Origin of the sequence: Burkholderia sp. TSV86, assembly GCF_001522865.1 — a bacterium.
GTDB lineage: Bacteria > Pseudomonadota > Gammaproteobacteria > Burkholderiales > Burkholderiaceae > Burkholderia.
This window is the reverse complement of the sequence record NZ_LOWB01000115.1, coordinates 1-57,671: the sequence shown is the minus strand read 5'-3', so window position 1 is coordinate 57,671 and position 57,671 is coordinate 1. Positions and strand designations below refer to the sequence as shown.

Sequence of the window (57,671 nt, the reverse complement as noted above, 5' to 3'; positions counted from 1 at the left end):
TGCGCGTCGCCTAGGCGCACGGGCGAGATGCATTCGTAGTCGGGCGGCAGGTGCGCGGCGATTTGCTGCGCGACGTCGCGATAGGTCCGGCTGTAGTTGACGATCGGCAGCCACAGCGTCATCAGCAGCACCCACATCAGCGTCGTGCCGGCGCTCGAGAGCACGACGCTGCGCCACAGCACCTTGGGCTGGCGCGAGATACGCCAGCGCACGAGCAGCAGCCAGCATATCGTCGCCGCAACCGCGCAGACGAACGACAGCACCTTGAAGTGCGGCTCGTAGCCCGGCACGAGGCGTGCGAGGTTGCGTGCGAGCGGATGCGGGAAGCCTGTCATCGACGCGAGCCATACGAGCCACACGAACGTGCCGAGGATCGTGAAACTCAACACGGCGAACCAGTCGATCGCATTGATCGCGCCGCGCTTGAGCGTGGGCAGCGCGAAGCTCGCGAGGACGGCGAGCGGCGGCAGCAGCAGCATATACATCCGGTTGGTCTGCTGACTTTGCAGGATCACGAGCGCGACGAGCGGCACGACGACCGCGAGCGGAATCGCTATGTGCGGCCGGCGGCGCAGACCGGCCCAGCTCACCCAGGCCCAGATCGCGAGCGGCCACGCCGGCCAGGTGAAGAGCGGCAGGTTCTTTGCCGCGTAGGCGAGCACGGCTGTCGGCGGCCCGGAGAAGCGCATCAGGCTGCCGTGCAGCCATTGATCGAGGAACCAGCGCGCGTCGTCCGCAAACGCGACGAGCGCGGCGATCGGCCAGAGCGCGAAGATCGCGGCGGCGAGCGGCAGCCCGATCGCCGGCACCTGCATGCAGCGGATCTCGGGGGTGACGAGATACAGCGCGAACGTGCCGAGCGCAAGCGCGGTAACCACCACGGGATTGCCTGACAGCGCGACGAGGCCGAGCGCGAGGCCCCACCACAGCGCGCCTTGCGTGGGCTTGTCGATCGCGCGCACCAGCCCGTAGACGAGCATCGCGATCCACGCAAACTGCGCGAGCTGCGGCGTGGTTTCATGACCGCGCTCGGCAAGGCCGAAGCACGCGAGCAGCACGAGGAGCGCGCCGTCGGCGAGCGTGCGGCCGTAATCGCGCGGCTCGGGCTCGCCGCCGAACGCGTACTTGAACGGCTGCACTTCGGCGCGCCGGCCGAGCAGATACGCGGCGTACCAAACGAATGCAGCCGCGACGCAGAACAGCACGCCCGCATAGACGCGCGATGCATTGCTCGCATCGACCCACGGCAGCGCGCGGATCGCGAGGCTGCCGAGCCAATAGCCGAGCGGCGCGTCGGACGTGACGAATTTGCCGACGAGGTTCGGCAGCAGCCAGTCCTGCAGCCCGCCTTGCGCCATCGTCCACATCACGCCGAAGCCCGCAGCGTCCTCATTCTTCCACGGATCCCGGCCGAACAGCCCGAACGCCGCATAGACGATGCAAAGCGTGAGCAGCAGCCAGCGCGGTAGCGCGCGAGTGGCGGAAGCGGTGAGGCGGACGACAGGCTTCATGCAGATGGAAGGCAGAGGATGGGCGAAGCGCCCGCCGGGTGAGCGGCGGGCCGTTTTGAGCATCCGGCATTGTAGACGCACGGCGTCATACGCGTCAGAAGCCGGTCGGGCCGCGCGTCGGCAGGCGGCGGCACGGGTTGAGCGCAGACAAAAAAAGGCAGCCTGGGCTGCCTTTTTCTGCGGAACCGGCCGAGCGCGACGCGAGGGCCGGTAAGCACGCGACGCTTACTTCGCGGCCTTGCCGTTTGCGCGTGCGCCGAACTTGTTCTTGAACTTCTCGACACGGCCGGCCGTGTCCATGATCTTCTGCTGGCCGGTGTAGAACGAGTGCGATTCCGACGACACTTCGATCTTCGCGAGCGGATAGGTCTTGCCGTCGAGTTCGATCGTTTCGCGCGTTTGAATCGTCGAGCGCGTCACGAACTTGAAGCCGTTCGACATGTCTTGGAAAACGACTTCGCGGTAATCCGGGTGAATGCCTTGTTTCATGGTTTTTCCTGAGTAAAAACGGTAGCCAGCCCGCCGCTTTTCGCGATGCCGCGAACGCCGTTGCGTCGCCCGCGATTGTGTTCCGTCTGGTTTGAGTCAGCCAGTTCGCCAGTTCTTACCAGTTCGTTACGCAGCCGCCAAAGCCCGGCGCGAGCCACTTGCCTGAGGTCGAAAGCTCGCAATTATGCCAGAAAATCAGATGCTTGGCGAATTTTTTGTCAAATGCGCGCGGGCGCGCCCGTGAGGATGCCCGTTTGCGCGGGATCTTGCCGGTAATAGCGGGCGAGCAGCGCATACAGCTCGGGAAATTCGGCCTCGAACGGCCGCGGCTTGACGAACAGCGCCTCGCTGCAAATCGCGAAGAACTCCGACGGGTGGTCGGCCGCATACGGATCGATCAGCGAGTCGCGCTCGAAGCGCGGCCATGCGCGTTCCGGCACCGCGTCGACGCGGTCGCAGAAGCGATCGTATGCGTGGTCGAAGACGTCCGCCCAACGCGCGCTGTCAAGCTCGGGCGCGTGCCAGCGCCGGAACAGGGGCGGATGGCCGTTCGCCGCGCCGCTGATCATGTCGATCTTATGCGCGAACTCATGGATCACGACGTTGTACGCCTCCCGTGCGTGCGTCATCTGCACGTCTTCCCACGACAGAATCACGGGGCCGCCTTCCCATGCTTCGCCGCTCGCATCATGCTCGATTTCGTGGACGACGCCGTCCTCGTCCTCGACCGTCTTGCGGATCACGAACTCGCCGGGATAGACAACGATCCCGACCCAGCCCCGGTACAGATCGAGCCCGAGATTCAGCACGGGCAGGCACGCCTGCACGGCGATACCCACCGCGATCGCATCGGTGAGTTCCAGCTCGTGAGCGGTCGAGAACGATTTTTGCGCGAGAAACAGGCTCGTCATCTCACGCAGGCGCTGCAAATCGCCGGCCGACAAATACGTGAGGAACGGCAGGCGCTCGAGCGTTTGTTGCCAGAGCGGCTCCGGGATCGGGTGGGTGCGCAGCGCGCGGTCGCGGCGGCGCGCATCGAACCATCGGGTGAGTTTGGTGAGCATCGAAACGGCGGGGTGAAGCGACAGGCGCTAAACGTACCTCAATCGATCTCTTTTTGCCAGGCGGCGAACAGGCAGCCGCACACGGCGACGCCGATCAGGAAGTGGAACCCGTCGAGCGAGGACAGAAACGACGCCTGCTGCATAATGGTCCGGCTCACCTGGACGAGTGCGAGCGCGTGGGCTTCGTTCAATGCGTGGCCGGCAGCCTCGAAGCTGCGCGTCAGCATGGCGAAGGTTTGCTGAAAGATCGGGTTGTAGACGTTTGCGTGCTCGACGAGCCGCGTCTGGTGTACCGCGAGCCGATGTTGTTCGATGATGATCACGGAGGCCGTCGCAAACGAGATCGTCAATTGGCGCACGATGTTCTTCAGCCGATAGCTGTGCGTATACTCGTCGATCTCGAACACGCGGAACGTCAAATTCGCGACCGGCAGCACGATGAACAGCAGCAGTAGCCCGCGCAGCAGCAGCGGCGCGATGAGCGCGGCCTCGTCGACGTCGGGCGGCATGCGTGACATCCATAGCGCGGCTGTAGCGGCGATCGCGAAGCCGGGCACGATGATCCATTTCTTGTGCGTGATGAGCTTCGCGTAGCGTAGATAAACGAATAGCGCGGTCGCGGAGATCAGCGATGTCGCGCCCACCAGGCGCCCGGCGTTTTCGACCGGATAGCCGAGCCCGCTTTCGAGAAAACGCGAAATCAAATAGCTGAAGCCCGTCGTCTCGTAGTAATAGAACATGTAGAGCAGCAGCCCGACCTGGAACGTGCGTTTGCGAAACGGCTGCAGCCGCACGAGCGGCGCCGGGTGATGCCATTGGTGATAGCCGAACCAGGCGAGCGCGGCGAGCCCGGCCGCCGTCAGCAGTACGAGTGTCGGCGATCCGGTGAAAAGCTGGAAGCGCACCTGTTGCATGACGATCTGCAGCGCGCCTTGCGCGAGCGCGAAAATCACATATGGCCAGAAATAGCCGTTTTCGCGCTCGTCGGGCGGCGCATAGCCGGAGTCGGGGAGTGCGGCGAACGCGAGCGCCGCGAAACCGATGCCCGCCGGTATCGAGCAGGCGAACAGCGCGCGCCATGTGAAATGCGCGACGAGGAGGCCGCCCGCAATCGGCGCGAGCGCGCTGCCGAGCAGCAGCATGATGAGGAACGCGCGCGTCGCGCGCGCGCGGGCCTGGGGCGTGAAGCTGATTTGAATCAGAATCCGGCATGCGCCCATCATCGGGCCGATGAAATAGCCCTGGAAGCCGCGCGCGAACGCGAGTTCGATCGATGTGTCGGCGAGCGCCGCGGCGCCCGCGCCTAGCGAGAACATCAGCATGCATCCGGCGACGTAGCGGCGATGTCCAAGCCGGTCGATCCACCATTGCTGCTGCAGGATGCCAAGCACGGCGGTCACCGCATAGGCGCTCGACGCCCAGACGAGTTCGTCCGGCGACGCGTTGATGCCTCCCGCGATGTAGCTCGCGAAAAACGAGAAGATGGCGTTGTCGAAGTAATCGAGCCCGGTGACGATCGCAAGCACCCATGGAAAGAAATCGCCGCGCAGATTCGCGGTGCTCCAGAGCGGCGGCCGGCTGGGCGGCGCGCTCATTTGACGCCTGCGCGTGCGCGGCGGCCCTGCGCGGCTGCCCGGCGGCGCGCGATCAAGTCTTCGGCGCTCTCGCCGGCAAGCCGGCGCTCGACGTAATCGATATCGCGCTGCAATTCCTTCTTCAGCGCGTGTACTTCGTTCAACTCGCGCTGCGCGGCGGCGATACGCGCATCGAGCGTCGCGATCTGGTGCGTGAGATCCGCGTGAATCTCGCGCAGCGACGCGTCCGAATAGCGCCGCCGTCCGTCGGCCGTCGCCTCGAGCGGGCGCTTGAGCATTTCGGTGATGCCGTGCAGCGAAAAACCGAGCGCGCGCAGACGCAGGATGCGCGCGAAGCGTTCGAGGTCGTCGGCGTCGTACAGCCGATAACGACCTTCGCTGCGCGACGGCGTGACGAGCCCGCGCTCCTCGTAATACTTCAGTGTGCGCGGCGTCACGCCGAGCCGTTCGGCAGCGTCGCGCACGGTCAGCAGCAGGGTGGGCAGGGTGGGCGGGGAGTTGCTCATCGCGCGGGATTCTGAGGATGACGAAGCAGGGATGGCGGCGATTATAGATCAACGTGTACGTTCACGTACAGATTGGCGCGTAAAAAAAACCGCCCGGCGGGCGGTTTTTCGTGCGCGGCGCCACGCAAGGTCCGTCAGCCGCCGCGGCGCATCAGGTCGAAGAATTCGCCGTTGCCCTTCGTCTGACGGATCTTGTCGAGCAGAAATTCCATCGCCTCGACTTCATCCATGTCGTGGATGAACTTACGCAGCACCCAGATCTTTTGCAGGATATCCGGCTTGATCAGCATTTCCTCGCGGCGCGTGCCGGACTTGTTCAGATTGATCGACGGATACACGCGCTTTTCCGCGAGACGGCGCTCGAGGTGCACTTCCATATTGCCAGTGCCCTTGAACTCTTCGTAGATCACGTCGTCCATGCGGCTGCCGGTTTCGATCAGCGCGGTGCCGATGATCGTCAGCGAGCCGCCTTCCTCGATGTTGCGCGCCGCGCCGAAGAAGCGCTTCGGGCGCTGCAGCGCATTCGCGTCCACGCCGCCCGTGAGCACCTTGCCCGACGCCGGGATCACCGTGTTGTACGCGCGCGCGAGACGCGTGATCGAGTCGAGCAGAATCACGACGTCGTGCTTCATCTCGACGAGGCGCTTGGCCTTCTCGATCACCATTTCGGCGACCTGCACGTGACGCGTGGCCGGTTCGTCGAACGTCGACGCGATCACTTCGCCCGCGACCGAGCGCTGCATTTCGGTCACTTCTTCGGGGCGCTCGTCGATCAGCAGCACGAACAGGATCACGTCCGGATGGTTCTGCTTGATCGCGTGCGCGATGTGCTGAAGCATCACGGTCTTGCCCGACTTCGGCGACGCGACGAGCAGCCCGCGCTGGCCCTTGCCGATCGGCGCGATCATGTCGATGATGCGGCCCGTGACGTTTTCCTCGCCGCGCATGTCGCGCTCGAGCAGCAGCGGCTTGTTCGGGTGCAGCGGCGTGAGGTTCTCGAACATGATCTTGTGTTTCGAGGCCTCGGGCGGCTGCCCGTTGACTTTGTCGACCTTCACCAGCGCGAAGTAGCGCTCGCCGTCCTTCGGCGTGCGGACTTCGCCTTCGATCGTGTCGCCGGTGTGCAGGTTGAAGCGGCGGATCTGCGACGGGCTGATGTAGATATCGTCCGTACTTGCGAGGTACGACATTTCCGGCGAACGCAGAAAGCCGAAGCCGTCGGGCAGCACTTCGAGCGTGCCGTCGCCGAAGATCGTTTCCCCCGTCTTGGCGCGCTTTTTGAGAATGGCGAACATCAACTCCTGCTTGCGCAGGCGGTTCGCGTTTTCGATCTCCAGGCCGTTGGCCATTTCGATCAATTCGGACACGTGCAGAGACTTGAGCTCGGATAAATGCATACGGAGATCCCGCCAGGGAGGAGATGCGACGAAAAGAAATAGGGAGGAGGGCGAGCGGAAGCGCTCAGAGATTTATAGTCGTCTTAACGACGCTTTTGATTCTAGCACACGCCAATTCGGGCTTGAGCGCCCGGCTGGCGGATTTCTCGGCGCACGTGTTGCCGGCTGACAACACGTGCGCATGATTCGGCCGATTAGAGATGGCTGTCGAGAAATGCGGTCAATTGCGATTTCGACAATGCGCCAACCTTTTGCGCGGCCACGGCGCCGTTTTTGAACAGAATCAGCGTCGGGATGCCGCGCACGCCGAATTTCGCTGGCGTGCCTTGGTTGTCGTCGACATTGATTTTCGCGATTTGCAGCTTTTCGCCGTAATCTTTCGCGACTTCGTCGAGGATCGGCGCGATCATCTTGCACGGGCCGCACCATTCGGCCCAGAAGTCCAGGAGCACGGGCTTGTCGGACTTGACGACGTCCTGTTCGAACGATGCGTCGCTGATGTGTTTGATCTGTTCGCTCATTGTGTTAGTACCTCTTTCGTTTCGGGGACCGCCTGCGCCGGCCGCCCGAGGGCTTTGCCGGTTGCCGGGGCGGGAGGCTCCGCTCTTGCGAAAAGAAGGGCGTGAGCGCTGCGTGCCGCGGTTCGCGGGTCATTCGGGCGTCATATTAGCCTAAATTGCTATCCGTTGTTGACGGCGATAGTAGCCGTCACGTGAATAGGGGCGTACTGCATGCCCCGGCTTCGGCGTCCGTGTGACGGCTATATGGGAGCGGCCGTTCGGATTGCAAGAGGGCGCCGTGTAACGAGCAGGTTTCGGACCCGGACATGGGCGCTTTGGCCGGCGCGCGCCGAGTATGCCCGGGCTGGCCGATTCGGCGCCGCGCGGGCGGGCGCGATACGATAACGGTCGCGTTGCGCATGAAGCGGTGTTAGAATGCGCCGTGACGGGCCTCCTCGCATGGTGGGGCGGTCAACCTGGTCAGGTCGGGAACGAAGCAGCCACAGCCGTTTTCCGCCAGTGCCGAGGGTCGGGCTCGTCACCTTCCACTTCCTCTCCTGCCTTTTCGTCTTTCCCCCTGTTTGCTCTGCCCACTGCACGTCGGTTGCGTATCATCGTCGCGCGCGTCTGGCTGCGTTTTGTCGCGTTCGTTCGGGGCGTTGGGCTTGTCGGCGCAGCGCGGCGTTGCTGATACAATTTCCTGATGACCTATCAAGTTCTCGCACGCAAATGGCGTCCGAAGGATTTCGCTTCGCTCGTCGGCCAGGAGCACGTCGTCAGGGCGCTTACGCACGCGCTCGACGGCGGGCGTTTGCATCACGCCTATCTTTTCACGGGCACGCGCGGCGTCGGCAAAACGACGCTTTCGCGGATTTTCGCCAAAGCGCTCAATTGCGAGACGGGCGTTACGTCCAAGCCGTGCGGCGTATGTCGCGCATGTCGCGAAATCGATGAAGGGCGTTTCGTCGACTATGTCGAAATGGATGCGGCGAGTAATCGTGGCGTCGACGAAATGGCCGCGCTGCTCGAGCGCGCGGTTTACGCGCCGGTCGATGCGCGCTTCAAGGTCTATATGATCGACGAAGTGCACATGCTGACGAACCACGCATTCAACGCGATGCTGAAGACGCTCGAGGAGCCGCCGCCGCACGTCAAATTCATTCTTGCGACCACCGACCCGCAGAAAATTCCCGTCACGGTGCTGTCGCGCTGTCTGCAATTCAATCTGAAGCAAATGCCGGCCGGGCATATCGTGTCGCATCTCGAACGGATTCTTGGCGACGAGCGGATCGTGTTCGAGCCGCAGGCGCTGCGCCTGCTGGCGCGCGCCGCGCAGGGCAGCATGCGCGACGCGCTGTCGTTGACCGATCAGGCGATCGCGTATTCGGCGAACGAGGTGACCGAGGTGGCCGTATCCGGCATGCTCGGCGCGCTCGACTCGACTTACATGGTGCGGCTTCTTGATGCGCTGGCTGCGGCCGATGGTCCGCAAATTCTCGCGATCGCCGACGAGATGGCGTTGCGCAGCCTGTCGTTTTCGGCCGCGCTGCAAGATCTTGCGAGCCTTCTGCACCGGATTGCGTGGGCGCAATTCGCGCCGGCATCGGTGCTCGACGAATGGCCGGAGGCGGCCGATTTGCGCCGCTTCGCGCAAGGGTTGAGCCCGGAGCAGGTGCAACTTTATTACCAGATCGCGACGATCGGGCGCAGTGAACTCGGCTTGGCGCCGGACGAATACGCCGGTTTCACGATGACGCTGCTGCGCATGCTCGCGTTCGAGCCGGCGACAGCGGGCGGCGGGCCGGGCGGCGGTCGCGCGGTGCCGGACGGCGGCGCGGCGGCGAAGTCGGGTGAGAATGCGCGTGCGTTGGCGGCGAAGGCTGCTGCAGCACCCGTAGCGGCATCTGCGTCGGCGCTGGGAGCCGCCGCCGCGCGCGGCGTGCGCCCCGATACGGCGCCGGTGCGGTCGCCGGTTGACGCGGTTGCACCGGATACGGATATGGCGGGTGAGCGTGGCGCGCGAAGCGAATCGGTCGCGTCCGGCGCCGGGCCGCAGGGGGCGCCCGTGCAGGCCGGCGTTGCGTCGGGCGGTGCGCAGGCCGATGGCGGGCCGCAGCCGTTTGCCTCTGCCGTAGCGTTGAACCTTCAGTCCGATCTGCCGCAAAGCCGTGCGGCAGTAGCGCCGAGCGCTGGATCGAGCGCGCTCGCGGGTGTGGCCGCCGGTGATGCCGCACACGCATCCGCGGCTGCCGGCCTCGAAACGGAATCGGCATCCGGCGATGCCGCCGCGCAGGCTTCCTTGGCTGATGCGCAAACGTCTTCCGCGAGCGAGCCGGCATCGTCCGCGCGCGATGCGAAGGCGGGCGTCGTCGAGCCGGCGTCATCGGCGCCCGCCGCCCGGGCGCCCGGGTCTCGCGCGACGGGCGCTGCCGCCGCGCTCGACGTGCTGCGCAATGCCGGCATGCGCGTATCGTCGGATCGCGGCCGCGCGGCGGGCGCCGCGCGTTCTGCCGAGCCGGCGCGCCCGCCAGCCACAAAGCCCGCGTCGCGGGTGCAAGTGACGGTGCCGACGCCGCGTGCGCGCACGGCGCATGGCGACGTCACGGCGAACGCCGCATCGCGGGCCGACGCGAGATCTGCGTCTAGCGACGCGCCGCCGCCGTGGGAGGACATTCCGCCGGACGATTACGTGCCGCTGTCGATCGACGACGGTTACGCGCCGCCGGACGACGGCTTCGTTCCGGTATTCGACAGCAGTTCCGCCGACGCGCGGTTGACGCCGCCGTCTGCCGCGTGCGCGCCAGCGCAACCGGTCGACACGCGGCCGCTGCCTGAGCCGATTGCGCTCGATGCGATCGGCTATGACGGCGAGTGGCCGGCGCTCGCCGCGAGTCTGCCGCTCACGGGCGTTGCCTATCAGCTTGCGTTTAGCAGCGAGTTGAAATCGGTCGACGACGGTGCGCTGAAGCTCGCGGTGCCTGTTCCGCAATACGCGGATGCCGCGCAAGTCGCGAAACTGAAGGCCGCGTTGGCCGAGACGCTCGGCAAGCCAGTCGACGTCGTGGTCGAGGTGGGTCCGGCGCGCCGGACCGCGGCCGCGCTCGCTGCCGCCGAGCATGCGCGGCGGCAGCGCGAAGCCGAAGAGGAGATGCGCGCCGATCCGTTCATCCAGCAACTGCTGCGCGAATTCGGTGCAAGCATCGTCGAGGGTTCGATTCGTCCTGTCGGACCGGACGCGGGGGCGGTGGACGGCGCCGCACCGACGCTGCATTGACGCCGCACGGGCGCTGCCGCAGCACGCGCCCGGTTTGCGATTCCCATATTTCTCAGCGGGCGCTAAGATCGCGCCCGTTCGCAACAAACGATTACGAAGGAGCACGTCCATGATGAAGGGTCAACTCGCCGGGCTGATGAAGCAGGCCCAGCAGATGCAGGAAAACATGAAGAAGATGCAGGAGCAACTGGCGCTGGTCGAGGTGGAAGGCCAATCCGGTGCCGGGCTCGTCAAGGTGACGATGACCTGCCGCAACGAGGTGCGCCGCGTGTCGATTGATCCAAGCCTGCTTGCCGACGACAAGGACATGCTCGAGGATCTGGTCGCCGCTGCGTTCAACGACGCGGTGCGCAAGGCCGAGGCGACGTCGCAGGAAAAGATGAGCGGGATGACCGCCGGCCTGCCGCTGCCGCCGGGCTTCAAGCTGCCGTTCTGACGCGCGGCCGTTCGATTTCCATCGATTGCGCATGAGCATCAAGCCGCCTTCCGCGCTGTCCGAACTCGTCGAAGCGCTGCGCGCGCTGCCGGGCGTCGGGCCGAAATCCGCGCAGCGCATCGCGTATCACCTGATGCAGCACGACCGGGATGGCGCCGCGCGGCTCGGCCGCTCGTTGCTGTTCGCGACCGAGCACCTGCGGCATTGCGAGAAGTGCAATACGTTCACCGAGGCGCAGATCTGCGAGGTTTGCAGCGATTCGGAGCGCGACCCGACGCTGCTTTGCGTCGTCGAGACGCCCGCCGACCAGATCATGCTCGAACAGACGATGACCTATCGCGGGCTGTATTTCGTACTGATGGGGCGTCTGAGCCCGCTCGACGGAATCGGCCCGAAGGAAATTCATTTCGACCGGCTGGTGCGGCGCGCGTCGGACGGTGTCGTAAAGGAGGTCGTGCTGGCGACCAACTTCACGAACGAAGGTGAGGCGACCGCGCATTATCTCGGGCAGACGCTTAAGGCGCGCGGTCTGGCCGTCACGCGGCTCGCGCGCGGCGTGCCGGTGGGCGGCGAGCTCGAGTATGTCGATGCGGGCACGATCGCGCGCGCGATGCTCGACAGGCGCACGCTTTAGCGGCGGTGCTGCGCATTGCGCGCGTGGGGGGCGCTTGCACGCTCGCGCCGCTTCATCGTCGCCCGACCGCGGCCGATGCACGGAGCGCCCCGCGTCGCACTGCGCACGATCCGCGCGGTCAACCGGTTCCATTTCCCAGTCCAATTCAAGGAAGAGTGATATGAGCGCAACCCACGGCCCGCTCGCGGGTGTCAAGGTGCTCGAGCTCGGCACGCTGATCGCGGGGCCATTCGCTGCGCGCCTGTTCGCCGAATTCGGTGCGCAGGTCATCAAGATCGAGGACCCGGACGGCGGCGACCCGCTGCGCAAGTGGCGCAAGCTGTATCCGGAGGCGGGCGGTACGTCGCTGTGGTGGGCGGTGCAGGCGCGCAACAAGAAATCGGTGACGGTCAACCTCAAGTCGGACGACGGCAAGGAAATCGTGCGCCGTCTCGCGCGCGACGCCGACGTCGTGATCGAGAATTTCCGGCCAGGTCTGCTCGAAAAACTTGGTCTCGGTTATGACATGCTTGCCGCTGAAAACCCCGGCCTCGTGATGGTGCGCCTGTCCGGTTACGGGCAGACGGGGCCGTACCGCGATCGTCCCGGCTTCGGCTCGATTGCCGAATCGATGGGCGGGCTGCGCCATATCACCGGCTATCCTGACCGTCCGCCGCCGCGTATCGGCATTTCGATCGGCGATTCGATCGCCGCGCTGCACGGCGTGATCGGCGCGCTGATGGCGCTCCATCACCGTCATGTGAACGGCGGCGCGGGGCAGGTGGTCGACGTCGCGCTTTACGAGGCCGTTTTCAACATGATGGAAAGCGTCGTGCCGGAGTACGGCGTCTACGGGCTGGTGCGCGAGCGCACGGGCGCGTCGCTGCCGGGTATCGTGCCGTCGAACACCTATGCGTGCCGCGACGGCAGTATCGTGATCGGCGGCAACAGCGATCCGATCTTCAAGCGCCTGATGAAGGCGATCGGACGTGACGATCTCGCCGACGACCCGGCGCTCGCGCACAACGACGGACGCGTGCCGCGCACTGCCGAAATCGATGCGGCGATCGCCGCGTGGCTCGCGCCGCGCACGATCGATGACGCGCTCGCGGTGCTGAACGCGGCTGACGTGCCGGCATCGCGGATCTATAGCGTGGCCGACATGTTCGCCGATCCACAGTTCGCCGCACGCGAGATGATCCAGCGTTTCAAATGGGCCGGCGACAACGAGATTGCGTTGCCGAACATCACGCCGAAACTGTCCGGCACACCGGGCGAGACGCGTTGGCTCGGCCCCGAGCTTGGCGAGCACACGGACGAAGTGCTGCGCGAGCTGGGCTACGACGCGCCGGCGATCGCCGCGCTGCGCGACAAGCGGGCGATTTGAGCGCGGCGCGCTAGCCCGGGCGCCGGTGCTTCGCGTGGCCGCCGGCCCGCCTGCATGCGGGCGCGAGCCACGGCCGGCGCCGCGTCGCCGTTGGCGCACGTCGAGCCGCCTAGCTGTCGCTCTCGCGCAATCTTTCCTCGGTTACAATCGCCGGATGCGAATCCTACTCAGTAACGACGACGGCTATCTCGCGCCCGGTATCGCCGCGCTTTACGAAGCGCTGTGCCCGTTTGCCGACGTCACGGTGATGGCGCCCGAACAGAATTGCAGCGGAGCCTCGAACTCGCTGACGCTGTCGCGGCCGTTATCGGTGTCGCGCTCGGCAACCTCGGGTTTCTACTATGTGAACGGCACGCCGACCGACTCGGTGCACGTCGCATTGACCGGGTTGTTTGACGCGCAGCCCGACCTCGTTGTCTCGGGGATCAATAACGGCCAGAACATGGGCGATGACACGCTGTATTCCGGCACGGTCGCCGCCGCGACGGAAGGCATCATGTTCGGCGTGCCGGCGATCGCGTTCTCGCTCGTCGACAAGGACTGGGCGCATCTGGCCGATGCGGCGCGCGTCGCGGCCGAGATCGTGCGCCACTATCTTGCGCATCCACTCGCCGGGCAGCCGCTTTTGAACGTGAACATTCCGAATCGCAGCTACGACGCGCTCAAGGGCTGGCGGGTGACGCGGCTCGGCAAGCGGCATCCGTCGCAGCCAGTGATCCGCCAAACCAACCCTCGAGGCGAGCCGATCTACTGGATCGGGCCGTCCGGCGAAGCCCGCGATGCGAGCGACGGCACGGATTTTCACGCGGTCGCCGAGGGCTTCGTGTCGATCACGCCGCTGCAACTCGATCTCACCCATACCCAGATGCTGTCGGCCACCTGCGAGTGGGCGCGCGCGCGGGGCGGCGCTTCATGAGCGGCGAGCGCGCGAAGCGGTTTCCGCTCGCGCTCGAAGATCTGAAGCGCGAGCCGCGCAAGGCCGATATGCGCACGGCTGAACGCAGCGCGAGCGATGCCGCGCGTCAGCGCGTCGCGACGGCGGTGACCGCGCCCGCCGGGGCGCCGGCGGCGGTGCAGAATTGGCGCGCGGGGCAGGGCGGCGGCGCGTCGCCGTTGACGAGCGCATCCGCACCGAAACCGGCGCCCGGCCCAAAGGCAGCGTCTGCGCCGAAGGCCGCCCGCGCGGCCAAGCATGCCGCAGGCGCGGCCCATGCGGCGAGCCAGGGCGGCGCTGCCCGGCGTGGCGGCGACAAGAGCGCCACGCCGAATGTCGCGTTGGCGGGTGCGCTCGCATTGACCTCGGAACGGGTGCGCGAGCGAATGGTCGAAAGGCTGCAAGCCAACGGCGTGACCGATTCGCGCGTGCTTGCCGCGATGGCGGCCGTGCCGCGCCATATGTTCGTCGATCCCGGGCTGGCTGCGCAGGCATACGAAGATGCGGCGCTGCCGATTGGGCATCAGCAGACGATCTCGAAGCCGTCCGTCGTCGCACGCATGATCGAACTCGCCGCGGCTGGCCGGGCGCTCGAGCGCGTGCTCGAAATCGGCACCGGCTGCGGTTACCAAGCCGCGGTGCTGAGCCGCGTCGCACGCGACGTCTATTCGATCGAACGCGTGAAGCCGCTCTATGAGCGGGCAAAATTGAATTTGCGGCCGTTGCGCGTGCCGAATATCCGCTTGCATTACGGCGACGGATGTGTCGGGCTGCCCGCCGCCGCGCCGTTCGACGCGATCGTGATCGCCGCGGCGGGGCTCGACGTGCCGCGCACGCTGCTGGAACAACTGGCGATCGGCGGCCGGCTCGTCGCGCCTGTCGGCGGGCAGGAAGGCGAGCAGGTATTGACGCTCGTCGAGCGTGTCGCGCCCGCGCAGTGGCGCGAATCGCGGCTTGATCGCGTTTTCTTTGTCCCTTTAAAATCCGGAGTGATTTGATACCGATGAGTATGTTGCGTGCGATGCAAAACAATCGTTCGAAGGTTCCGCTCTCGCTCGCTCAGCGCGCGATTTGCATGGCCGCTTTCATGCTGCTCGCCGCTTGCGCGACGCGGCTCGACCAGGCGCCTGTCGTCGACCGTTCCGGTTCGCTCGGTGCGACGGCCGCCACCCAGCCCGCAGCGCCGCTGCCGCCTGCTCCCCCTGGCTTCTACCGGGTGAAACCGGGCGATACGCTTTATCGGATCGCGCTCGAGAATGGCCAGAACTATCGCGATATCGCGGCGTGGAACAATCTCACGAACCCGAACCAGATCGAAGTCGATCAGTTGCTGCGCGTCGCGCCGCCTGCAGGCGGCGTGACTACCGCCGCGCCGGCTGCGGGCGGTGCGGCGGCGACGCCGCCGCTGTCGAGCGGCCCGGCCGTGCCGCCGATCTACGGCTCCGGTTCCAGCGCGAGTTCGGCGCCGGCTGCGGCGTCCACCGAGGCGGCCGCGCCTGCCGCGAGCAACGTGTCGTTTGCGTGGCCCGTGCGCGGCGCGCTCTTGAATACGTTCGACGATTCGAAGAACAAGGGAATCAACATCGGCGGCACCGCGGGCGAAGCCGTGAAGGCCGCCGCGGAAGGCCGTGTGGTCTATGCCGGCAACGGGCTGCGCGGCTATGGCAATCTTATTATCATCAAGCACGATGCGACTTATCTCACTGCGTATGCACACAACCGCGCTTTGATGGTAAAAGAGGGGGACGCGGTGACGAAGGGGCAGAAAATCGCGGAAATGGGCAATAGCGATTCCGACCGCGTGATGTTGCATTTCGAGGTTCGCCGGCAGGGTAAACCTGTCGATCCGCTGAAGTATTTGCCGCCTCAATAAACGAGACGACCATGCCGAAATCGAAGCGCCACCCGCTGCATGCCGAACCTGAGAAGATCAGTCGTGCCACGCAATCCTCGGCGGGGCGAACTGGCGCTTCGACGGGCGACGACGACGTCGCCGATAACGAGCATGATTACGAACCTCACGATGCCGAGGCGGCCGATGCCGATGACGCGGCCGACGAGCGGCAAGCCGCCGACGCGCCGCCCGATATCGACGACTTCCGCGCGCTGCTGCAGGCGGAGCTTACCGCCGACACGATCCAGCACTATCTGAATCGAATCAGCGTGAAGCCGCTGCTGACGGTCGAGGAGGAGCAGCGCTACTCGCGTCTGGCGAAGGCGGGCGAGTTCGATGCGCGTCAGGTGATGATCGAGCGTAATCTGCGCCTCGTCGTCAGCATTGCGAAAGGCTATCTGAATCGCGGCGTGCCGCTGCTCGATCTGATCGAGGAAGGCAATCTCGGGCTCATGCATGCGATCGAGAAGTTCGATCCGACGCGCGGCTTCCGCTTTTCGACCTATGCGACCTGGTGGATCCGCCAAAGTATCGAGCGCGCGATCATGAACCAGGCGCGTACGGTGCGCCTGCCGGTGCACGTGATCCGCGAGCTGAATCAGGTGCTGCGCGCAAAGCGCCATCTGGAAAAAAATTCGTTGTCGACCGGCGAAGCGGCCGAGCGCCGCGAAGCGAGCATCGACGACATCGCGTACCTGACCGGCAAGACCGCGGAAGAGGTCACCGACATCCTCGCGCTGAACGAGCACACCGCCTCGCTCGATGCGCCGCTCGATCTCGATCCGGCGAGCAGTCTGCTCGACCTGCTGCCGGACGACCAAAGCCAATCGCCGGACGCGGAAGTCCAGCACCGCGAATTGGAGACGCTGACGCGCGCGTGGCTGTCGCGCCTGTCCGACAAGCACCGGCATGTGATCGAGCGACGCTTCGGGCTGAACCACATCGAACCCGCGACGCTCGAGGAGTTGGCCGACGAGATGGGTCTGACGCGCGAGCGCGTGCGGCAGATCCAGCAAGAGGCGCTCGTGCGGCTCAAGCGGTTTTTTGCATCCAATGGCGTGCGCAAGGACGCCGTTTTGTAACTGATTGATGACCCCGATTCTGGTTTTTGACATCGAGACGATTCCCGATGTCGACGGCATTCGCCGTCTCGAGGATTTGCCCGCCGCGCTCACCGACGCCGAGGTCGCCGAGCACGCGTTCGCCGCGCGCCGCGAGAAGACGGGCAGCGATTTCTTGCCGCATCATCTGCAGAGGATTGCCGCGATCTCGTGCGTGTTTCGCGACAACACGGGCTTTCGCGTGCGCTCGCTCGGCACGCCCGGCGATCCGGAGGCGGTGCTGATCCAGTCGTTTTATCGTGTGATCGAGAAATACACGCCGCAGCTCGTGTCATGGAACGGCGGCGGCTTCGATCTGCCGGTGCTGCATTACCGCGCGCTCGTGCACGGCGTCGCCGCGCCGCGCTATTGGGACATGGGCGAGGACGATCGCGAATTCAAGTGGAACAATTATCTGTCCCGCTATCACACGCGCCACACCGATCTGATGGATCTGCTCGCGCTCTATCAGCCGCGCGCGAACGCGCCGCTCGACGCGCTTGCGAAGCTGTGCGGTTTTCCGGGCAAGCTTGGGATGGACGGCGGCCAAGTGTGGGCAGCGTTCCAGCAGGGGCGGCTCGACGAAATCCGCAATTACTGCGAAACCGACGTCGTGAACACGTATCTGCTGTATTGCCGGTTTCAGCAGATGCGAGGCGGCTTGACGCCAACCGAATATGCGGACGAGATCGTGCTCGTGAAAAATGCGCTGTTGCAAGAGCCGGCGCCGCATTGGGCCGAATATCTGGCCGCGTTCGGCGCGTGATCGCCCGTGGTTGTGCATAGCCAATTCGTCCGTTTCCGCTGACCGGTGCCGGGGCGTTTTCCTGTTTTCCCATTCCCTGATTGACGTTCAGGCATCGCTCAGTTCGAGCATGATCGGCTGATGATCGGACGCGCGTGTCGCGCCGTCGATTTCGCAGCGTGCGATGCGTTCGGCGAGCGTTTCGGTCACGAATACGAAATCGCATGTGAGTGGTCCGTCGGCCCATTGTGCGGTGTCGTAGACGCCTGCCGTCGGCGGCGGCGCTTTTCCCGGATGGCGGGCGAGCCACGCATCGACAAAGCGCGGCGCGTCCGGAAACGGCGCGACGAAACGCCGATACGCGGCGCTCGCGTATGCGCTGTTGAAATCGCCGCAGGCGATTGCATCGGCGGCGCGCGCCGATGCCGTGAACGGGCCGTCGAGCGTTTCAGCAGGCGCGCTGTCGCGCGCATGCGCGACAGCTTCGCGATGCAGGCGCCTGAGTGCGTCGATTTGCGCGAGCCGTTGCATTGCCGAGTAATACTCGAGATGCGTGACGACGACGCGCACCGCGCCAAACCGCGCGCGCAGCGTGACTTCAAGCGCGCAGCGCGGCATCGACGGCGCGTCGGCACTCGCCGGCCACGGCAGCGCATGGCGCAGCACGCGCTCGGCGGGCAGCCGGGTCGCGAGGGCGTTGCCGAATTGCCGCCGCGGCGCGCCTGGCGCGCGCGGCGGCAGATCGACGCCGATCGCCTCGAATACGTCGTAGCCGGGCAGCAGCGCGGCTAATTCGGCATACTGATCGTCGGACGGGCCGCCCGGCAGCGCCCGAAAGCCACGCGTGACTTCCTGCAGGCATAGCACGTCGAAGTCTGCGAGCTGGCGTGCGGCGTCGATCGTGCGCGCGAGATCGACCGCGCCGCTCGCATCCCGTCCCCATTGGATGTTCCAACTGATGAGTCGCATCGTCGACGCTCCGTTATCGTTCAGCGATGGCCCGAGGCACCGGGCCGGGCGTTTGGAAACTCCCGGGCGCGCCCTTCGGTGTGCCGTTCGTCTACAATCTCGCCTTTGCCCACAATCGTTCGTCAGGAATAGCTGGTGTCAGAAGCCGTCCCCCTTTCCGCGCGCAGCGCGTCTGCCACGCCCGATCCCGCCCCGGTTCTCGATATCGATTCGCTCGACATGGAAGCGCGCGGCGTCGGCCGCGCCGTCGACGAAAACGGCGAGCCCGGCAAAGTGATCTTCGTCGAAGGCGCGTTGCCCGGCGAGCGCGTCACGTATTCGAGCTTTCGCCGTAAGCCGTCCTATGAGCAGGCGCAGGTCGTCGATATTGTGCGCGCGAGCGTGATGCGCGCGCAGCCGAAATGTGCATTTTTTGGTACTTGTGGCGGCTGCTCGATGCAGCATCTCGACACGCGCGCGCAAGTCGCGATCAAGCAGCGCGTGCTCGAGGACAACCTGTGGCATCTCGCGAAACTGCGCTCGGAGACGATGTTCTCGCCGATTCACGGTCCGTCGTGGGGTTACCGGTATCGCGCACGGCTCACGGTACGCCATGTCGCGAAAAAAGGCGGCGTGCTCGTCGGGTTTCACGAGCGCAAGAGCAGCTACGTGGCCGACATGACGAGCTGCGAGGTTCTGCCGCCGCATGTGTCGGCGCTGCTCGTGCCGCTCAGGCGGCTCGTCGAGGGATTGTCGATCCGTGACCGGATGCCGCAGATCGAGCTGGCGGTCGGCTCGAGCGTGACGGCGCTGGTGCTGCGCGTGCTCGAGCCGATCAACGCGGGCGATGAAGCGCTGTTGCGCGAATTCGCCGATATGCATCGCGTGCAGTTCTGGCTGCAGCCGAAGGGGCCGGACACAGTTGCGCCGTTTTATCCGCTCGATGTCGAGCTAGACTACACGCTGCCCGAATTCGGAATCCGGATGCCGTTCAAGCCGACCGATTTCACGCAGGTCAACCATCAGATCAACCGCGTGCTGGTGGGGCGCGCGCTGCGGCTGCTCGCGCCGGCGCGCAGCGACCGCGTGCTCGATCTGTTTTGCGGTATCGGCAATTTCACGCTGCCACTTGCGCGGCTCGCGCGCGAAGTGGTCGGCATCGAGGGCAGCGACGCGCTGACAACGCGCGCGCTCGCGAATGCGAAGGCGAATGGTGTCGACGGCCATACGTCGTTTGCCTGCCGCAATCTGTTCGACGTGACGGCCGACGATATCCGCGCGCTCGGCGCGTTCGACAAATTCCTGATCGATCCGCCTCGCGAGGGCGCGCTTGCGGTGTCGAAGGCGCTGGCCGAGATCGCGCAGAGCGGCGCCGGGCCTTTGCCGGCGCGAATCGTCTATGTATCGTGCAATCCGTCGACGCTCGCGCGCGACGCGGGACTGCTCGTTCACGAAGCCGGCTACCGGCTCAAGGGCGCGGGCGTGGTGAATATGTTCCCGCATACTTCGCATGTCGAATCGATTGCACTGTTCGAGCAGGCGTAAGGTTGGCCGCCGGCGCGAGGCGGCGGTGTGCATGCGCTTCGCGCCGGCCGATCCGATGACCGTTCGCGCACTCTGCGGCGCACCTTCGCGATGAGGTGGCGGCGAAAAAAAACCGGCCCATGGGCCGGTTTTCCGTGATGGGGTTCAGGCTCAATTGCGGTTGCCGCCGAAGATGCCGAGCAGCGCGAGCAGGTTCGTGAACACGTTGTACAGGTCGAGGTAGATCGCGAGCGTCGCGCTGATGTAGTTGGTTTCGCCGCCGTTGACGACGCGTTGGACGTCGAACAGCATATACGCGGAGAAGATCGCGATCGCAAGCACCGACACGGTCAGCATCAGCGCCGGCAGGTGCAGGAACACATTCGCGAACGACGCAAGCAGCAGTACGATCACGCCGACGAACAGCCATTTGCCGAGGCCGGAGAAATCGCGCTTGCTGACGGTGGCGACCGTGGCCATCACGGCGAAGATCACGCCGGTGCCGCCGAACGCCAGCATGATGAGCGCGGGGCCGTTCGAGAAGCCGAGGATGAAGCTCAACAGGCGCGACAGCATCAGGCCCATGAAGAACGTGAAGCCGAGCAGCACGAACACGCCGGCGGCGCTGTTCTTCGTGCGCTCGATCGCGAACATGAAGCCGAACGCGATCGCGAGAAACGCGAGGAAGCTCATCATCGGGCTCGCCGCGGCAAACAGCGAGAAACCGGTCGCGACGCCGATCCAAGCGCCGAGCACGGTCGGCACCATCGACAGAGCGAGGAGCCAGTAGGTGTTGCGCAGCACGCGGTTGCGGGTCTCGGCGGTGCTGATCGCGCCGCCGCGGCCGAAGTTGTACGGATAATCGTTCATGGTTTCTCCTAACATGGAACGTGGCGGCATCGCGAGCGGGCGGCATGCTTGTTGCGCCGCGGCAGGCCATGACGCCGCTACCCCTAAGATAGGTTTCGAGGCGAGAGGTTTCAACATCGAGCCGCCCGCGAAACATGGTTGGTTCGACCTTTCGGTCGTGTAAGGGTTCAATCGCAATGATACACGGGAACGTGTTACAATAGCGGATTCATTTGAAACTGTAACCTCTTAATTTCTTGGAGTTTTTATGGCACTCGAGCGCACCCTGTCGATCATCAAGCCGGATGCGGTGGCAAAGAACGTGATCGGCCAGATCTACAGCCGTTTCGAAAACGCCGGCCTGAAGATCGTTGCGTCGCGCATGGCGCACCTGTCGCGCGCCGATGCGGAGAAGTTCTACGCCGTTCACGCCGAGCGCCCGTTCTTCAAGGATCTCGTCGACTTCATGATCTCGGGCCCGGTGATGATCCAGGTTCTCGAGGGCGAGAACGCGATTCTGAAGAATCGCGAACTGATGGGCGCGACGGACCCGAAGAAGGCCGAAAAGGGCACGATCCGCGCGGATTTCGCGGACAGCATCGATGCGAACGCCGTGCACGGCTCGGACGCAGCAGAAACGGCGCGCGTCGAGATCGCGTTCTTCTTCCCGGAAATGAACGTCTACTCGCGTTGACGCGGGCAAGATCCAGCGCGTAGCGGCAAGGCAGGACACCATGGCGAACGAATCTCCCGTCGATCTACTCGATTTCGATGCCGACGGCCTCGTCGCGTATTGCGGCAGCCTCGGCGAGAAGGCGTTTCGCGCGAAGCAGTTGCAGCGCTGGATCCATCAGTACAATGCGGCCGATTTCGACGGGATGACCGATCTCGCGAAATCGCTGCGCGAAAAGCTGAAAGGGCGGGCCATGATCGGCACGCCCGACATTTTGAGCGACCACGTGTCGGCGGACGGCACACGCAAGTGGCTCCTCAACGTCGGCAACGGCAACGCGGTCGAAACGGTGTTCATCCCCGAGGAGACGCGCGGCACGCTTTGCGTGTCGTCGCAAGCGGGGTGCGCGGTCAACTGCCGGTTCTGCTCGACGGGCAAGCAGGGTTTTTCCCGCAATCTTTCGACGGGCGAGATCGTCGGCCAGCTGCGGATGGCGGAGTTCGCGCTGCGGGCGTCGCTCGGGCGCGCGCCCGGCCCGAATGGGCGCGCGGAGCGCGTCGTCACGAACGTCGTGATGATGGGCATGGGCGAGCCGCTTCTCAATTACGCGGCGGTCGTGCCCGCGATGCGGCTGATGCTCGACGACAACGCGTATGGCTTGTCGCGCAGGCGCGTCACGCTGTCGACATCGGGCGTCGTGCCGATGATGGACCGGCTCGGCGCCGAGCTGCCGGTCGCGCTCGCGGTGTCGCTGCATGCGCCGAACGACGCGCTGCGCGACATGCTCGTGCCGCTCAACAAGAAACATCCGCTGCGTGAACTGATGGCGGCTTGCGAGCGTTATCTGAAGGTCGCGCCGCGCGACTTCATCACGTTCGAATATTGCATGCTCGACGGCGTCAACGATTCCGAAGCGCATGCGCGCGAACTCCTCGCGCTCACGCGCGACGTGCCGTGCAAATTCAACCTGATTCCGTTCAATCCGTTCCCGGAATCGGGGCTCGTGCGCTCGAAGCCGGAGCAGATCAAGCGCTTCGCGCAGATTCTGATCGACGCCGGCATAGTGACGACGGTGCGCAAGACGCGCGGCGACGATATCGATGCCGCGTGCGGCCAGCTCGCGGGCGCGGTCAAGGACCGCACGCGTCTCGCGCAGCGCACGGAGGCGAAGGTGATCGAGGTCCGGGCGGTTTAACGGGGATGCCGTTGGGAATGCCTGGGCGGGTAGTGCAATAAACGCGAAAGCGATCGGGGATGGCGCGGCGCGCCGTGCTGTGTGACAACGATAGGTGCGTGTGCGGCCGGAGCCGGTGCAGGCGCGCATGAAAGAAGAGTCGACGCGAGGATGAGGATGAGCGAACCGCAGCCGTCAAAGAGCCCAGAGACGAACGCAGGCGAGCACCCGGCGGCGGCCGGGCTTGCATCGGTCGCGGCCGTCGGCGCGCGGCTCGCGGAGTTGCGTCGTGCGAAAGGTTGGTCGGTCGACGACGTGTCCGCGCGGCTGAAGATCGCCGCGCCGAAGCTGCAGGCGCTCGAGGCGGGCGACACGAGCCAGTTTCCAGGCGCGACGTTCGCGCTTGGCGTCGTGCGCAGCTACGCAAAGATGCTGGGCGTCGATCCGGAACCGTTCGCGCAAGCGCTGCGCCGCGAGAAGGGTGTGCCGGCGGTGGATTTGTCGTTGCCCGCGTCGTCGGGCGCCGATCTGCCGCGCGGGCGCGTGTCGATCCATCTCGGCGATTCGTCGCGCAGCCGGCCGTGGTTATGGGCGATCGCGGCGGCTGTCGTCGCGCTTGTCGCCGTGATGATGTGGAGCACGGGCCGCGAATCGACGAACTGGCTCGCGCGCTTCAAACCGAGCGGCGCGGATAACGGTGCGGCGGCGGTGCACGATCGGCAGCCGGAGAGCGCCGCGTCCGAACTACCGGCGAGTGCGGCAGTGTCGGGTTCGGTGACGCAGGCCGCGTCCGGCGCCGCTGAGCAAACGGCAACGCAAACGGCGCCGGACGGCGCGGCGCTCGCGCCGGTGCAGGCCGTGGGACCGGCGTCGGCGGCAGACGTCGCCGGAGAAACACCTGCTTCGGCGGCGTCATTGGCGCAGGCCGCCGCCGCTGGCCCGACCGCGGCACAGCCGCAACCATTGGCGTCGGCGGGCGAGGCGGTGACTGTCGCGCCCGGCCAGTCGGTGGTGGCGTTGAAGGTCGCGCAGGACTGCTGGTTCAGCGTGCGCGATAAGCATGGCAAGGAACTGTTCTCGGCGCTCGTGCGGGCGGGCGAGACCAAGCAGGTGGCGGGCGACGCGCCGCTCAAGGTGACGATCGGCAACAAGGCCGGGCTCGAGTCGATCGCTTTCGACGGCAAGCCTGTCGATCCGGCAAAATACTCGGCGGCTCGGGGTAACGTCGCGCGTTTCGCGTTGCCCTGACGGCAAGCGTCGTGGCCGCACGCGGGTACGGCGCTTTTTCCATTCGCGCGCAGCCGAGGGGCGGCGCGCCATGCGTAAATTTGGATCCAACGATGCAATCCGAAGCTCAATCCCCTGAAGCTCGATCTACCGACGCTCGACTTCCTCGAGACAGCCAAATCTGCTCAACCGAGCCGGTGTTCGGCGGGCATGCGCCTCGGCGCGTGTCGCATGGCGTCGACGTCCGCTGGGGCGGCAATCTCGTGACGATCGGTGGCGATGCGCCGGTTCGCGTGCAATCGATGACGAACACCGACACGGCCGACGCGATCGGCACGGCGATCCAGGTGAAGGAACTCGCGAATGCGGGCTCCGAACTCGTTCGCATTACCGTGAATACGCCCGAGGCGGCCGCCGCGGTGCCCGCGATTCGCGAGCAGCTCGATCGGATGGGCATCGCGGTGCCGCTCGTCGGCGATTTCCATTACAACGGGCACTTGCTGCTGCGCGACTATCCGGACTGCGCGCAGGCGCTGTCGAAGTACCGGATCAATCCGGGCAACGTCGGCCAGGGCGCGAAGCGCGATACGCAGTTTGCGCAGATGATCGAAGCCGCGATCAAGTATGACAAGCCGGTGCGGATCGGCGTGAACTGGGGCAGCCTCGATCAGGACCTGCTTGCGCGGATGATGGACGAGAACGCCGCGCGCGCCACGCCGTGGGACGCGCAGAGCGTGATGTACGAAGCGCTGATCCAATCGGCGATCGGCTCGGCCGAGCGTGCGGTCGAGCTTGGCCTTGGCCGCGACAAGATCGTGTTGTCGTGCAAGGTGAGCGGGGTGCAGGATTTGATCGCGGTGTACCGGGAGCTGGCGCGCCGCTGCGGCTTCGCGTTGCATCTCGGGCTCACCGAGGCGGGCATGGGCTCGAAGGGGATCGTCGCGTCGACGGCCGCGCTCGGCGTGCTGCTGCAGGAGGGAATCGGCGACACGATCCGGATTTCGCTGACGCCGGAGCCGGGCGCGTCGCGCACGGGCGAGGTGGTCGTCGGTCAAGAGATCTTGCAGACGATGGGGCTGCGCTCGTTCGCGCCGATGGTCGTCGCGTGCCCTGGCTGCGGCCGCACGACGAGCACGCTGTTCCAGGAACTCGCGTTGCAGATCCAGAACTATCTGCGCGCGCAGATGCCGATGTGGCGCAATGAATATCCAGGCGTCGAGAAGATGAACGTCGCGGTGATGGGCTGTATCGTCAACGGCCCGGGCGAGTCCAAGCACGCGAACATTGGCATCAGCCTGCCGGGCTCGGGCGAGAATCCGGCCGCGCCTGTCTTCATCGACGGCCAGAAAGTGAAAACGCTGCGCGGCGAACACATCGCGCAGGAATTCCAGCAGATCGTGAGCGACTACGTGGCGCGTACTTACGGCGCAGCCGCTCAAGGCAGTGCCGAAGCGGTCCAGAATTAATTCGTCAACCGTAACCAGATGACAGAACAAAAGCGAAAGCTCGACAAACTAACGGGCGTGAAGGGCATGAACGACATCCTGCCGCAGGATGCCGCGCTGTGGGAATTCTTCGAATCGACCGCGAAATCGCTGTTGCGCGCGTATGGCTATCAGGGCATCCGCACCCCGATCGTCGAGCACACGCAGCTTTTCACGCGCGGCATCGGCGAAGTGACCGACATCGTCGAGAAGGAGTTGTACAACTTCACCGATTCGCTGAACGGCGACGAACTCGCGCTGCGCCCGGAAGGCACCGCGGCCGTCGTGCGGGCGTCGATCGAGCATAACTTGCTGTACGACGGCCCGAAGCGGCTCTTCTACATCGGTCCGATGTTCCGCCACGAGCGCCCGCAGCGCGGCCGCTACCGGCAGTTCCATCAAGTCGGCGTCGAGGCGCTCGGCTTCGCGGGCCCGGACGCCGACGCGGAAATCATCATGATGTGCCAGCGGCTGTGGGACGACCTCGGACTCATGGGCATCCGGCTCGAGATCAATTCGCTCGGCCTTGCCGAAGAGCGCGCCGCGCACCGCGTCGAGCTGATCAAGTATCTTGAGCAGCACGCCGACCAGCTCGACGCCGATGCGCAGCGCCGTCTGTATACGAACCCGCTGCGCGTACTGGATACGAAGAATCCCGCGCTGCAGGCGATCGTCGAGAATGCGCCGAAGCTGATCGATTTCCTCGGCGACGAGTCGCGCGCGCATTTCGAAGGGCTGCAACGCCTGCTGAAGGCGAACAACGTGCCGTTCAAGATCAATCCGCGTCTTGTGCGCGGCCTCGACTACTACAACCTGACCGTGTTCGAGTGGGTGACCGACAAGCTCGGCGCGCAGGGCACGGTGGCGGCCGGCGGCCGCTACGACGCGCTGATCGAGCAACTGGGCGGCAAGCCGGCACCCGCGTGTGGCTGGGGGATGGGCATCGAGCGGATTCTCGAACTGCTGAAGGAGGACGATCTCGTGCCGGAGCCGGACGGCGTCGATGTCTACGTGGTCCATCAGGGCGATGCGGCGCGCGAGCAGGCATTCGTCGTTGCCGAGCGGTTGCGCGACACGGGCCTCGACGTGATTTTCCATTGCAGCGCCGACGGCGCGGGCGCGAGCTTCAAATCGCAAATGAAGCGCGCGGATGCGAGCGGCGCGGCATTCGCGGTGATTTTCGGCGAGGACGAAGTAGCGAACGGCATGGCGAGCGTGAAACCTTTGCGCGATGCGAGCGCGGCGGGCGAGAAGCAGGCTCAGCAGTCGGTGCCGGTCGAAAACTTGACCGAATTTCTAATCAATGCGATGGTTGCATCCGCCGAAGACGGCGACGACTGATCGCGGCGTGTCCTCGACCAGAAAGCGTGTACAGGAAGGAATCGCTAGGCGATGAGCTACCACGACGAACAAGAATCGATTGAAAACCTGAAGGCATGGTGGACCCGGTGGGGCAATCTGACGACCTGGGTCGCCATTGCCGTCCTCGCGGTCGCGGCGGCATGGAACGGCTGGAATTACTGGCAGCGGCGTCAGGCCGCGCAGGCGGCGGTGCTGTATGAGCAGGCGCAGCAGGCCGTCGCGTCGAACGACAAGGCGAAGATCGCGCGCGTCGCCGCTGACATGGAAGACAAGTTCGGCGGCACCGCCTATGCGCAGATGACGGCGCTCGAAGCCGCGAAGGCGCTCTACGGCGCGGGCGACGCGGCGCTCGCCAAGGCGCAGCTCCAATGGACGGTCGATCACGCGAAGGACGACGAGTACAAGCAGATCGCGAAGTTGCGTCTTGCGTCGCTGCTGCTCGACGAAAAAGCATACGACGCGGGGCTCGCGCTGCTTGCGGGCACGCCGCCCGATGCGTTCAAGGGGCTCGTCGCGGATCGCCGTGGCGACCTGCTTGCCGCGCAAGGCAAGAGCGACGATGCGCGCGCCGCATACAAGCTCGCGCTCGACGCGCTGCCGAAGGACGATTCGTCCTCGCGCCAACTCGTGCAATTCAAGCTGGATGCGCTCGGCGGCTAAGCGCGCGTTTTTGTTCTCAACCTAACTTTGCTTCGCTTATCGATGAATCTGCTGAAACGTTACGCTGCTCCTGTTGCCTGTACGGCGGCCGTCCTGGTTCTCGCGGCCTGTTCGTCATCGAAGGACGCACGCCGCGTGCCGACGCCGCTCACCGAGTTCAAACCCGCGCTCGACGTGCAGCAGGTGTGGAAGGCGAGCGTCGGCAAGGGCGGCCGCTATTCGTTCTCGCCGGTCGCGGTGGGCGATGCGGTATATGTCGCAGGCGCAAACGGCTCGGTCGAGAAGATCGATGCGAAGACGGGCCAGGAAGTGTGGCGCACGAAGGTGGGCTCCGACTTGTCGGCCGGCGTCGGCAGTGACGGCAATCTGACCGCCGTCGGTGCGCTGAAGGGTGGTCTCTTTGTGCTTGGCCCGGACGGCAAGCTGCTGTGGAAGACGTCCGTGCAAGGCGAGATCTTCTCGCCGCCGCTCGTCGGCAACGGTTTCGTGATCGTGCGCACGATCGATGGCCAAGTGATCGCATTCTCCGCGCAGACGGGCGAGCAGAAGTGGAGCTACCGCAACCGGGCCGTGCCGCTCAATCTGCGCGTGTCGGCCGGCATGACGTTCGCGGGCGACGCCGCGGTGCTCGCGGGCTTTCCGGGCGGCGGTCTTATCGCGCTGAACCTGCAGACCGGCGAGCCGTTCTGGCAAACGCCGGTGTCGTTTCCGAAGGGAGTGACCGAAGTCGAGCGGATCAACGACGTAACGGGCGCGCCCACGCTCGTCGGCGCCGAAGCATGTGCGGTGACGTTCCAGGGGCAGCTCGGCTGCTTCGACGCGAATTCCGGCCGTCCGCAATGGGAAAAGCCGTTCTCCAGCCGCAGCGGCATCGCGCAGGACGATACGGTGGTCGTGGGCGGCGACGACTGGTCGGTCGTGACCGCGTATGACGTTGCCACGGGCAAGGAACTCTGGCGCAACGACAAGCTCAAGAGCCGCGACGTCGGCGTGCCGTATCTGCTCGGCCGGGCCGTGGTGTTCGGCGATTACAAGGGCTTCGTGCATTTCCTGTCGCGTGACGACGGCGCATTCGTCGCACGGATGAAGACGGACGGCAGCGCGATCAACGCGGCGCCCGTGCTCGCGGGCAACACGCTGGTCGTGCAAACGCAGGACGGCGGCGTATACGGTTTCCGTCCGCGCTGAATATCGCGCGGCACGCGGCGGGTTCGCACGCTGGCCGCGATAGAAAAGAGGATGAGTTGTGCGCGGGCCCGCGGTAGTGGGTCTTGCGCAGTCTGCCGGAGGCGGTTTGCCGCACGTCGTGCGCGGCTTGCGGCAGCGCAGGGAGCAGGTTGATCAATAAAAGTATCGCGGCGCCGATGCAGCCGCGTGCGCGTCGGTTCGGCGCGAATTCGTGCTAATTTCCATCAAGCGCAGCCGCTCGCGGCCCGCGAGTCTTCCGCCGCTTGCGCTTCACGTAGACGACATCATCAGATGAAACCGGTCATTGCCCTTGTTGGGCGCCCCAATGTGGGGAAATCCACGCTATTCAACCGGCTCACGCGTTCGCGCGATGCGCTGGTCGCCGATCTGCCCGGCCTGACGCGCGATCGCCATTACGGCGAGGGGCGGGTCGGCGCGCGGCCGTATCTCGTCGTCGACACGGGCGGCTTCGAGCCGGTCGCGAAGGACGGCATCCTGCACGAGATGGCGCGGCAAACGCGGCAGGCGGTCGAGGAGGCCGACGTCGTCGTGTTCATCGTCGACGGCCGCAACGGCCTCGCGCCGCAGGACAAATCGATCGCCGACTATCTGAGAAAGACCGGGCGGCCGATTTTCCTCGTCGTCAACAAGGCCGAAGGGATGAAGTACACCGCGGTCGCCGCAGATTTCTATGAACTTGGCCTGGGCGATCCGCGCGCGATCTCGGCCGCGCACGGCGACGGCGTGACCGACATGATCAACGAGGCGCTCGACGTCGCCTATGCGGGCCAGCCGGAGGAGAGCGACGAGAACGCTGCCGCGCGCGGCACCAAGATCGCGATCGTCGGGCGGCCGAACGTTGGTAAATCGACGCTCGTGAACACGCTGATCGGCGAGGAGCGCGTGATCGCGTTCGACATGCCTGGCACGACGCGCGATTCGATTTATGTGGATTTCGAGCGCAACGGCAGGCAGTACACGCTGATCGATACCGCGGGGCTGCGCCGGCGGGGCAAGGTGTTCGAGGCGATCGAGAAGTTTTCGGTGGTGAAGACGCTGCAGTCGATCGCCGATGCGAACGTCGTGATTCTGCTGCTGGATGCGCGTCAGGACATCTCCGATCAAGATGCGCACATCGCGGGCTTCGTGGTCGAGCAGGGGCGCGCGCTCGTCGTCGGCGTGAACAAGTGGGACGGCCTCGATCCGCATGTGCGCGAGCGCACCAAAGCCGATCTCGCGCGCAAGCTCAAGTTCCTCGATTTCGCGAAATTCCATTTCATTTCAGCCGCGGAGAAAACGGGTATCGGCCCGCTCATGCGTTCGGTCGACGATGCCTATGCGGCCGCGATGAAGAAACTGCCGACGCCTAAGCTCACGCGCGCGTTGATCGAGGCGGTCGAGTTCCAGCAGCCGCGCCGCCGCGGCCCGGTGCGGCCGAAACTGCGCTATGCGCACCAGGGCGGGCAGAATCCGCCCATCATCGTGATTCACGGCAACGCGCTTGACGCCGTTACCGACACGTATAAACGTTATCTCGAGAATCGTTTTCGAGAAACTTTCTCGTTGACGGGCACTCCATTGCGCATAGAGTTCCGTTCGTCGACGAATCCCTATGCCGACAAGGAATAATCGGTCTATATCATGCGCGTCTGGCCTGACGGCAGAGCCGGAGCGCAGACAAAATCGGCTATAGTGTAGCGATTGGCGGCGGATCTCTTTTTCTTCGCCCCAATCTAGATCAACCTGCAAAAAAGATGGAGCACGCCATGAGCAACAAAGGGCAATTGTTACAAGACCCGTTTTTGAACGCACTGCGTAAGGAGCATGTGCCGGTTTCGATCTATCTCGTCAACGGCATCAAGCTTCAAGGGAACATCGAATCGTTCGACCAGTACGTCGTGTTGCTCCGGAACACGGTTACCCAGATGGTATACAAGCACGCCATTTCGACGGTCGTGCCTGCCCGTCCGGTGAATTTCCACCCGGACGCCGAAGCAGCGTCCTAACCTATGCCGCGGCTGGCTCGCATGGCCGTCGGCAATTGATGTCAGCCGCCTTATCTTGATATCCGACAATTTGATCAATGCAGCGTTAGTCGGCATCGATTTCGGCAAAACCGATTTCGAAGCCAGTCTCGAGGAACTCAGTCTGCTCGCCGCCAGCGCGGGCGCTCATCCCGCCGTCACGCTGACGGGCCGCCGCGCGAGCCCGGATGCCGCGATGTTCGTCGGCAGCGGTAAAGCCGAAGAATTGCGGCTCGCGTGCGAGGCGAACGACGTCGAAATTGTCATCTTCAACCATGCACTCGCGCCCGCGCAGCAACGCAATCTGGAGCGGATGCTCAATCGGCGCGTCGTCGATCGCACGAGCCTCATTCTCGACATCTTCGCGCAGCGCGCGCGCAGCCACGAAGGCAAGTTGCAGGTCGAACTCGCGCAGCTTCAATATCTCGCTACCCGGCTGATTCGGGCCTGGACCCACCTCGAACGGCAAAAGGGCGGTATTGGCCTGCGCGGTCCCGGCGAAACCCAGCTCGAAACCGACCGGCGGTTGATCGGCGAGCGCATCAAGATGCTGAAGTCGCGGCTCGAGAAACTGCGCCGCCAGCACCACACGCAGCGCCGCCAGCGCGAGCGCAACCGGACGATGTCGGTGTCGCTCGTCGGCTATACGAACGCGGGCAAGTCGACGCTGTTCAATGCGCTGACGAAAGCGCAGGCGTATGCGGCGGACCAGCTTTTCGCGACGCTCGATACGACGTCGCGGCGCGTCTATCTCGGCGACGACGTGGGGCAGATCGTCGTGTCCGACACGGTCGGATTCATTCGCGAGCTGCCGCACCAGCTCGTCGCCGCGTTTCGCGCGACGCTCGAAGAGACGATTCATGCGGATCTGCTGCTGCACGTCGTCGATGCGTCGAGCGTGGTGCGGCTCGAGCAGATCGAGCAGGTCAACGGTGTGCTGCATGAGATCGGCGCGGATTCAATCCGCCAGATTCTCGTGTTCAACAAGATCGATGCGGTGCCGGAGCTTGCGGCTCGCGGCGGTGCGGTCGAGCGGGACGAGTATGGTAATATTTCGCGCGTCTTTTTGAGCGCGCGAACGGGTCAAGGGCTCGACGCGTTGCGCGCCGCCATCGCCGAGATCGCTACCGCGGAACATCTCGCTGGCGCCATGCCGATTATCGGCGCGCCGGCGCAATCACACGAAGACCACCCGGTTTCCGAACACGGGCACTGACGACTGCGGTCGGTCATGCTGCTCCAATCTGGTGAACAAACACAGGTGAACGACTACAACGAGCGGAGTACCCAGCGGCCGATGCACGCATTGCCGTCGATCAACGACCCCCGCTGGGGGCGGGGCGGCAACGGTGAGCCGCCGCGCGCGAACGGGCCGAAGCGTCCGGACGGGCGCGATGAAGGCCCCCCGGATCTCGACGAGATGTGGCGGAATTTCAATCGCCGCCTATCCGGCTGGCTCGGCCGCAAGGGCTCCGGCAACAACGGCTTGCGCCCGGACAACGGGCGCGCAGCACGGGTGGGCGTCGGCATCGTCGCGGGCGCGCTGATTGCCATTTATTTCGGCAGCGGCATCTTTGTCGTGCAGGACGGGCAGACGGGCGTGGTGCTGCGCCTGGGCGAATACAAGGGCACGGTCGGCGAAGGCGTGCACTGGCGCCTGCCGTCCCCGTTCGAGTCGCACGAGATCGTCGATACCGTGCAGGTGCGCTCGGTCGAGATCGGCCGCAATAATGTCGTGCGGCTCGCGAACGTGAAGGACGCATCGATGCTCACGCGCGATGCCGATATCGTCGATGTGCGGTTCGTCGTTCAATATCGGATCGGGTCTGCCACCGATTATCTGTTCCGCACGGCCGACCCGGAGCGCAGCGTCGCGCAGGCCGCGCAGGCGGCAGTGCGCGAGATGGCCGGCAGCCGGTCCGCGGACGACTTGCTCGCCGGCGATCGCGACGCGCTGCGCGATGCGCTTTCGAAGGCGATCCAGCGCGATCTCGACCGCTACAAGACGGGGCTCGTCGTGACGGGCGTGACCGTGCAGAGTGTTGCGCCGCCCGAGCAGGCACAGGCGGCCGTCGATGACATTGCGAAAGCGCGCCAGGACAGCGAAGCCGCAAAGAACGCCGCTCGCGCGTATGCGAGCGAACTGCTGCCGCGCGCGCAGGGCGACGCCGCGAAAATGATCGACGACGCGAAGGCTTACGCCCAGCGCGTCGTCACGCAGGCGCAAGGCGACGCCGATCACTTCAAGGAGGTCTATGCGCAGTATTCGAAGGCGCCCGCGGTGATCCGCGAGCGGATGTATCTCGAGACGATGCAGGAGATCTACTCGAACACGACGAAGGTGTACGTCGGCAACAAGGCGGGTAACAGCATGCTGTATCTGCCGCTGGACAAGATCGTCGAGGCGGGCCGCGCGCGCGCGGCCGATGCGGCGGCCAGCGGCACAAGCGGCGCCGCACCCGCGAGCGATGCGCAAGCGCGGGCGGCGGCGCCCACTGCAGCGTCGCAGGCGCTGGCCGCAGCGTCGCAGGCGCCCGCTGCGGCTGCAAGCGCCGCGGGCGTGTCGTCGCCGGCTGCCGCCAGCCCGGCATCCGGCAGCGATGCGCTGCGTTCCCGCGAGGCTTTCCGCAGCCGTTCGCGTACCGACGATCTGCAGTAACGAGGGCTGCAACATGAATCGAATCATCGCGCTCGTCGTAGCGATCGCCATCGCCGTGTTGGCGGCGTCGTCGACGGTGTTCGTCGTCGACCCGCGCCATGCGGCCGTATTGTCGTCGCGCAACGGCGCCGCACCGACGCTTGCCGGCCCCGGCCTGCATTTCAAACTGCCGCAGCCGCTGCAGGCGGCGACGCTCGTCGACATTCGCATCCAGTCGTTCGACTTGGCTGATCCGCAAAGCTTGACCACGCAGGACGGCCGCGATCTGCTCGTGAGCCCCGTCGTCAGATACCGGATTGCCGATGCGCTCAAGTATTACCAGCAGACGGGCGGCGCGGCGCGCGGCGAGGTCGACCGCCTTTCGGCGGCCATCAAGAGCGCGCTTGGCGATGCGTTCGCCAAGCGTGCGCGCGATGCGGCGCTCGGCGAGCAACGCGCGATCGCGCAAGAGGTGAAGCAGGCGCTCGGCGCGGCCGCGGCGCCGCTTGGCATCGATATCGTCGACGTGCAGCTCACCCGTGTCGATCTGCCGGCCGCGCAGGCGGACGATGCGTATCGCCGGATAACGGCCGATCTGCAGCAGCAGGCGCAGCGCGAACGCGCGCAAGGCGCCGCCCAGGCCGAGCAGATCCGCGCGGACGCGAGCCGCCAGCAGCAGGCAATCCTGGCCGACGCGTATAAGACAGCGCAATCGATCAAGGGCGACGGCGACGCGCAGGCGGCGTCGATCGCGGCCGACGCGTTCGGCCGCGACCCGCAGTTCTATCAGTTTTACGCGAGCTTGCAGGCGTACCGGAACAGCTTCAAGCCGAACGACATCATCGTCGTCGATCCCGACAGCGAGTTCTTCCGCTTCATGCGCAGCCCGACGGGCGGCGCGCCGGCGGCAGGCACGGTTCCCCACAAACGTTGACACGCCGGCGTGCTTGGCCGCTCACATGAATCTCGCTGGCTCGTTACTGCTCGCTGTCGCGCTGATGCTAATCGTCGAGGGCGCGTTTCCGTTCGTGTTCCCGAGCGCGTGGCGCGACACGTTCCGTAGAATGGCGGAGCGGCCACCGCATCATATCCGGATCGGCGGATTCGTCGTGATGGCGCTCGGGCTCGCGCTGCTGCTGCTCGTGACCTGACCTTTCGCCGCGCGTTGGCGCCAGCCGACGCCGTATGCCGCAGACGTTCGGCCCAAGCCGGGCGTCGAACCCGATTTCAATCCGAGGCGCGTGCGCGCGCCGTGTTTCCTGTCGTAGGATCGCCACGATGTCGACCTGGTTACTTCCCGAGAATATTGCCGACGTACTGCCGTCGGAGGCGCGCAAGATCGAGGAGCTGCGCCGCAGGCTGCTCGACCGTTTTCGTTCGTATGGCTACGAAATGGTGATGCCGCCGCTTCTCGAGTATCTTGAATCGCTGCTCACGGGCGGCGGCAACGATCTGAATCTGCGCACGTTCAAGCTCGTCGATCAGTTGTCGGGGCGCACGCTCGGCCTGCGCGCGGATATCACGCCGCAAGTCGCGCGCATCGATGCGCATCTGCTGAACCGCCAAGGCGTCACGCGCCTTTGTTATGCCGGCCACGTGCTGCATACGCGGCCGCGCGGTCTGCATGCGACGCGCGAGCAAATCCAGATCGGCGCGGAAATTTACGGGCATGCGGGCCTGGAGGCCGATCAGGAAATCCAGCAGCTGATGCTCGACGCGCTGCATCTGTCTGGTCTGACGAAAATCCGGCTCGATTTGTGCCACGCCGGCGTGCTGGCTGCGTTGTTCTCGCGCGACGCGGCGGCCGCCGCGCGCGGCGAGGCGCTGTACGACGCGCTTGCGGGCAAGGACGTGCCGCTGCTGCACGAATTGACCGACGATCTCGGCCCGGATACGCGCGCCGCGCTGCGTGCGCTGCCGCATCTGTATGGCGATCCGTCGGTGCTCGACGATGCGCGGCGCGAGCTGCCCGCGCTGCCCGAAATCGACCGCGCGCTCGACGATCTGAGCGAGCTTGCCACGCGGGTGACAAATGCGGAAGTGACGATCGATCTCGCCGATTTGCGCGGTTACGCGTACCACAGCGGCGCGATGTTTTCCGCGTATGTCGACGGCGTGCCGAATGCGGTGGCGCGCGGCGGACGTTACGATCACGTCGGCCAGGCCTACGGGCGCGCGCGTCCGGCGACGGGTTTCTCGCTCGATTTGCGCGAAATCGCGCGGATTTCGCCGGTCGAGGCGCGCGGCGCCGCGATTCTCGCGCCGTGGAAACAGGATGCTGCGTTGCGGACAACCGTTGCTGCGCTGCGCGATGCGGGCGAGGTGGTGATCGAGGCGTTGCCGGGCCACGACGGCGGGCTCGACGAATTCGCGTGCGACCGCATGCTCGTCGAGCGGGACGGCGCGTGGGTCATCGAGCGCCGCTGACGGCGCGCGCATCGCGGCGCGATGCCGCCGCGCTGGGCCCCGCCGGCCGGTTTCCGAGCCGCTTTCAGCGTGCCATATCGTTGAAGTGAAACGGAAAAATTCGGAGCTGGCGGCGAACCTAGGTAGAATACGTTTTTAACCAGCCAACGAATCAACATGTCTGTCAGCGCAGTGAACGTGACTCCCGGGCGCAACGTCGTCGTCGTGGGGACTCAATGGGGTGATGAAGGCAAGGGCAAGGTAGTCGACTGGCTGACGGACCATGCTCACGGCGTCGTGCGTTTTCAGGGCGGCCATAACGCCGGCCACACCCTCATCATCGGCGGCAAGAAGACGATCTTGCGCCTCATTCCGTCGGGCATCATGCGCGAACGCGTCGCGTGCTACATCGGCAACGGTGTCGTGTTGTCGCCCGAGGCGCTCTTCAAGGAAATCGGCGAGTTGGAGGAAGCGGGCGTCTCCGTGTGCGAGCGCCTGTTCATTTCCGAGGCGACGACGCTGATTCTGCCGTACCACGTCGCGATCGACCAGGCGCGCGAAGCGCGCCGCGGCGCGGACAAGATCGGCACGACGGGCCGCGGCATCGGCCCGGCCTACGAGGACAAGGTTGGCCGCCGCGCGCTGCGCGTGCAGGATCTGTTCGATGCGAGAACGTTTGCCGACCGCCTGCGCGAAAATCTCGATTTCCACAACTTCGTGTTGACCCAATATTTGGGCGGTGCGGCGGTCGATTTCCAGGCGACGCTCGATACGATGCTCGGCTACGCGGACCGCTTGAAGCCGATGGTGACCGACGTGTCGCGCCGGCTGTACGAAGAAAATCACGCGGGCCGCAACCTGCTGTTCGAAGGCGCGCAAGGCACGCTGCTCGACATCGATCACGGCACCTATCCGTTCGTCACGTCGAGCAACTGCGTGGCGGGCGCGGCGGCGGCGGGCGCGGGCGTCGGCCCGCAAAAGCTCAACTACATCCTCGGCATCACGAAGGCGTATTGCACGCGCGTTGGCGCGGGGCCGTTCCCGAGCGAACTGTACGACGCGGACAACCCGAGCCGCCAGAATCAGGTCGGGCTGACGCTCGCGAACGTCGGCAAGGAATTCGGCTCGGTGACGGGCCGCCCGCGTCGCACCGGCTGGCTCGACGCGGCCGCGCTGCGCCGCTCGATCCAGATCAACGGCGTGTCGGGCCTGTGCATGACGAAGCTCGACGTGCTCGACGGCCTCGACGAAGTCAAGCTGTGCGTCGGCTACAAGATCGACGGCGAGGATTTCGATCTGCTGCCGCGCGGTGCGGCCGAGGTCGCGCGCTGCGAGCCTGTCTATGAGACGTTCGGCGGCTGGAAGGAAAGCACGGTCGGCATCAATTCGTGGGACGCGCTGCCGGCGAATGCGCGCGCGTACCTGTCGCGTGTGCAGGAAGTGGCGGGCGTGCCGATCGACATGGTATCGACCGGCCCCGACCGCGACGAGACGATCCTGTTGCGCCATCCGTTCAAGGTGTAAGCGACGATGACGCAAAACATGACGATGACGATCAAAATGTCCGATCCGCGCAACGACGAAAAGAACCTGTGGGTCGGCTGGGACGAATATCACCGGCTGATCGAGCTGCTTGCGCTCGCGGTGCACGAATCGGGGTGGAAGTTCGACAAGATTCTGTGCCTCGCGCGCGGTGGCTTGCGCGTCGGCGATCAATTGTCGCGAATCTACGATCTGCCGCTCGCGATTCTCGCGACGAGTTCGTATCGCGAGGCGGCGGGCCGCGAGCAGGGCGAGCTCGACATCGCGCAGTACATTACGATGACGCGCGGCGATTTATCCGGCAACGTGTTGCTCGTCGACGATCTGGTTGATTCGGGCGTGACGCTCGCGCGCGTCCAGCAGCATCTGAAGGAGCGTTATCCGGCCGTGACGGCGGTGCGTTCCGCGGTGCTCTGGTACAAGGGCTGCTCGAAAGTGAAGCCCGATTATCACGTCCAATACCTGCCGACGAATCCGTGGATTCATCAGCCGTTCGAGGATTGGGACACGGTGCGTCCGCATAATCTCGGCGCGTGGATTAAACGCGGTAACGCGCAGCGCGACGACGACGCGGCACTCGCGTAACCGCTCTCTGCGTGAGCTTTGCGCGGACCCTTCCCGTTGCAGGTAACGCATGCGGTTTCCGCGCGGCGGCATCGAAACGGCGCTCCGGTGGAGCGCCTTTTTTTATGTTCTCGTTACAGCGCATCACGCAACGAGGCTTGGATCGCCATGCCGTGGCGCGGCGCGGTTTTTGGCGCGTTGCAGCGTCCAAAAGTGTCGCGACCCCATGCTACACTGGGCACGCCGCTTCAAGTGGTGCGCTCACAACACAGCGCGGCGGCATTTTTGCGTGGCCAGTTAGAATAGCGCTCGTTTTTCCGACCCCAGCACGGATTTATCCCGCTTTTATGACCGACACGAATCACTCGTCCACGCGCCAGCATTCGCTGCAGTCACTCGCGATTGCCGCTATCGGCGTAGTTTTTGGCGACATCGGCACGAGCCCGTTGTACTCGCTCAAGGAGGCGTTCAGCCCGGAGCACGGCATTCCTCTCACGCAAAGCTCGATTCTGGGCGTGATCTCGCTGTTGTTCTGGGCGATCATCCTCGTCGTCGGCGTCAAGTACGTGCTGTTCGTGATGCGTGCCGATAACAACGGCGAAGGCGGCGTGCTTGCGCTGATGGCGTTGTCGTTGCGGTCGTTGACGCCAAAGTCGCGGGTGGCGGGGCTGATGATGGGCCTGGGCATCTTCGGCGCGTGTATGTTCTATGGCGATGCGGTCATCACACCGGCGATTTCGGTGATGTCGGCGGTCGAAGGGCTGCAGGTTGCGGCGCCGCAACTCACCCATCTCGTCATGCCAATCACGATCGCGATCCTGATCGCGCTGTTCTGGATTCAGCGGCACGGCACGGCAACGGTCGGCAAACTGTTCGGCCCGATCATGGTCGTCTGGTTCATCGTGCTGGCGGTTCTCGGCGTGTATCACATCGCGCAAGCGCCGCAGATCATCTCGGCGATCAATCCGTACTACGCATTTTCGTTCATGGCTGACCACGTGCTGCTTGCCTACGTGGTGCTCGGCTCGGTCGTGCTGGTGCTGACGGGCGCGGAGGCGCTTTATGCGGATATGGGCCACTTTGGAGCGAAGCCGATCCGGCTTGCCGCATACGTGCTTGTGATGCCGTCGCTCGTGCTCAACTATTTCGGCCAGGGCGCGCTGCTGCTCGTCAATCCGAAGGCGATCTCGAATCCGTTCTTCCTGCTCGCGCCGCAATGGGGAACGCTGCCGCTCGTCGTGCTGTCGACGGTCGCGACGGTGATCGCGTCGCAGGCCGTGATATCGGGTGCCTATTCGCTGACGAGCCAGGCGATCCAGCTCGGCTATGTGCCGCGGATGAAGATTTTGCATACGTCCGAACTCGCGATCGGGCAGATCTACGTGCCGGTCGTCAACTGGTTGTTGTTGTTCGTGATCCTATGCATCGTGATCGGCTTCAAGAGTTCGGACAACCTCGCGGCCGCATACGGCATTGCGGTAACGGCGACGATGGTGATCACGACGATTCTCGCCGCGGTCGTGATGGTGAAGGTATGGAACTGGAATAGGCTGCTCGTCGCGTTGATCATCGGCATGTTCCTCGTCATCGATCTCGGGTTCTTCGGCGCGAATCTGCTGAAGGTCGAGCAGGGCGGCTGGCTGCCGCTCGGCATCGGAGCGCTGTTGTTCTTCTTGCTGACCACATGGTACAAGGGGCGTCATCTCGTCAAGGAGCGCACGGTGGCCGACGGCATTCCGCTCGAGCCGTTCCTCCAAGGGCTGCTCGCGCATCCGCCGCATCGCGTATCGGGCACGGCGATCTATCTGACCGGCAGCGGCAAGCTCGTGCCGGTGAGTTTGCTGCACAATCTCAAGCACAACAAAGTTCTTCACGAGCGGACCATTTTCCTCACGTTCGTCACGCGTGACATTCCGTATGTGAAGGACGACGAACGCGTGACGATCCGCGATGCGGGCGAAGGGCTTTACATCGTTAAGGCGGAGTACGGCTTCAACGAAACGCCGGATGTGAAGGCCGTGCTCGAGGAGGTGGCGCGTCAGCGCGGCACCACGTTCGAGCTGATGGATACGTCGTTCTTCATCGCGCGCGAGACGGTTGTGCCGACTCATTTGCCGGGCATGTCGATCTGGCGTGAGCGGGTGTTCGCATGGATGCACCAGAATGCCGCGAAACCGACGGATTTCTTCGCGATTCCGGCGAATCGCGTCGTCGAGCTGGGAACCAAGATAGAGATCTGAGCGCGCTGCCCGGCGCGAACGCGGCCGGTGCGGGCTGCCGGGCGGCATCGTGCAAGCTGCCCGCGCCGGCCGGAGTTGAGCGCATGCCAGACGGGCGCGCGCTCGTCGAATGGGCAAGCGGCGGATGTGCCACGCCCGTCCGGGCGCTTGCATTCGCGTATCGCTCGTTTATTACCCGCTTATCGCCGCATAGACGCGCGTGTTGCGCAACGTGCCATCCGGATCGACGCGCTCATTGCGCAGCACGCCTTCGAGCGTCATGCCCGCGCGTTCGCATACACGCGCGCTTTTGAGATTGAGGTCATCGACAAATGCCGACACGCGGCGCATTCCCAATCGCACGAACGCGAACTGTACGAGTGCGGCCACTGCCTCGCTGATATATCCCTGTCGTTGATGACGCGTGTGGCCCCACCAGCCGATCTCGATGCTGGGCACGTGCCAATTCGGCTGATGTAATCCGCAGCATCCCACGAGCATTTCCGTGTCGCGCCGCAGGATGAGGAAACGAAAATCGCGTCTGGCGATGAAGTTCGCGAAGCCCTCCCGACAATAGATTTCCGAACGTTCGAGCGACGGTTCCTCGAGCGGCCAACGCAACGAGGCCGGAAACTGCCGCAGCGCGCCGAGCGAGTCGCATTGCGCTTCGTGGATCTTGGGGCCGTCGCCTGGCCTGACGCAGCGAATGATCAGCCGCTCGGTGTCGAGGCGGTCTTCGAGATCGATAAGAAGAGGCTGCATGGTCATTGGCTCCTGAGCGATGAGCGCGCGCGATTGGGCAGCACAGGCCGTGGGTTCTAAATGCATGATAACGCTGTGCTATGCTCGGCGGCGATATCCGGAAATGGCCGAATCGCCCGATTCGTATCGCGGCGGCAATTTTCGTGTTATTCGATTCCGAATAAGTGCGTGTTGGTATATTGGCATGGTTTCGCGTCACGCATTCGGTGATTAATTATTAAAAATAAAATATCAATATAAATCGATTTTTCTGTCATCAGGGTTGATCATCTCGAGAGGTTTCTCATGCATCAAAATGCGTTGAAATCCCTGCTTGCCGACGTAAAAATCGTGGATCTTTCCCGCGTGCTGGCCGGCCCTTTTGCTACCATGACCTTGGCGAATCTGGGAGCGCGCGTGATAAAAGTCGAAATGCCGGTGGTCGGCGACGACGCGCGCACTTTCGGTCCGTTCGCCAATGGAAAATCATTATATTTCTCGGCTATTAATTGCAACAAGGAAAGCATTGCCCTCAATTTGAAGCGCGGCGAAGACCGTTCGATATTCGAAAAAATAGTCTCGAAAGCGGATGTGCTGGTCGAAAATTATCGGCCCGGCACGATGGAGAAGCTCGGTTATGGATGGGATGTTCTTCACGACAGGTTTCCGCAGCTCATTTACGGTGCGGTATCCGGATTCGGCGATACGGGGCCGCGCTCCAGTTTCGCCGCATATGACATGGTCGTGCAGGGAATGGGCGGCATCATGAGCGTGACGGGATATCCGGGCGGCGCGCCCGCCCGCGTCGGCGTGTCGATCGGCGATATCACGGCTGGGTTGTATTTGGCGCTGGGCATCAATGCCGCGCTGTATCGGCGCTCGTTGGCCGGAGTGGGATGCAAGCTCGATATCGCGATGCTCGATTGCCAGGCGGCGATCATGGAAGACGCCGTAACCGTGTATGCAAAGACTGGCGAAGTGCCCGGCCCGTTGGGCACTCGGCATCCGACGGTGGCGCCGTTTCAGGCATATGCCGCTGCCGACGGCAATATCATCATCGCCGCGGGCAACGATCATCTGTTCTCGCTCGCCGCCGACGTGCTCGGGCGGCCAGAACTGGCGCGCGATCCCCGTTTCGCCACCAATGAGCTGCGTCATCGGAACGTGGATGCATTGCAGGCGGAAATCGAAAGCGTGTCGGTGACCCGCTGCGTATCGTATTGGCTGGATGCGTTGAACGCGAAGGGCGTACCATGCTCGCCGATCAACGATATTGCGCACATGATGGCCGAGCCGCAGATCGTCGCACGCAATATGATCGTTCGCGTGGCCGATCCGGTTGCGGGGGAGCTGAGCGTCGCGGGAAATCCTGTCAAGGTCATGGGCATGCTGGAGCCGCGAACGATGCGTCCGGCGCCGGAACTCGACGCCGACCGTGCGGCGATCGTCGCCGAATTCGTCGGGAGCGGGCGATGAGCGGCGTGGTTGCGGGGGGCGAACTGGTTCGTGCGGATGTGCGCGACGGTGTCGGCGTTATCACGCTCGATCATCCAGCCAAGCGCAATGCGTTGAGCGCGCAGTTGCTCGGCGCATTGATGAGCGTGCTGGACGGCGTCGCCGAGCGGGGCGCGCGCGTGGTGATTCTGCGTGCGGCGCCCGGTATGAGCGTATGGTCGGCAGGCCACGACATTCGAGAGCTGCCGCTAGGCGGCATGGACCCGCTGGGCTATTTCGCTCCATTGGAGCGGACGCTGCGTGCGATACGCGCATTGCCTGTGCCGGTGGTGGCGATGGTGCGCGGCTCGGTGTGGGGCGGCGCGTTTGATCTGGTATTGAGCTGCGACATGATCGTCGCCGACGAATCCGCGACATTCGCGATTACACCGGCCAACATCGGGTTGCCTTACAACACGACGGGCTTGCTGCACTTTCTGGGGCGGTTGCCGTTGAACCTCGTCAGGGAGATGTTTTTCACCGCCGAACCATTGGATGCGCAGCGGGCCTTGCAATGGGGGATCGTCAATCGCCTGATGCCGAGCGTCGAACTGGAGGCGCGGACGATGGCACTCGCAACGGGCATGGCGTCGAAAGCGCCATTGGCGATTGCGGTGGTGAAGGAGCAATTGCGCGTGCTGACCGACTATCATGCCGTTCCGGCTCAGGCGTTCGAGAAAATCGAGGCGATGCGGCAGAAGGTTTACGACAGCGCGGACTATCGCGAAGGCGTGACGGCATTTCTCGAGAAACGCCGGCCGGCGTTCAAGGGGGAGTGACAGCGCCTCCGATGCCGGCTTGTCAGCTGCATGGCCTCGCCAGGAAGCGCTCAAAGCCTCGCAGCGCCAGCGCGCGCGACGCGTTCAATTGATGTGCCAGGCGGCCGCTCGGCAGCCGCCTGGCAGCGGTTCAGCGCGATTGCTTGAGTTTGGCAAACGCCGCGGCCATTGCGCCCGCCGGCTCCGGCTCACGCGACGAACGGGGCGGGCGATTGCCGCTACCGCCGCGCATCCCGCCGCGCTCGGCGTTGCCGCCGCGTCCGCCGGTGGCGGCATTCGGCGCGAAGTCGTCGTCCAGACGCATCGTCAGCGAAATGCGCTGACGCTTCACGTCGACGTCGAGCACCTTCACCTTGACTACCTGGCCGGCTTTCACGACCTCGTGCGGATCCTTGACGAATTTCGTCGACATTGCCGATACGTGCACGAGCCCATCCTGATGGACGCCGATGTCGACAAACGCGCCGAATGCCGCGACATTTGTTACGACGCCCTCGAGCACCATACCGGGCGCGAGGTCGGACACTTTTTCCACGCCTTCGCGGAATGTCGCGGTCTTGAATTCGGGGCGCGGATCGCGGCCCGGCTTTTCAAGCTCGCCGAGGATATCGCGCACCGTCGGCAGCCCGAAGCGCTCGTCGACGAATTCGGCGGGCGACAGCCCGGCGAGCGCGTCGCGGTTGCCGAGCACGTCGTCGATCCGTTTGCTGATTTTCGCGAGAATCCGCTCGACGACGGGATATGCCTCCGGGTGCACCGACGAGCGGTCGAGCGGATTCTCGCCGCCATTGATCCGCAAGAAGCCCGCCGCCTGCTCGAAGGTTTTGTCGCCCAGGCGCGGCACACGGCGCAGATGCTCGCGCGACGGGAACGGTCCGTTCGAGTCGCGATAATCGACGATGTTGCGCGCAAGCGTCGTGTTGAGCCCCGAGACGCGCGCGAGCAGCGCGGCCGATGCGGTGTTCGCGTCGACGCCCACGGCGTTGACGCAGTCCTCGACGACCGCGTCGAGCGAACGCGCAAGCTCGCGCTGATTGACGTCATGCTGATACTGACCCACGCCGATCGCCTTCGGCTCGATCTTCACGAGTTCGGCGAGCGGGTCCTGCAGCCGGCGCGCGATCGACACCGCGCCGCGCAACGACACGTCCAGATCCGGGAATTCCTTTGCGGCAAGCTCGGAGGCCGAATAGACGGACGCGCCCGCTTCGGACACGACGATCTTCTGCAGCCGGAGTTCCGGATGCTTCGCGATCAATTCGCCCGCGAGCTTGTCGGTTTCGCGCGACGCGGTGCCGTTACCGATGCTGATCAGCTCGGCCTGCGTCTCGCGCGCGATGCGCGCGAGCTTGGCAAGCGAGCCGTCCCAGTCGCGGCGCGGCTCGTGCGGATAGATCGTATCGGTGGCGAGCAGTTTGCCGGTGCGATCGACGACGGCGACTTTCACACCGGTGCGCAAGCCCGGATCGAGACCGATCACGGCCTTCGGGCCGGCGGGCGCGGCGAGCAGCAAATCCTTCAGATTGCGCGCGAATACGCGGATCGCTTCATGCTCGGCCGTCTCGCGCAGTTGCGTGAGCAGTTCGGTTTCGAGGTGCGGCTGCACCTTCACGCGCCAGCACCAGCGGCACACGTCGGCGAGCCATTTGTCGGCCGGCCGGCCTTGGTTCGCGATGCCGAAATGGCGGGCGATCATCGCTTCGCCCGGATGCGGCACCTGCGCGTCGAGTTCCTCGCCCAGGCCGAGCTTCACGCTCAGCACGCCCGCGTTGCGGCCGCGAAAGAGCGCGAGCGCGCGGTGCGACGGCACCGTTTTGAGCGTCTCGGCATAGTCGTAGTAATCGCGGAATTTTTCGCCTTCCTCGCCTTGCTTGCCGTCGACGACCGCCGACGACACCACGCCGCGCTCGAACAAATAGTCGCGCAGCTTGCCGAGCAGTTCGGCTGTCTCGCCGAATTGTTCGGACAGGATGTCGCGCGCGCCGTCGAGCGCGGCTTTCACGTCGGCGACGCCCTTGTCCGCGCTCACGTAGGCGGCCGCTTGCGTTTGAGGGTCGACAAGCGGATTCGCGAGCAGCGCTTGCGCGAGCGGCTCGAGCCCGGCTTCGCGGGCGATCTGCGCGCGCGTGCGACGCTTTGGCTTATACGGCAGGTACAGATCCTCGAGCGTCTGCTTGCTGTCGGCCGCTTCGATCGCCGCGCGCAATTCGTCCGTTAGCTTGCCTTGCTCGTCGATGCTCGCGACGATCGCCGCGCGGCGCTCTTCCAGCTCGCGCAGATACAGCAGGCGCTCTTCGAGCTGGCGCAATTGCGTGTCGTCGAGATTGCCCGTGACTTCCTTGCGGTAGCGGGCGATAAACGGAACGGTGGAGCCTTCGTCGAGGAGTTGCACGGCCGCGGCGACCTGCCGGGGCTGAACCGCCAATTCGTCGGCGATGCGCTGTACGATCTTGAGTGCTACGGTTTCCGTCATGTCGTGATATGCGTCTGCTGCGTGCTGAAATCGCCCGTGCCGGCCGGCTGGCCCTCGCACCGGGCTGGCGGGTGAATGGAGCGGGGCATTTTGCCATAAATGCGAAAGCACCCGACTTCGGGGTGCTAGAATTTGGCCCATGATCCGCAGCTTTCCTACGACGTTGCCTACCTTCCGATTTTCCGTTGTCACGTTCGCCACGCTCGCCGTGGCGCTTGCATCGGCGTTGTGCTGCACCGGCGCGGCCGCGCAGGCGTCCGCGCCGGCGGCTTCGGCGCCTGATGCCGCCGCCTCCGATGCGACCGCGTTCGCCGCGCAAGCCAATTTCGACGCACGTCAAAAAGTGCTCGATCAACGCACGGCGGAAAACGACTATCGTTATGCGGTAGCCCAGCACAACTGCTACAGCAAGTTTTTCGTCAACCATTGCCTGGACGGCGCGCGGGAAACGATGCGCGCGGAGCGCGCGAGCATCAACCAGGAGCAACAGGCGCTCAATGACGAACAACGGGCGGTGCGCGCGCAGGAGCGCGATCGCCAGATCGCGCTGAAAGACGCGCAACGGCAGGCGCAGGCGCCGCAGCGCGCGGCCAGCGACGCGGCGAATGCCGCCGCGTATGAAAGCAAGCAGCAACAAAATGCGCTCAAGCGCGCCGAACGCGACGCGCAGGCGCCGCAGCGCGCGGTGAGCCAGAAAGCGTATGACGATAAGCAGGCCGCGTTTCAGCGCAAGCTCGACGAAGCGCATGCGAAGGCCGCGCAGGATGCGCAGCAGCGTGCGCAGAACGCGCAGCGCTATGAGGAGAAGCAGCGTGATGCGGCGCAGCACAAAGCCGAGGTGGACGAGCGTCAGCGGCGGGCTGCCGAGAAGGGGCAGCAAAAGCAGCAGCCGTAATAAATAAGAGAGGGGCGGCGGGCAGTACGTTGGGTGGGGCGATTTGCAAGGCAATCTCGGGCATGCGGGCCGTCCGGCCGGTATGCCAGTTCAGTGAGGAGGCGAGTATGCAAACCCGTTTCGCGGATACGCAACAGGAGTTGTACAACCGGCTGGTATCTTTGCAAGAGCTGCATAAACAGCTTGCTCGCGAGATCGAACAGAAGGAAGGCCGCTCCGACATTGACGATCTGACGCTGCACCGGCTGAAGAAGGAAAAGCTGCTGGCCAAAGACAAGATCATCATGCTGCAGTCGCAGCTCGAACCGGACAAGCGCGCTTAGCGCGGCCTGGCAAGCGCCGGCGCCGCGGCAAGCGCCGGAGCCGGGAAACCCTGGGAACCGCTTGCCTTGAATTCACCGCTTGATGCCCATTCTGATGCGCGGCGCGACGCTTCGTCCGCCGCCGGCCCGCGTGCGCCCCAGGCCGGCGCGTATACGCCCAGCGTGAAGCGTGCCAACGAACTCGACGCCATTTTCGGCGCGAGCGGCCTGTTTGCGCGGGCGCTCGACGGTTATCGTCCGCGCGCGTCGCAGATCGAGATGGCGCGTGCTGTCGCGGCTGCAATGGAGGCATCGGGCAAGCTGATGCCCGAGCCGGAGATTTTCGACACGCGTAAGCGCCCGGCGCGGCGTTTGCAAGACGGCGCAAGCGCAGCCGACGCAGCTGCCGCGAGCGCCGACGAAACCGCCGCGAGTGCCGACAACACGCTGATCGTCGAAGCCGGCACCGGTACCGGCAAGACCTATGCTTACCTCGTGCCGGCGATGCTGTGGGGCGGCAAGGTAATCGTGTCGACGGGCACGAAGCACCTGCAGGACCAGCTTTTTCTACGCGACATTCCGACCGTGCGCGACGCGCTCGCGGTGCCCGTGACGGTTGCGATGCTCAAGGGGCGCGCGAACTACCTGTGCCATTACTATCTGCAGCGCACCGCCGACAACGGCCGGCTGCCGTCGCGGCAGGACACCGCGCATCTGCAGGAAATCGTCCGTTTCGCGAAGATCACGAAAAGCGGCGACAAGGCCGAGCTTGCGAGCGTGCCGGAAACGTCGCCCGTATGGCCAATGGTGACGTCGACGCGCGATAACTGCCTGGGCCAGGAATGCCCGCATTACAAGGAGTGTTTCGTGATGCAGGCGCGCCGTGACGCGCAGCAGGCGGACATCGTCGTGGTCAATCACCACCTGTTCTTCGCGGACATCATGCTGCGCGATACCGGCATGGCCGAACTGCTGCCGAGCGCGAACACGATTATCTTCGACGAGGCGCACCAGCTTCCGGAAACCGCGACACTGTTCTTCGGCGAGACGCTGTCGACGACGCAGTTGCTCGAGCTTGCGCGCGATTGCGTCGCGGAGGGGCTGGGGCACGCGCGCGATGCGGTCGAGTGGGTGAAGCTCGGCGGTGCGCTCGAACGCGCCGCGCGCGACGTGCGCCTTGCGTTTGGCGACGGCGGCACGTTGCGCGTGTCGCTCGCGCAGCTCGAAGACGATCACCCGCTGTTCGGCTCGCTCGATGCGCTCGACGCGGCGCTCGACGCGCTGTCGAGCGCGCTCGCAGGGCAAGCCGAGCGCGCTGAATCGATTGGCGCGTGCCATCGCCGAGCGCGCGAGCTGCAAGATCTGCTCGCGGGTTGGGTCGCGCCGCAGGCCGAGCAGCCGGCGCCGGACGAGGCGGGCGGCAACGAGAAGGTGCGCTGGATCGAGGTGTTTTCGCACACGGTTCAGCTGCACGAAACGCCATTGTCGGTCGCGCCAATTTTCGCGAAGCAGCGTGCGGGCGTGCCGCGTGCATGGATCTTCACGTCGGCGACGCTGTCGGTGCGCGGCGATTTCACGCACTATGCGGCGCAGATGGGGCTCGACGCGCGCCGCTCGATGACGCTGCCGAGTCCGTTCGACTATCCGGCCCAGGGGCTTTTATATGTGCCGCGGAACTTGCCGCAGCCATCGTCGCCCGCGTTCACCGATGCGGTATTCGACGCCGCATTGCCGGCGATCGAGGCATCGGGCGGCGGCGTGTTCGTGCTATGCACGACGCTGCGCGCGGTCGACCGGATCGCGGCGAAGCTGCGCGAGACGATCGACGCGCACGGCTGGCGCACGCCGCTGCTCGTGCAGGGCGATGCGAGCCGCACCGAGCTGCTCGATCGCTTCCGTGCGTATGGCAATGCGATCCTGGTCGGCAGCCAGAGTTTCTGGGAAGGCGTCGATGTGCGTGGCGACGCGCTGTCGCTCGTGGTGATCGACAAGCTGCCGTTCGCGCCGCCCGACGATCCAGTGCTTGCCGCGCGGCTCGATGCGCTCGCGAAGAAGGGGTTGAGTCCGTTCGCCGTTCATCAATTGCCGCAGGCCGTGATTACGCTGAAGCAGGGCGCGGGGCGGCTGATTCGCGCGGAGACGGATCGCGGCGTGCTGATGATCTGCGACACGCGCCTCGTCGACAAGCCATATGGCCGGCGCATCTGGCAGAGCCTGCCGCCGTTCAAGCGCACGCGCGAGATCGACGTCGTGCGCGAATTCTTCGCCGAGCGGCGCGAGACCGAGCAAGCGTAGGCGTGGCGTGTGGCCGCGCGCGGGCGGTGAGCCGTGAGCCTGTCCGCTCGGCTGCTTGCCGCGCGCAAAAGGAAACCCGGCGCGCAGGCCGGGTTTCCTTTTGCAGCGCCGCTGCAGGCGCCAGCGTGTCAGCTCAGAACTGCCACCATGACTTTTTCTTGCCCGAGCGTGAATGGCCCGTGATGTATGGGCTGTCCGGGAACGTCGACGCGAGCACGCGCTTCGTGTCGTCAGCGAGCTGGGGCTGATTCAGCTTCGTATAAGACATCATCATGATGTGCAGCGCATCCTCGATCGCGGGCGCATTCTTGTATTCCTTCAACGCGAGCTGCGCGCGGTTGATCGCCGCGACGTAGGCGCCGCGCCGATAGTAATAATCCGCCGCGTGCACTTCGTGCGAGGCAAGCGCGTTGACGATGTAACGCATCCGCGCGGCCGAGTCTGGCGCATACTTGCTCTTCGGATAGCGGTCGACGACGACCTTGAATGCGTCATACGATTCGCGCAGCGCCTGCGGATCGCGCTCGCTCATGTCCTGGCCAGAGAAGCGGCCGAACAGGCCCAGGTCGTCGTTGAAATGGATCATTCCCTTCAGATAGTACGCGTATGCGATATTGGGGTGATCCGGATGGAGCTGGATGAAGCGGTCGACAGCTTGGTCGGCAGCGGCCTGCTCGTTGTCCTTCCAGCTGCAATATGCGACGTTGATTTGCGCTTGCTGCGCGAAATGGCCGAACGGATCGCGACCCTGCAACGCCTCGAAGTACTTCGAGCACTTGCCCCAGTCGCCGCCCGTCAATGCATCCTGAGCCTCTGAGTATAATTTGTTGTTCGACCAGGTTACCGTCTCGTCGCTCTTTTGCGGCAGGCCATGGCAGCCCGCGACGAGCGCGGCGGCAGCGGCCAGCGCGGCCCAGGCGGCCGCGGGTTTCGCGACGCGTTTGGTCGAATGCATCATGGTGAATAGGGCTCGCATTGTCCTAGCTTTAAGTCTCAAGTGACCCAGTCTAAATGACCCGTTCAAGTTCGTTGCATGCCCATGAGGGCAAGTCAAACGGCGACGATTATAGCCCAAGCGACAATCCCGCCGACGCATCCGTCGGCGATTCGCTCGACGACGATTTGGCGAGCGACGCGTTCGGCGCGCCCGCTAGCGCCGGCGTGGGTGGTAACGCGCCGCGCACGGTCGAGGTGCCGCCCGCGCTCGCCGGCGAGCGGCTCGACAAAGCGCTCGCCCAGCTTTTTCCCGAGTTTTCGCGCAGCCGCCTGCAGCAGTGGATCGAATCGTCACGCGTGCGCATCGACGGCGCGCCCGCGAAAATCCGTCAGCCGGTGCCGCTTGGCGCGACCATCGAGCTGATCCCGGACCTGCTGCCCGAGCAGCTCGCGTTCGCGCCTGAGCCGGTGCCGCTTGCGATCGTCTATGAGGACGATACGCTTGTCGTGATCGATAAGCCGGCCGGGCTCGTCGTCCATCCCGCCGCGGGAAACTGGGGCGGCACGCTGCTCAACGGCCTGTTGCATCGCTACGGCGACGCGGCGGCCGGGCTGCCGCGCGCGGGCATCGTGCATCGCCTCGACAAGGAAACGTCGGGGCTGATGGTCGTCGCGCGCACGCTCGCCGCGCAAACCGATCTGGTGCGCCAGTTGCAGGCCCGCACGGTAAAGCGCCGCTACTTCGCGCTCGCGTGGGGGCGCATGCCCGACGAGGGTACGATCGATGCGCCGATCGGCCGCGATCCGCGCGAGCGCACGCGCATGGCGGTCGTCACGGGTGCGGCGGGCAAGCCCGCGCGCACGCACTTCCGAACCATCGACACGGCGTTGTGGGAGCGTCAACCGGTATCGGCGATCCATTGCGACCTCGAAACCGGCCGCACGCATCAGATCCGCGTGCATTGCGCGCACGCCGGGCATCCGCTGCTGGGCGATCCGGTATATGGCCGCGCGCGCGGCAAGCGCTCGGTCGCGGCATTGCCGGGCGGCTTCGCGCGGCAGGCGCTGCATGCGTGGCGGCTCGGTCTCGTGCATCCGGCAACGGGCCGCGCGATGCATTGGCGCGCGCCGCTGCCGGACGATCTCGCGGCGCTCGTCGACGCACTCGGCTTCGGCGCGGATGACGGGGAATTCGGTGACGACGGCGCGGTCTATGACGATGGTTATGATGACGGTATTCCCTATGCCGACGACGATGAGGATTGGTTACCGATGACGCCGCCGCGCCCGCTGACCCTCGCCGACTGCGTGCAACCCGATTGGGGGGCGCCGCCGCGCGTGCGCGCGCTGGTGTCGACCCGTAACGGCGGCGTGAGCGCGCCGCCGTATGGCGGTTGGCGCGACGCATGCGAAGTCACGGGCGGGATGAATCTCGGCTTTCATACCGGCGACGATCCGGCACACGTCGCCGCGAACCGCGCGCGCCTGCTCGCGCTGACCGGCCAGCCGCGCGCCGCGTGGCTCGAACAGGTTCACGGCACGGACGTCGTGCGCGCGGACGAGGCGCTCGCCGGCGCGACCGACGGCAGCGCGCGCGTCGTGCGGGCCGATGCGAGCGTGACTGTGACGCCGGGCGCCGTTTGCGTCGTGATGGTCGCCGATTGTCTGCCGGTGTTGCTATGCGACGGCGCGGGCCGGGCCGTCGGCGCCGCGCATGCGGGGTGGCGCGGGCTTGCGGCGGGGATCGTCGAGAAGACGGCTGAGCGCGTCGCGCAACTGGCGGGGTGCGATGCCGACGGATTGTTCGCGTACCTCGGCCCCGCGATCGGGCCGGCGGCGTTCGAAGTCGGCGCGGATGTGCGCGCTGCTTTCCTGGCCGCGGCGCAACTTGCCGATTACGCGGCGACCGATCGCGCGTTCGTCCCGCAAGCGGCGGCACCCGGCAAGTATCGGGCGGATCTCTATGCGCTTGCGCGCCTGCGCTTGGCGCGCGCGGGCGTCATGCGCGTGAGCGGCGGCGGCGCATGCACGCTGAGCGAACGCGAGCGGTTCTACTCTTACCGGCGCGATCGCGTGACCGGCCGCATGGCCGCGATGATCTGGCTGACCGAATGACGGCCGCGAGCCGCATGCGGCGATGATTTCCGTGCGGTGCCGAAAGAATATTTTCATGCTTGGCGGGATATATTGCTGCGATGCTTCGCGCGATTATTATCATTGAATTCGTTTAAACTCCGATCGGCCGTAATTGCTTGTCGTTACGGGCTGCGCGCGATTTTTGCAACGATTTGTTCCGGTTTGCGAAGTATTTTGACGCGCACGTTATCGGAGGTGACGCATTACATGGGGAAAACGATAATGATAAAACTACCGCACTGCGGCAGAATCTGAAGCCATGTGCCACGAGACGATCGTCCGACTCGATGGCGCGTGATAATAGGATGGTCGACATCGAGCGGCTCGAGCAGGATTCCCGGGGTCTCGCAGGAATATCGAGGAAACACCGTTAAGGCAGGTATGACAGCACCGAAACAAACGTCGACATCCACTCACACGGATACTGCACAAACTCACGAGTCAGCCGGATCGGCGGCTTGGCCTGATACCGCGTGGTTCGATGCGGCCCGGCCCATGCAACAGATGTTCGATGCATGGCTGAATGCGTGGCGCGGCTTCGCCGAGCCGGCCCGCGCGGCTGCCGGCGCCGCGGGGGCTCAGCCGGCGTGGGCTTGGCCGAATCAGCCGTTTTCCTTGCCGTTCGCGATGCCGTCGATGCCGAACTGGTCCGACGCGGCCGCGCCGTTTCCCGCAGCCATTGCCGGTCTCGCGCCGCTCGCGTCGGTGCCGCCCGCGCGGCTGCAACAGTTGCAAGCCGATTATTCACGCGATTGCTTGGCGCTGCTTCAGCAGGCAACGGCCGCGACCCCGGCGCTGCCGGAACTGAAGGACCGGCGCTTCAGCTCGGATGCGTGGAAGGGCTCGCCGGCGCACACGTTCGCTGCTGCCTGGTATCTGCTGAATGCGCGCTACCTGCAGGCGCTGGCCGAGTCGCTCGAAACCGATTCGAAAACGCGCGAGCGTATCCGCTTCGCGGTCGAGCAGTGGACGGCGGCTGCGGCGCCGAGCAACTTCCTCGCGCTCAATCCGGATGCTCAGAAGAACGTGATCGACACGCAGGGCGAGAGCCTGCTGCTCGGCATGATGAACCTGTTCTCGGACCTGCAGCGCGGCAAGGTCTCGCAGACGGACGAATCGCAGTTCGTCGTCGGCAAGGATCTCGCCGTGACGTCAGGCGCGGTGATTTACGAGAACGACCTGATCCAGCTCATCCAGTACAAGCCGTTGACGGCGACCGTGTTCGAGCGGCCGCTGCTCATCGTGCCGCCGTGCATCAACAAGTTCTACATCCTCGATCTGCGGCCGCAGAGTTCGCTCGTCGAGCATGCGCTGGCGAGTGGCCATCCGGTCTATCTGATTTCGTGGCGCAACGCGGATGCGTCGATCGCGCACAAGACCTGGGACGATTACATCGACGAAGGACTGCTTGCCGCGATCGACGTGGTCCAGCAGGTGAGCGGGCGCGAGCAGATCAACACGCTCGGCTTTTGCGTCGGCGGCACGCTGCTGGCAACGGCGCTCGCCGTGCTCGCCGCGCGCGGCGAGCATCCGGCCGCGTCGATGACGCTGCTTACCGCGATGCTCGATTTTTCCGACACGGGCATTCTTGACGTGTTCGTCGACGAAGCGCACGTGCAGTTGCGCGAGCAGACGATCGGCGGCAAGAATGGCGGCCAGCCGGGCCTGATGCGCGGCATCGAGTTCGCCAACACGTTCTCGTTCCTGCGGCCCAACGATCTGTTCTGGAACTACGTCGTCGACAACTATCTGAAGGGCCGCACGCCCGCGCCGTTCGATCTGCTGTACTGGAACAGCGATTCGACGAATCTGCCCGGCCCGATGTATGCGTGGTATCTGCGCCATACCTATCTCGAGAACAAGCTGCGTGAGCCCGACGCGCTGACGGTATGCGGCGAGAGCGTCGATCTGTCGAGGATCGACGTGCCGACCTTCATCTACGGCTCGCGCGAAGACCACATCGTGCCGTGGCGAACCGCGTATGCGTCGACGTCGCTGCTCACCGGCCCGCTGACGTTCGTACTCGGCGCATCGGGCCACGTCGCGGGCGTCATCAATCCGCCGGCTAAGAATAAACGCAGCTACTGGACCTACGACGCTCCGGCCAAGGCGCTGCCCGAATCGGGGGACGACTGGTTTGATGCGGCGACCGAGCATCCGGGAAGCTGGTGGCCCGAATGGACCACATGGCTCGACCAGTACGGCGGCCGCAAGGTGAAGCCGCGCGCGCTCGGCTCGGCAAGTTTCCCGGTGATCGAGCCCGCGCCCGGCCGGTATGTGCTGCAACGCGATTGACGAACGGCGGAAGGCGGCGCACGCTTTCCGATGCGACCGTTTTTTTGACAGGGCGGCCGTGGCGCGCAGCGCCGCGTTTGCCCGGAGGACAGTGAGATGACAGACGTAGTGATCGTATCGGCCGCGCGCACCGCGGTCGGCAAGTTCGGCGGTTCGCTCGCGAAGATTGCCGCGCCCAAGCTCGGCGCAACCGTGATTCGCGCGGTGCTCGAGCGGGCCGGCGTGAAACCCGAGCTGGTCAGCGAAGTGATCATGGGCCAGGTGCTGACGGCGGGCTCGGGCCAGAATCCGGCGCGCCAGGCGCTGATCGCGGCGGGATTGCCGAACGCGGTGCCGGGCATGACGATCAACAAGGTGTGCGGCTCGGGCCTGAAGGCCGTGATGCTGGCGGCGAACGCGATCGTGGCGGGTGACGCGGAAATCGTCGTCGCGGGCGGCCAGGAGAACATGAGCGCCGCGCCGCATGTGCTGCCGGGCTCGCGCGACGGTTTCCGGATGGGCGATGCGAAGCTCGTCGACACCATGATCGTCGACGGCCTGTGGGATGCCTATAACCAGTATCACATGGGCATCACCGCGGAAAACGTCGCGAAGGAGCATGGCATCACGCGCGAAGAGCAGGACAAGTTCGCCGCGCTGTCGCAGAACAAGGCGGAAGCGGCGCAGAAGGCCGGTCGTTTCGACGACGAGATCGTGCCGATCGAGATTCCGCAAAAGAAGGGCGAGCCGGTGCGCTTTGCGACCGACGAGTTCGTGCGCCACGGCGTGACGGCCGAATCGCTCGCGGGCCTGAAGCCCGCGTTCGCGAAGGACGGCACGGTGACGGCCGCGAACGCGTCCGGCATCAACGACGGCGCGGCCGCGGTGCTCGTGATGTCGGCGCAGAAGGCCGACGCGCTCGGCCTGAAGCCGCTTGCGCGGATCAAGGCCTATGCGAACGCGGGTGTCGATCCGAGCGTGATGGGGATCGGCCCGGTGCCGGCGTCGCGCCGTTGTCTCGAGCGCGCCGGCTGGTCGGTGGGCGATCTCGATTTGATGGAAATCAACGAAGCGTTCGCCGCGCAGGCGCTCGCGGTGAACAAGCAGATGGGCTGGGACACGTCGAAGATCAACGTGAACGGCGGTGCGATCGCGATCGGTCATCCGATTGGCGCGTCGGGTTGCCGGATTCTCGTCACGCTGCTGCATGAAATGCAGAAACGCGATGCGAAGCGAGGCTTGGCGTCGCTGTGCATCGGCGGCGGAATGGGCGTCGCGCTCGCGCTCGAGCGCCCGTGACGTGATGCATGCGCGCGCCGGCCGGGCCACACCGTCGCGCGCGATCCGACTGACGGCAAAGAGGCAGAGAGGCCGCCGCCCGGCGCCTCTCAAAATGATAAGGGAGTGATGTCTATGTCACAGCGAATTGCTTACGTAACCGGCGGAATGGGTGGTATCGGCACGAGCATCTGCCAGCGCCTGCACAAGGACGGCTTCAAGGTGATCGCGGGCTGCGGCCCGAATTCGCCGCGCCGCGTGAAATGGCTCGACGATCAGAAGGCGCTCGGTTTCGATTTCTATGCGTCCGAAGGCAATGTCGGCGATTGGGATTCGACGAAGCAGGCGTTCGACAAGGTGAAGGCCGAGATCGGCGAGGTGGATGTGCTCGTCAACAACGCGGGCATCACGCGCGATGTCGTGTTCCGCAAGATGACGCGCGAAGACTGGACGGCCGTGATCGACACGAATCTGACGAGCCTCTTCAACGTGACGAAGCAGGTGATCGACGGGATGGTCGAGCGCGGTTGGGGGCGGATCATCAATATTTCGTCGGTGAACGGCCAGAAAGGTCAGTTCGGCCAAACCAATTATTCGACTGCGAAAGCGGGCATTCACGGCTTCACGATGTCGCTTGCGCAGGAAGTCGCGACGAAGGGCGTGACGGTCAATACGGTGTCGCCCGGCTACATCGGCACCGACATGGTGAAGGCGATCCGCCCGGACGTGCTCGAGAAGATCGTCGCGACGATCCCGGTGCGCCGGTTGGGCTCGCCCGACGAGATCGGCTCGATCGTCGCGTGGCTGGCATCAGAGGAATCCGGTTTCGCGACGGGCGCCGATTTCTCGCTGAACGGCGGCTTGCATATGGGCTGAGCCGTGCGCTGCCGGCCGGTATATGCCGGCCGGCCGCATGGATCGGGGTTCCGGGGACGCCGGGCGTTGCGCGATGAGGCGCGGCGCCCGCGTTGTCATTACGCGCATCAGGCGCTCAAGGGCGTTACATGACGACTACAAAGAAAACTAGCGAACGGCTGATCAAGAAGTATCCGAACCGCCGTTTGTACGATACGGAGACGAGCACCTACATTACGTTGACCGATGTGAAGCAGCTCGTGCTGGAGCAGGAGGACTTCAAGGTCATCGACGCGAAGAGCAACGAGGATTTGACGCGCAGCATCCTGTTGCAGATCATTCTTGAAGAGGAAAGCGGCGGCGTGCCGATGTTCTCGTCATCGATGCTGTCGCAGATCATCCGCTTCTACGGGCATGCGATGCAGGGGATGATGGGCGCCTATCTCGAGAAGAACATCCAGGCGTTCATCGACATCCAGGGCAAACTCGCCGAGCAGTCGAAGAACCTGTATGAGAACAATGCGATGAATCCGGAAGTCTGGTCGCAGTTCATGAACATGCAGGCGCCGATGATGCAAGGAATGATGACGAACTATATCGAGCAGTCGAAGAACATGTTCGTGCAAATGCAGGAGCAGATGCAGAATCAGGCGAAGACGATGTTCAGCTCGTTTCCGTTCAAACCGGTGACGTCTTCGGAGCCGGACAAGAAATAATAAGCGGTGACGGATTTGGCGAGCCCGCGCGGCTGGTCTTGGCGGGCCGCCGCCGGCTTCGGGGGCCGTTTTCTGCACGCAGCGAAGAGGCGAATAGGGGCGGCGCATGGCAGGGCGGAAACGGCGCTCACGGCCGACGTGCCGCCGCGCTCGCGTGATTTCGTGTTTGCCGCATCACGGGGCGGTTCCACATCGCGCAGCGGCGGTCTGCGTCGCTGGAGCGGCGGGGCGTTGCGGTGGTTCACGTTACGCCGCGGGCCGCGCTCGGCGCGGCGGGGGCCGCAGCCATCGTTTCCGTCCGTGCGTCCAAGGTTTTCATCCATGCGTCGCAAGCGTTTTGCGACGCATGACGTCCGTCGGCCTGGACATTCGCCGTGCGGACGCGCATCTCAGCGCACGGACATTCCGTGACGCGCCGCCGGTCGAATCCGGCGCTTCGCCGCCCATGCTGCCCGCCGACTTTTCCGGCTCTGCTCGGCGGATTCCTCGAAGTTGATCGGCCCCCAGCAAACAGTGCCATGATGTAGTCGAGTTTTCGGCGGACTTTTTCAGTATGAAAGGAGCCGTACG

General features: G+C 64.8%; 50 protein-coding genes, 1 other RNA gene and 1 pseudogene (1 of these 52 running past the window's edge). 39 read left to right on the top strand and 13 right to left on the bottom strand.

Annotated features, from left to right (window positions below):
• The 7 genes from WS68_RS21260 to trxA form a co-directional block, all read right to left on the bottom strand.
• Positions 1 to 1,511, bottom strand: the 5' portion of a protein-coding gene (locus WS68_RS21260; RefSeq protein WP_059572631.1) for an ArnT family glycosyltransferase. The gene continues 241 nt to the left of window position 1, outside the view; 1,511 of the gene's 1,752 nt are visible here — the first part of the coding sequence; its start codon is at positions 1,509 to 1,511; its stop codon lies off the left edge, out of view.
• Between the two features lie 225 nt (positions 1,512 to 1,736).
• A complete protein-coding gene (locus WS68_RS21255) occupies positions 1,737 to 2,000 on the bottom strand; it encodes a type B 50S ribosomal protein L31 (RefSeq protein ID WP_059572630.1) in 264 nt (87 codons plus the stop codon).
• 218 nt (positions 2,001 to 2,218) lie between these two features.
• Entirely contained in the window at positions 2,219 to 3,064 is an 846-nt protein-coding gene (locus tag WS68_RS21250) for a zinc-dependent peptidase (protein ID WP_059572629.1), read from the bottom strand.
• A 38-nt stretch (positions 3,065 to 3,102) separates the two neighbouring features.
• The gene (locus WS68_RS21245; RefSeq protein ID WP_059572628.1) at positions 3,103 to 4,659 is read right to left on the bottom strand and encodes an MFS transporter; all 1,557 of its coding nucleotides are present in this window, start codon (positions 4,657 to 4,659) and stop codon (positions 3,103 to 3,105) included.
• Positions 4,656 to 5,165, bottom strand: a complete 510-nt coding sequence (locus WS68_RS21240) for a MerR family transcriptional regulator (protein ID WP_059572627.1) — start codon at positions 5,163 to 5,165, stop codon at positions 4,656 to 4,658. Before WS68_RS21240 ends, WS68_RS21245 begins: the two co-directional genes overlap by 4 nt.
• 134 nt (positions 5,166 to 5,299) lie before the next feature.
• Positions 5,300 to 6,562 (bottom strand): transcription termination factor Rho, encoded by a 1,263-nt coding sequence (gene rho, locus WS68_RS21235; RefSeq protein WP_059518134.1) that lies wholly within the window; start codon positions 6,560 to 6,562, stop codon positions 5,300 to 5,302.
• 194 nt (positions 6,563 to 6,756) lie between these two features.
• Positions 6,757 to 7,083: a thioredoxin TrxA gene (gene trxA, locus WS68_RS21230; RefSeq protein ID WP_059518132.1), complete on the bottom strand. Its 327-nt coding sequence runs from the start codon at positions 7,081 to 7,083 to the stop codon at positions 6,757 to 6,759.
• Between the two features lie 423 nt (positions 7,084 to 7,506).
• Here trxA and ffs point away from each other — a divergent pair.
• From ffs to WS68_RS21180, 10 genes are all read left to right on the top strand, one after another.
• Positions 7,507 to 7,605, top strand: an RNA gene (gene ffs / locus WS68_RS21225) — signal recognition particle sRNA small type.
• A gap of 160 nt (positions 7,606 to 7,765) precedes the next feature.
• On the top strand, positions 7,766 to 10,336 hold the full coding sequence (locus tag WS68_RS21220) for a DNA polymerase III subunit gamma/tau (RefSeq protein WP_059572626.1): 2,571 nt from the start codon (positions 7,766 to 7,768) through the stop codon (positions 10,334 to 10,336).
• Between the two features lie 109 nt (positions 10,337 to 10,445).
• Complete coding sequence (locus WS68_RS21215) at positions 10,446 to 10,772, top strand: YbaB/EbfC family nucleoid-associated protein (protein ID WP_059469738.1); 327 nt, start codon at positions 10,446 to 10,448, stop codon at positions 10,770 to 10,772.
• Between the two features lie 31 nt (positions 10,773 to 10,803).
• A complete protein-coding gene (recR, locus tag WS68_RS21210; protein ID WP_082710200.1) occupies positions 10,804 to 11,406 on the top strand; it encodes a recombination mediator RecR in 603 nt (200 codons plus the stop codon).
• A gap of 160 nt (positions 11,407 to 11,566) precedes the next feature.
• Positions 11,567 to 12,772, top strand: coding sequence for a CaiB/BaiF CoA transferase family protein (locus WS68_RS21205; RefSeq protein ID WP_059572625.1), 1,206 nt, complete (start codon positions 11,567 to 11,569; stop codon positions 12,770 to 12,772).
• Positions 12,773 to 12,926: 154 nt separating this feature from the next.
• The gene (surE, locus tag WS68_RS21200) at positions 12,927 to 13,688 is read left to right on the top strand and encodes a 5'/3'-nucleotidase SurE (protein ID WP_059572624.1); all 762 of its coding nucleotides are present in this window, start codon (positions 12,927 to 12,929) and stop codon (positions 13,686 to 13,688) included.
• Entirely contained in the window at positions 13,685 to 14,704 is a 1,020-nt protein-coding gene (locus WS68_RS21195) for a protein-L-isoaspartate(D-aspartate) O-methyltransferase (protein WP_059572683.1), read from the top strand. Before surE ends, WS68_RS21195 begins: the two co-directional genes overlap by 4 nt.
• Before the next feature lie 11 nt (positions 14,705 to 14,715).
• The gene (locus WS68_RS21190; RefSeq protein WP_059572623.1) at positions 14,716 to 15,579 is read left to right on the top strand and encodes a peptidoglycan DD-metalloendopeptidase family protein; all 864 of its coding nucleotides are present in this window, start codon (positions 14,716 to 14,718) and stop codon (positions 15,577 to 15,579) included.
• A gap of 11 nt (positions 15,580 to 15,590) precedes the next feature.
• Positions 15,591 to 16,682, top strand: coding sequence for an RNA polymerase sigma factor RpoS (gene rpoS, locus WS68_RS21185; protein ID WP_059572622.1), 1,092 nt, complete (start codon positions 15,591 to 15,593; stop codon positions 16,680 to 16,682).
• A gap of 7 nt (positions 16,683 to 16,689) precedes the next feature.
• Positions 16,690 to 17,466, top strand: coding sequence for a 3'-5' exonuclease (locus tag WS68_RS21180; RefSeq protein ID WP_059572621.1), 777 nt, complete (start codon positions 16,690 to 16,692; stop codon positions 17,464 to 17,466).
• Positions 17,467 to 17,553: 87 nt separating this feature from the next.
• On the opposite strand, the gene WS68_RS21175 is transcribed toward WS68_RS21180, so the two are convergent.
• Entirely contained in the window at positions 17,554 to 18,414 is an 861-nt protein-coding gene (locus WS68_RS21175; RefSeq protein ID WP_059572620.1) for an endonuclease/exonuclease/phosphatase family protein, read from the bottom strand.
• Positions 18,415 to 18,549: 135 nt separating this feature from the next.
• Here WS68_RS21175 and rlmD point away from each other — a divergent pair, with 135 nt between their 5' ends.
• The gene (gene rlmD / locus WS68_RS21170; protein WP_059572619.1) at positions 18,550 to 19,938 is read left to right on the top strand and encodes a 23S rRNA (uracil(1939)-C(5))-methyltransferase RlmD; all 1,389 of its coding nucleotides are present in this window, start codon (positions 18,550 to 18,552) and stop codon (positions 19,936 to 19,938) included.
• 150 nt (positions 19,939 to 20,088) lie between these two features.
• Here rlmD and WS68_RS21165 read toward each other — a convergent pair whose 3' ends face one another.
• Positions 20,089 to 20,787, bottom strand: a complete 699-nt coding sequence (locus WS68_RS21165; RefSeq protein WP_059572618.1) for a Bax inhibitor-1/YccA family protein — start codon at positions 20,785 to 20,787, stop codon at positions 20,089 to 20,091.
• A gap of 247 nt (positions 20,788 to 21,034) precedes the next feature.
• On the opposite strand from WS68_RS21165, the gene ndk reads away from it, so the two are divergent.
• The 17 genes from ndk (at position 21,035) to WS68_RS21080 (ending at position 39,948) form a co-directional block, all read left to right on the top strand.
• Positions 21,035 to 21,460: a nucleoside-diphosphate kinase gene (gene ndk / locus WS68_RS21160; RefSeq protein ID WP_059572617.1), complete on the top strand. Its 426-nt coding sequence runs from the start codon at positions 21,035 to 21,037 to the stop codon at positions 21,458 to 21,460.
• Between the two features lie 40 nt (positions 21,461 to 21,500).
• Entirely contained in the window at positions 21,501 to 22,634 is a 1,134-nt protein-coding gene (gene rlmN, locus WS68_RS21155; protein WP_059572616.1) for a 23S rRNA (adenine(2503)-C(2))-methyltransferase RlmN, read from the top strand.
• Between the two features lie 156 nt (positions 22,635 to 22,790).
• Complete coding sequence (locus tag WS68_RS21150; RefSeq protein ID WP_059572615.1) at positions 22,791 to 23,861, top strand: helix-turn-helix domain-containing protein; 1,071 nt, start codon at positions 22,791 to 22,793, stop codon at positions 23,859 to 23,861.
• A 92-nt stretch (positions 23,862 to 23,953) separates the two neighbouring features.
• Complete coding sequence (gene ispG / locus WS68_RS21145) at positions 23,954 to 25,306, top strand: flavodoxin-dependent (E)-4-hydroxy-3-methylbut-2-enyl-diphosphate synthase (protein WP_059572682.1); 1,353 nt, start codon at positions 23,954 to 23,956, stop codon at positions 25,304 to 25,306.
• A gap of 18 nt (positions 25,307 to 25,324) precedes the next feature.
• Entirely contained in the window at positions 25,325 to 26,665 is a 1,341-nt protein-coding gene (gene hisS, locus WS68_RS21140) for a histidine--tRNA ligase (RefSeq protein ID WP_059572614.1), read from the top strand.
• A gap of 51 nt (positions 26,666 to 26,716) precedes the next feature.
• The gene (locus tag WS68_RS21135; RefSeq protein ID WP_059572613.1) at positions 26,717 to 27,346 is read left to right on the top strand and encodes a tetratricopeptide repeat protein; all 630 of its coding nucleotides are present in this window, start codon (positions 26,717 to 26,719) and stop codon (positions 27,344 to 27,346) included.
• 42 nt (positions 27,347 to 27,388) lie between these two features.
• Positions 27,389 to 28,534 (top strand): outer membrane protein assembly factor BamB, encoded by a 1,146-nt coding sequence (gene bamB, locus WS68_RS21130; RefSeq protein WP_059572612.1) that lies wholly within the window; start codon positions 27,389 to 27,391, stop codon positions 28,532 to 28,534.
• Between the two features lie 291 nt (positions 28,535 to 28,825).
• Complete coding sequence (gene der, locus WS68_RS21125) at positions 28,826 to 30,163, top strand: ribosome biogenesis GTPase Der (RefSeq protein WP_059572611.1); 1,338 nt, start codon at positions 28,826 to 28,828, stop codon at positions 30,161 to 30,163.
• Between the two features lie 137 nt (positions 30,164 to 30,300).
• Complete coding sequence (gene hfq / locus WS68_RS21120; protein WP_004192796.1) at positions 30,301 to 30,540, top strand: RNA chaperone Hfq; 240 nt, start codon at positions 30,301 to 30,303, stop codon at positions 30,538 to 30,540.
• A 70-nt stretch (positions 30,541 to 30,610) separates the two neighbouring features.
• On the top strand, positions 30,611 to 31,774 hold the full coding sequence (gene hflX, locus WS68_RS21115) for a GTPase HflX (protein ID WP_059572681.1): 1,164 nt from the start codon (positions 30,611 to 30,613) through the stop codon (positions 31,772 to 31,774).
• Between the two features lie 81 nt (positions 31,775 to 31,855).
• Entirely contained in the window at positions 31,856 to 33,217 is a 1,362-nt protein-coding gene (hflK, locus tag WS68_RS21110; RefSeq protein ID WP_059572680.1) for an FtsH protease activity modulator HflK, read from the top strand.
• 13 nt (positions 33,218 to 33,230) lie between these two features.
• Complete coding sequence (hflC, locus tag WS68_RS21105) at positions 33,231 to 34,130, top strand: protease modulator HflC (RefSeq protein WP_059572610.1); 900 nt, start codon at positions 33,231 to 33,233, stop codon at positions 34,128 to 34,130.
• 25 nt (positions 34,131 to 34,155) lie between these two features.
• Positions 34,156 to 34,347 carry a DUF2065 domain-containing protein gene (locus tag WS68_RS21100; protein ID WP_059518097.1) on the top strand — a complete coding sequence of 64 codons (192 nt, stop codon included), beginning with the start codon at positions 34,156 to 34,158 and terminating at the stop codon, positions 34,345 to 34,347.
• A gap of 127 nt (positions 34,348 to 34,474) precedes the next feature.
• The gene (locus WS68_RS21095; RefSeq protein ID WP_059572609.1) at positions 34,475 to 35,623 is read left to right on the top strand and encodes an ATP phosphoribosyltransferase regulatory subunit; all 1,149 of its coding nucleotides are present in this window, start codon (positions 34,475 to 34,477) and stop codon (positions 35,621 to 35,623) included.
• A 156-nt stretch (positions 35,624 to 35,779) separates the two neighbouring features.
• Positions 35,780 to 37,126: an adenylosuccinate synthase gene (locus tag WS68_RS21090; RefSeq protein WP_059572608.1), complete on the top strand. Its 1,347-nt coding sequence runs from the start codon at positions 35,780 to 35,782 to the stop codon at positions 37,124 to 37,126.
• Positions 37,127 to 37,132: 6 nt separating this feature from the next.
• Positions 37,133 to 37,729 (top strand): phosphoribosyltransferase, encoded by a 597-nt coding sequence (locus WS68_RS21085; RefSeq protein ID WP_059572607.1) that lies wholly within the window; start codon positions 37,133 to 37,135, stop codon positions 37,727 to 37,729.
• A gap of 326 nt (positions 37,730 to 38,055) precedes the next feature.
• Positions 38,056 to 39,948, top strand: coding sequence for a potassium transporter Kup (locus WS68_RS21080; protein WP_059572606.1), 1,893 nt, complete (start codon positions 38,056 to 38,058; stop codon positions 39,946 to 39,948).
• Between the two features lie 171 nt (positions 39,949 to 40,119).
• Here WS68_RS21080 and WS68_RS21075 read toward each other — a convergent pair whose 3' ends face one another.
• Entirely contained in the window at positions 40,120 to 40,689 is a 570-nt protein-coding gene (locus tag WS68_RS21075; RefSeq protein WP_197419653.1) for a GNAT family N-acetyltransferase, read from the bottom strand.
• 285 nt (positions 40,690 to 40,974) lie between these two features.
• Here WS68_RS21075 and WS68_RS21070 point away from each other — a divergent pair, with 285 nt between their 5' ends.
• Both WS68_RS21070 and scpB read left to right on the top strand, forming a co-directional pair.
• The gene (locus WS68_RS21070) at positions 40,975 to 42,144 is read left to right on the top strand and encodes a CaiB/BaiF CoA transferase family protein (RefSeq protein ID WP_059572604.1); all 1,170 of its coding nucleotides are present in this window, start codon (positions 40,975 to 40,977) and stop codon (positions 42,142 to 42,144) included.
• The gene (scpB, locus tag WS68_RS21065) at positions 42,141 to 42,941 is read left to right on the top strand and encodes a methylmalonyl-CoA decarboxylase (protein ID WP_059572603.1); all 801 of its coding nucleotides are present in this window, start codon (positions 42,141 to 42,143) and stop codon (positions 42,939 to 42,941) included. The genes WS68_RS21070 and scpB overlap by 4 nt, the downstream gene beginning before the upstream one ends.
• A gap of 130 nt (positions 42,942 to 43,071) precedes the next feature.
• Here the strand turns inward: scpB and WS68_RS21060 are convergent, their stop codons facing one another.
• Complete coding sequence (locus WS68_RS21060; RefSeq protein ID WP_059572602.1) at positions 43,072 to 45,414, bottom strand: Tex family protein; 2,343 nt, start codon at positions 45,412 to 45,414, stop codon at positions 43,072 to 43,074.
• Positions 45,415 to 45,553: 139 nt separating this feature from the next.
• Between WS68_RS21060 and WS68_RS21055 the strand changes: the two genes are divergently transcribed.
• The 3 genes from WS68_RS21055 to WS68_RS21045 all read left to right on the top strand — a co-directional run bounded on the left by WS68_RS21055 (position 45,554) and on the right by WS68_RS21045 (position 48,906).
• Complete coding sequence (locus tag WS68_RS21055) at positions 45,554 to 46,309, top strand: hypothetical protein (protein ID WP_059572601.1); 756 nt, start codon at positions 45,554 to 45,556, stop codon at positions 46,307 to 46,309.
• A gap of 107 nt (positions 46,310 to 46,416) precedes the next feature.
• On the top strand, positions 46,417 to 46,632 hold the full coding sequence (locus WS68_RS21050; RefSeq protein WP_059572679.1) for a YdcH family protein: 216 nt from the start codon (positions 46,417 to 46,419) through the stop codon (positions 46,630 to 46,632).
• Between the two features lie 66 nt (positions 46,633 to 46,698).
• On the top strand, positions 46,699 to 48,906 hold the full coding sequence (locus WS68_RS21045) for an ATP-dependent DNA helicase (RefSeq protein WP_059572600.1): 2,208 nt from the start codon (positions 46,699 to 46,701) through the stop codon (positions 48,904 to 48,906).
• 133 nt (positions 48,907 to 49,039) lie between these two features.
• On the opposite strand, the gene WS68_RS21040 is transcribed toward WS68_RS21045, so the two are convergent.
• Positions 49,040 to 49,864 (bottom strand): outer membrane protein assembly factor BamD, encoded by an 825-nt coding sequence (locus WS68_RS21040; protein ID WP_059572599.1) that lies wholly within the window; start codon positions 49,862 to 49,864, stop codon positions 49,040 to 49,042.
• Positions 49,865 to 49,917: 53 nt separating this feature from the next.
• Here WS68_RS21040 and WS68_RS21035 point away from each other — a divergent pair.
• The 6 genes and pseudogenes from WS68_RS21035 to phaR form a co-directional block, all read left to right on the top strand.
• Positions 49,918 to 51,105: pseudogene (locus WS68_RS21035) on the top strand (RluA family pseudouridine synthase); the annotation flags it as partial.
• Positions 51,106 to 51,114: 9 nt separating this feature from the next.
• Positions 51,115 to 51,957, top strand: coding sequence for a peptidoglycan editing factor PgeF (gene pgeF, locus WS68_RS26625; protein ID WP_082710202.1), 843 nt, complete (start codon positions 51,115 to 51,117; stop codon positions 51,955 to 51,957).
• 516 nt (positions 51,958 to 52,473) lie between these two features.
• Positions 52,474 to 54,273: a class I poly(R)-hydroxyalkanoic acid synthase gene (gene phaC / locus WS68_RS21030; RefSeq protein WP_059572598.1), complete on the top strand. Its 1,800-nt coding sequence runs from the start codon at positions 52,474 to 52,476 to the stop codon at positions 54,271 to 54,273.
• A gap of 96 nt (positions 54,274 to 54,369) precedes the next feature.
• Positions 54,370 to 55,551: an acetyl-CoA C-acetyltransferase gene (locus WS68_RS21025; protein WP_059572597.1), complete on the top strand. Its 1,182-nt coding sequence runs from the start codon at positions 54,370 to 54,372 to the stop codon at positions 55,549 to 55,551.
• A 114-nt stretch (positions 55,552 to 55,665) separates the two neighbouring features.
• The gene (locus WS68_RS21020) at positions 55,666 to 56,406 is read left to right on the top strand and encodes a 3-ketoacyl-ACP reductase (protein WP_059518065.1); all 741 of its coding nucleotides are present in this window, start codon (positions 55,666 to 55,668) and stop codon (positions 56,404 to 56,406) included.
• 128 nt (positions 56,407 to 56,534) lie between these two features.
• Positions 56,535 to 57,101, top strand: a complete 567-nt coding sequence (gene phaR / locus WS68_RS21015; protein ID WP_059572596.1) for a polyhydroxyalkanoate synthesis repressor PhaR — start codon at positions 56,535 to 56,537, stop codon at positions 57,099 to 57,101.
• 241 nt (positions 57,102 to 57,342) lie between these two features.
• Here phaR and WS68_RS29065 read toward each other — a convergent pair.
• A partial coding sequence (locus tag WS68_RS29065; protein WP_231753081.1) for a hypothetical protein occupies positions 57,343 to 57,671 on the bottom strand: 329 nt, incomplete at its 5' end.

Bases quoted from the DNA above. Each gene is read 5' to 3' on its own strand.
- WS68_RS21255 (WP_059572630.1), bottom strand. From the start codon at position 2,000: ATGAAACAAGGCATTCACCCGGATTACCGCGAAGTCGTTTTCCAAGAC.
- WS68_RS21250 (WP_059572629.1), bottom strand. From the start codon at position 3,064: ATGCTCACCAAACTCACCCGATGGTTCGATGCGCGCCGCCGCGACCGC.
- WS68_RS21245 (WP_059572628.1), bottom strand. From the start codon at position 4,659: ATGAGCGCGCCGCCCAGCCGGCCGCCGCTCTGGAGCACCGCGAATCTG.
- WS68_RS21240 (WP_059572627.1), bottom strand. From the start codon at position 5,165: ATGAGCAACTCCCCGCCCACCCTGCCCACCCTGCTGCTGACCGTGCGC.
- rho (WP_059518134.1), bottom strand. From the start codon at position 6,562: ATGCATTTATCCGAGCTCAAGTCTCTGCACGTGTCCGAATTGATCGAA.
- trxA (WP_059518132.1), bottom strand. From the start codon at position 7,083: ATGAGCGAACAGATCAAACACATCAGCGACGCATCGTTCGAACAGGAC.
- WS68_RS21220 (WP_059572626.1), top strand. From the start codon at position 7,766: ATGACCTATCAAGTTCTCGCACGCAAATGGCGTCCGAAGGATTTCGCT.
- WS68_RS21215 (WP_059469738.1), top strand. From the start codon at position 10,446: ATGATGAAGGGTCAACTCGCCGGGCTGATGAAGCAGGCCCAGCAGATG.
- recR (WP_082710200.1), top strand. From the start codon at position 10,804: ATGAGCATCAAGCCGCCTTCCGCGCTGTCCGAACTCGTCGAAGCGCTG.
- WS68_RS21205 (WP_059572625.1), top strand. From the start codon at position 11,567: ATGAGCGCAACCCACGGCCCGCTCGCGGGTGTCAAGGTGCTCGAGCTC.
- surE (WP_059572624.1), top strand. From the start codon at position 12,927: ATGCGAATCCTACTCAGTAACGACGACGGCTATCTCGCGCCCGGTATC.
- WS68_RS21195 (WP_059572683.1), top strand. From the start codon at position 13,685: ATGAGCGGCGAGCGCGCGAAGCGGTTTCCGCTCGCGCTCGAAGATCTG.
- WS68_RS21190 (WP_059572623.1), top strand. From the start codon at position 14,716: ATGTTGCGTGCGATGCAAAACAATCGTTCGAAGGTTCCGCTCTCGCTC.
- rpoS (WP_059572622.1), top strand. From the start codon at position 15,591: ATGCCGAAATCGAAGCGCCACCCGCTGCATGCCGAACCTGAGAAGATC.
- WS68_RS21180 (WP_059572621.1), top strand. From the start codon at position 16,690: ATGACCCCGATTCTGGTTTTTGACATCGAGACGATTCCCGATGTCGAC.
- WS68_RS21175 (WP_059572620.1), bottom strand. From the start codon at position 18,414: ATGCGACTCATCAGTTGGAACATCCAATGGGGACGGGATGCGAGCGGC.
- WS68_RS21165 (WP_059572618.1), bottom strand. From the start codon at position 20,787: ATGAACGATTATCCGTACAACTTCGGCCGCGGCGGCGCGATCAGCACC.
- ndk (WP_059572617.1), top strand. From the start codon at position 21,035: ATGGCACTCGAGCGCACCCTGTCGATCATCAAGCCGGATGCGGTGGCA.
- rlmN (WP_059572616.1), top strand. From the start codon at position 21,501: ATGGCGAACGAATCTCCCGTCGATCTACTCGATTTCGATGCCGACGGC.
- WS68_RS21150 (WP_059572615.1), top strand. From the start codon at position 22,791: ATGAGCGAACCGCAGCCGTCAAAGAGCCCAGAGACGAACGCAGGCGAG.
- ispG (WP_059572682.1), top strand. From the start codon at position 23,954: ATGCAATCCGAAGCTCAATCCCCTGAAGCTCGATCTACCGACGCTCGA.
- hisS (WP_059572614.1), top strand. From the start codon at position 25,325: ATGACAGAACAAAAGCGAAAGCTCGACAAACTAACGGGCGTGAAGGGC.
- WS68_RS21135 (WP_059572613.1), top strand. From the start codon at position 26,717: ATGAGCTACCACGACGAACAAGAATCGATTGAAAACCTGAAGGCATGG.
- bamB (WP_059572612.1), top strand. From the start codon at position 27,389: ATGAATCTGCTGAAACGTTACGCTGCTCCTGTTGCCTGTACGGCGGCC.
- der (WP_059572611.1), top strand. From the start codon at position 28,826: ATGAAACCGGTCATTGCCCTTGTTGGGCGCCCCAATGTGGGGAAATCC.
- hfq (WP_004192796.1), top strand. From the start codon at position 30,301: ATGAGCAACAAAGGGCAATTGTTACAAGACCCGTTTTTGAACGCACTG.
- hflK (WP_059572680.1), top strand. From the start codon at position 31,856: ATGCACGCATTGCCGTCGATCAACGACCCCCGCTGGGGGCGGGGCGGC.
- hflC (WP_059572610.1), top strand. From the start codon at position 33,231: ATGAATCGAATCATCGCGCTCGTCGTAGCGATCGCCATCGCCGTGTTG.
- WS68_RS21100 (WP_059518097.1), top strand. From the start codon at position 34,156: ATGAATCTCGCTGGCTCGTTACTGCTCGCTGTCGCGCTGATGCTAATC.
- WS68_RS21095 (WP_059572609.1), top strand. From the start codon at position 34,475: ATGTCGACCTGGTTACTTCCCGAGAATATTGCCGACGTACTGCCGTCG.
- WS68_RS21090 (WP_059572608.1), top strand. From the start codon at position 35,780: ATGTCTGTCAGCGCAGTGAACGTGACTCCCGGGCGCAACGTCGTCGTC.
- WS68_RS21085 (WP_059572607.1), top strand. From the start codon at position 37,133: ATGACGCAAAACATGACGATGACGATCAAAATGTCCGATCCGCGCAAC.
- WS68_RS21080 (WP_059572606.1), top strand. From the start codon at position 38,056: ATGACCGACACGAATCACTCGTCCACGCGCCAGCATTCGCTGCAGTCA.
- WS68_RS21075 (WP_197419653.1), bottom strand. From the start codon at position 40,689: ATGCAGCCTCTTCTTATCGATCTCGAAGACCGCCTCGACACCGAGCGG.
- WS68_RS21070 (WP_059572604.1), top strand. From the start codon at position 40,975: ATGCATCAAAATGCGTTGAAATCCCTGCTTGCCGACGTAAAAATCGTG.
- scpB (WP_059572603.1), top strand. From the start codon at position 42,141: ATGAGCGGCGTGGTTGCGGGGGGCGAACTGGTTCGTGCGGATGTGCGC.
- WS68_RS21060 (WP_059572602.1), bottom strand. From the start codon at position 45,414: ATGACGGAAACCGTAGCACTCAAGATCGTACAGCGCATCGCCGACGAA.
- WS68_RS21055 (WP_059572601.1), top strand. From the start codon at position 45,554: ATGATCCGCAGCTTTCCTACGACGTTGCCTACCTTCCGATTTTCCGTT.
- WS68_RS21050 (WP_059572679.1), top strand. From the start codon at position 46,417: ATGCAAACCCGTTTCGCGGATACGCAACAGGAGTTGTACAACCGGCTG.
- WS68_RS21040 (WP_059572599.1), bottom strand. From the start codon at position 49,864: ATGATGCATTCGACCAAACGCGTCGCGAAACCCGCGGCCGCCTGGGCC.
- pgeF (WP_082710202.1), top strand. From the start codon at position 51,115: ATGACGCCGCCGCGCCCGCTGACCCTCGCCGACTGCGTGCAACCCGAT.
- phaC (WP_059572598.1), top strand. From the start codon at position 52,474: ATGCAACAGATGTTCGATGCATGGCTGAATGCGTGGCGCGGCTTCGCC.
- WS68_RS21025 (WP_059572597.1), top strand. From the start codon at position 54,370: ATGACAGACGTAGTGATCGTATCGGCCGCGCGCACCGCGGTCGGCAAG.
- WS68_RS21020 (WP_059518065.1), top strand. From the start codon at position 55,666: ATGTCACAGCGAATTGCTTACGTAACCGGCGGAATGGGTGGTATCGGC.
- phaR (WP_059572596.1), top strand. From the start codon at position 56,535: ATGACGACTACAAAGAAAACTAGCGAACGGCTGATCAAGAAGTATCCG.